The 41428-nt window shown below is 70.6% G+C and carries 36 protein-coding genes and 1 pseudogene; 24 read left to right on the plus strand and 13 right to left on the minus strand.

All coding sequences use genetic code 11. The annotated features are described in order from the left end of the window. Window positions 1–1518, plus strand: a 1518-nt coding sequence (locus tag JWQ05_RS06490; RefSeq protein WP_299656339.1) for a methyl-accepting chemotaxis protein, incomplete at its 5' end; no start/stop codon positions are given. 87 nt (window positions 1519–1605) lie between these two features. Here JWQ05_RS06490 and JWQ05_RS06495 read toward each other — a convergent pair. Further along, window positions 1606–2067 (minus strand): hypothetical protein, encoded by a 462-nt coding sequence (locus JWQ05_RS06495; protein WP_299656342.1) that lies wholly within the window; start codon window positions 2065–2067, stop codon window positions 1606–1608. 40 nt (window positions 2068–2107) lie between these two features. Beyond that, on the minus strand, window positions 2108–3127 hold the full coding sequence (locus JWQ05_RS06500) for a gamma carbonic anhydrase family protein (RefSeq protein ID WP_299656345.1): 1020 nt from the start codon (window positions 3125–3127) through the stop codon (window positions 2108–2110). 161 nt (window positions 3128–3288) lie between these two features. Between JWQ05_RS06500 and JWQ05_RS06505 the strand changes: the two genes are divergently transcribed. Continuing rightward, complete coding sequence (locus tag JWQ05_RS06505; protein ID WP_299656348.1) at window positions 3289–3744, plus strand: molybdenum cofactor biosynthesis protein MoaE; 456 nt, start codon at window positions 3289–3291, stop codon at window positions 3742–3744. A gap of 169 nt (window positions 3745–3913) precedes the next feature. After that, complete coding sequence (locus JWQ05_RS06510; RefSeq protein ID WP_299656351.1) at window positions 3914–5191, plus strand: AI-2E family transporter; 1278 nt, start codon at window positions 3914–3916, stop codon at window positions 5189–5191. Window positions 5192–5207: 16 nt separating this feature from the next. Here the strand turns inward: JWQ05_RS06510 and JWQ05_RS06515 are convergent, their stop codons facing one another. Both JWQ05_RS06515 and JWQ05_RS06520 read right to left on the minus strand, forming a co-directional pair. Then, the gene (locus tag JWQ05_RS06515; protein WP_299656437.1) at window positions 5208–6101 is read right to left on the minus strand and encodes a site-specific tyrosine recombinase XerD; all 894 of its coding nucleotides are present in this window, start codon (window positions 6099–6101) and stop codon (window positions 5208–5210) included. 56 nt (window positions 6102–6157) lie between these two features. Next, window positions 6158–6310 (minus strand): histidine kinase, encoded by a 153-nt coding sequence (locus tag JWQ05_RS06520; protein ID WP_299656354.1) that lies wholly within the window; start codon window positions 6308–6310, stop codon window positions 6158–6160. Window positions 6311–6529: 219 nt separating this feature from the next. Between JWQ05_RS06520 and JWQ05_RS06525 the strand changes: the two genes are divergently transcribed. From JWQ05_RS06525 to JWQ05_RS06545, 5 genes are all read left to right on the plus strand, one after another. Further along, window positions 6530–7186, plus strand: a complete 657-nt coding sequence (locus JWQ05_RS06525) for a shikimate kinase (RefSeq protein ID WP_299656357.1) — start codon at window positions 6530–6532, stop codon at window positions 7184–7186. Next, window positions 7183–8301, plus strand: coding sequence for a 3-dehydroquinate synthase (gene aroB, locus JWQ05_RS06530; RefSeq protein ID WP_299656360.1), 1119 nt, complete (start codon window positions 7183–7185; stop codon window positions 8299–8301). Before JWQ05_RS06525 ends, aroB begins: the two co-directional genes overlap by 4 nt. Before the next feature lie 40 nt (window positions 8302–8341). Next, window positions 8342–11206 (plus strand): PAS domain S-box protein, encoded by a 2865-nt coding sequence (locus JWQ05_RS06535; protein WP_299656363.1) that lies wholly within the window; start codon window positions 8342–8344, stop codon window positions 11204–11206. Between the two features lie 88 nt (window positions 11207–11294). Further along, complete coding sequence (locus JWQ05_RS06540; protein ID WP_299656366.1) at window positions 11295–12590, plus strand: HlyC/CorC family transporter; 1296 nt, start codon at window positions 11295–11297, stop codon at window positions 12588–12590. 148 nt (window positions 12591–12738) lie between these two features. Next, complete coding sequence (locus tag JWQ05_RS06545; RefSeq protein ID WP_299656369.1) at window positions 12739–13992, plus strand: diguanylate cyclase; 1254 nt, start codon at window positions 12739–12741, stop codon at window positions 13990–13992. Window positions 13993–14041: 49 nt separating this feature from the next. Here the strand turns inward: JWQ05_RS06545 and JWQ05_RS06550 are convergent, their stop codons facing one another. After that, window positions 14042–14965 carry a peptidylprolyl isomerase gene (locus JWQ05_RS06550; RefSeq protein WP_299656440.1) on the minus strand — a complete coding sequence of 308 codons (924 nt, stop codon included), beginning with the start codon at window positions 14963–14965 and terminating at the stop codon, window positions 14042–14044. 303 nt (window positions 14966–15268) lie between these two features. On the opposite strand from JWQ05_RS06550, the gene JWQ05_RS06555 reads away from it, so the two are divergent. From JWQ05_RS06555 to JWQ05_RS06570, 4 genes are all read left to right on the plus strand, one after another. Next, window positions 15269–15577 (plus strand): hypothetical protein, encoded by a 309-nt coding sequence (locus JWQ05_RS06555; RefSeq protein ID WP_299656372.1) that lies wholly within the window; start codon window positions 15269–15271, stop codon window positions 15575–15577. Between the two features lie 288 nt (window positions 15578–15865). Next, window positions 15866–18760, plus strand: a complete 2895-nt coding sequence (secA, locus tag JWQ05_RS06560) for a preprotein translocase subunit SecA (protein ID WP_299656375.1) — start codon at window positions 15866–15868, stop codon at window positions 18758–18760. A gap of 2 nt (window positions 18761–18762) precedes the next feature. Continuing rightward, complete coding sequence (locus JWQ05_RS06565) at window positions 18763–19185, plus strand: GNAT family N-acetyltransferase (RefSeq protein WP_299656378.1); 423 nt, start codon at window positions 18763–18765, stop codon at window positions 19183–19185. Between the two features lie 94 nt (window positions 19186–19279). Then, window positions 19280–20134, plus strand: a complete 855-nt coding sequence (locus JWQ05_RS06570; protein ID WP_366944561.1) for a cell wall hydrolase — start codon at window positions 19280–19282, stop codon at window positions 20132–20134. 59 nt (window positions 20135–20193) lie between these two features. On the opposite strand, the gene JWQ05_RS06575 is transcribed toward JWQ05_RS06570, so the two are convergent. Together JWQ05_RS06575 and ispG are read right to left on the minus strand one after the other, a co-directional pair. Beyond that, entirely contained in the window at window positions 20194–22140 is a 1947-nt protein-coding gene (locus JWQ05_RS06575) for a potassium transporter Kup (protein ID WP_299656381.1), read from the minus strand. 198 nt (window positions 22141–22338) lie between these two features. Then, entirely contained in the window at window positions 22339–23646 is a 1308-nt protein-coding gene (ispG, locus tag JWQ05_RS06580; protein WP_299656384.1) for a flavodoxin-dependent (E)-4-hydroxy-3-methylbut-2-enyl-diphosphate synthase, read from the minus strand. A gap of 440 nt (window positions 23647–24086) precedes the next feature. On the opposite strand from ispG, the gene JWQ05_RS06585 reads away from it, so the two are divergent. The 4 genes from JWQ05_RS06585 to JWQ05_RS06600 all read left to right on the plus strand — a co-directional run bounded on the left by JWQ05_RS06585 (window position 24087) and on the right by JWQ05_RS06600 (window position 27745). Further along, window positions 24087–25136: a patatin-like phospholipase family protein gene (locus JWQ05_RS06585; protein ID WP_299656387.1), complete on the plus strand. Its 1050-nt coding sequence runs from the start codon at window positions 24087–24089 to the stop codon at window positions 25134–25136. Between the two features lie 39 nt (window positions 25137–25175). Beyond that, window positions 25176–25814, plus strand: a complete 639-nt coding sequence (locus tag JWQ05_RS06590) for a sigma-70 family RNA polymerase sigma factor (protein ID WP_299656390.1) — start codon at window positions 25176–25178, stop codon at window positions 25812–25814. Window positions 25815–25924: 110 nt separating this feature from the next. After that, window positions 25925–26716 carry an anti-sigma factor gene (locus tag JWQ05_RS06595; RefSeq protein WP_299656393.1) on the plus strand — a complete coding sequence of 264 codons (792 nt, stop codon included), beginning with the start codon at window positions 25925–25927 and terminating at the stop codon, window positions 26714–26716. A 183-nt stretch (window positions 26717–26899) separates the two neighbouring features. Then, a complete protein-coding gene (locus JWQ05_RS06600) occupies window positions 26900–27745 on the plus strand; it encodes a phosphatase PAP2 family protein (RefSeq protein ID WP_299656396.1) in 846 nt (281 codons plus the stop codon). Window positions 27746–27861: 116 nt separating this feature from the next. On the opposite strand, the gene JWQ05_RS06605 is transcribed toward JWQ05_RS06600, so the two are convergent. Both JWQ05_RS06605 and JWQ05_RS06610 read right to left on the minus strand, forming a co-directional pair. Further along, a complete protein-coding gene (locus tag JWQ05_RS06605) occupies window positions 27862–28614 on the minus strand; it encodes a TerC family protein (protein ID WP_299656399.1) in 753 nt (250 codons plus the stop codon). 92 nt (window positions 28615–28706) lie between these two features. Next, window positions 28707–29642, minus strand: coding sequence for a lipid kinase (locus JWQ05_RS06610; RefSeq protein ID WP_299656401.1), 936 nt, complete (start codon window positions 29640–29642; stop codon window positions 28707–28709). Window positions 29643–30036: 394 nt separating this feature from the next. Between JWQ05_RS06610 and JWQ05_RS06615 the strand changes: the two genes are divergently transcribed. The 4 genes from JWQ05_RS06615 (at window position 30037) to JWQ05_RS06630 (ending at window position 33667) form a co-directional block, all read left to right on the plus strand. After that, complete coding sequence (locus JWQ05_RS06615) at window positions 30037–30897, plus strand: hypothetical protein (protein ID WP_299656404.1); 861 nt, start codon at window positions 30037–30039, stop codon at window positions 30895–30897. A gap of 99 nt (window positions 30898–30996) precedes the next feature. After that, entirely contained in the window at window positions 30997–32193 is a 1197-nt protein-coding gene (locus tag JWQ05_RS06620; RefSeq protein WP_299656407.1) for a hypothetical protein, read from the plus strand. A gap of 62 nt (window positions 32194–32255) precedes the next feature. Next, on the plus strand, window positions 32256–33236 hold the full coding sequence (locus tag JWQ05_RS06625; RefSeq protein WP_299656410.1) for an SPFH domain-containing protein: 981 nt from the start codon (window positions 32256–32258) through the stop codon (window positions 33234–33236). Continuing rightward, window positions 33233–33667, plus strand: a complete 435-nt coding sequence (locus JWQ05_RS06630; RefSeq protein ID WP_299656413.1) for an NfeD family protein — start codon at window positions 33233–33235, stop codon at window positions 33665–33667. Before JWQ05_RS06625 ends, JWQ05_RS06630 begins: the two co-directional genes overlap by 4 nt. 52 nt (window positions 33668–33719) lie before the next feature. On the opposite strand, the gene JWQ05_RS06635 is transcribed toward JWQ05_RS06630, so the two are convergent. Then, a complete protein-coding gene (locus JWQ05_RS06635; RefSeq protein ID WP_299656416.1) occupies window positions 33720–33965 on the minus strand; it encodes a hypothetical protein in 246 nt (81 codons plus the stop codon). Between the two features lie 20 nt (window positions 33966–33985). After that, window positions 33986–36922: a phosphoenolpyruvate carboxylase gene (locus JWQ05_RS06640; protein ID WP_299656419.1), complete on the minus strand. Its 2937-nt coding sequence runs from the start codon at window positions 36920–36922 to the stop codon at window positions 33986–33988. Window positions 36923–37180: 258 nt separating this feature from the next. Between JWQ05_RS06640 and JWQ05_RS06645 the strand changes: the two genes are divergently transcribed. The 3 genes from JWQ05_RS06645 to JWQ05_RS06655 all read left to right on the plus strand — a co-directional run bounded on the left by JWQ05_RS06645 (window position 37181) and on the right by JWQ05_RS06655 (window position 38764). Beyond that, the gene (locus tag JWQ05_RS06645) at window positions 37181–37477 is read left to right on the plus strand and encodes a hypothetical protein (RefSeq protein WP_299656422.1); all 297 of its coding nucleotides are present in this window, start codon (window positions 37181–37183) and stop codon (window positions 37475–37477) included. A gap of 260 nt (window positions 37478–37737) precedes the next feature. Further along, on the plus strand, window positions 37738–38268 hold the full coding sequence (locus tag JWQ05_RS06650; RefSeq protein ID WP_299656425.1) for a hypothetical protein: 531 nt from the start codon (window positions 37738–37740) through the stop codon (window positions 38266–38268). 22 nt (window positions 38269–38290) lie between these two features. Next, window positions 38291–38764, plus strand: a complete 474-nt coding sequence (locus JWQ05_RS06655) for a cupin domain-containing protein (protein ID WP_299656428.1) — start codon at window positions 38291–38293, stop codon at window positions 38762–38764. On the opposite strand, the pseudogene JWQ05_RS06660 reads toward JWQ05_RS06655, so the two are convergent. After that, window positions 38761–39629, minus strand: a pseudogene (locus JWQ05_RS06660) (DMT family transporter). The gene JWQ05_RS06655 and the pseudogene JWQ05_RS06660 overlap by 4 nt on opposite strands. Before the next feature lie 149 nt (window positions 39630–39778). On the opposite strand from JWQ05_RS06660, the gene JWQ05_RS06665 reads away from it, so the two are divergent. Then, the gene (locus JWQ05_RS06665) at window positions 39779–41008 is read left to right on the plus strand and encodes a glycerophosphodiester phosphodiesterase family protein (protein ID WP_299656431.1); all 1230 of its coding nucleotides are present in this window, start codon (window positions 39779–39781) and stop codon (window positions 41006–41008) included. A gap of 40 nt (window positions 41009–41048) precedes the next feature. Here JWQ05_RS06665 and JWQ05_RS06670 read toward each other — a convergent pair. Further along, on the minus strand, window positions 41049–41428 hold a 380-nt coding region (locus JWQ05_RS06670), incomplete at its 5' end, for an SDR family oxidoreductase (protein ID WP_299656434.1).

Here is a 41428-nt window from a genome sequence, read left to right on the forward strand (position 1 = left end):
ATCGACACGCTCACGGCGCGCATGAGCGCCGTGGTCCTGCGGCACACGCAGGCCACCGATCCGAAGCTCGTCGCCACCATCGAGGGGGACCTCGAACGGTTCGGCAAGAAGCTCGAGGAGCGCAAGGGCGTCTACGAGCCGATGATCAGCTCCCCCGAGGAGCGGGCGCTCTACGAGACCTACCTGCGCGAGTCGGCGAACTTCCTGGTGGTGCGCCAATCCATCCTCGATCTCTCCCGCGGCGGGCAGAAGGCGCAGGCCTTCGAGCTCTACGAGTCGAAGGGCCTGCCGATCCGTCGCGCCGCATCGAACGCCCTCGACAAGCTCTCCGCCCTGAACAACGACGGCGCCGCGCAGGCGCAGGCCCGGAGCAAGACCGTCTTCGACGAGATCCAGATGCTGGGCCTCGTCGCCGTCGTGGTCGCGGTCGCGCTGTCGGCGCTCTGCGCATTCCTGATCATCCGCGGCGTGACGCGCGGCATCGGCGACGTGGTCCAGCCCATGCAGGCGCTGGCGGCGGGCGACCTCTCGGCGACTATCCCCCACCAGGGCGCCCGGACCGAGATCGGAACCATCGCGGACGCCGTCCAGGTGTTCAAAGACGGGCTGATCCGGATGCGGACGCTGGAGGAGGAGACGGCGCTGGCCCGGGCCGGTGCCGAGGCGCAGCGCAAGTCCGCCATGCGGGCGATGGCCGACAGCTTCGAGGGCGCGGTCGGCGGCATCATCGGCATGGTCACCAGCTCCGCCACCGAGTTGCAGGCGACCGCACAGAGCATGGCCGGCACGGCGACCCAGACCGCCAATCAATCCACCAGCGTCGCGGCGGCGGCGGAGGAGGCGGCCTCCAACGTCAACACCGTCGCGGCGGCGGCCGAGGAACTCGGCTCCTCCGTCCAGGAGATCGGCCGACAGGTCAGCAGCTCCGCCGCGATGGCGCAGATGGCCGTCTCGGAAGCCGCCCAGACCGCGACCTTCGTGCAGAACCTGAACGCGGCGGTCGCCCGGATCGGCGATGTGGTGACGATGATCACCAGCATCGCGGGCCAGACCAACCTGCTGGCGCTCAACGCCACCATCGAGGCGGCCCGCGCCGGCGAGGCAGGTCGGGGCTTCGCCGTCGTCGCGGCGGAGGTGAAGGAACTCGCCAACCAGACCGCCCGGGCGACGGAAGAGATCGGCGGCCATATCAGCCAGATCCAGGGCTCGACGACCCAGGCGGTGCAGGCGATCAGCGGCATCGCGGCCCGCATCCAGGAGATCAGCGGCGTCGCCACCTCGATCTCGGCCGCGGTCGAGGAGCAGGGCGCCGCGACCCAGGAGATCGTCCGCAACGTGGCCCAGGCCGCGATGGGCACGGGCGCGGTGACCTCCAACATCGCCGGCGTGGCGGGCGCCGCCGAGGAGACGGGGGCGGCCGCCGCCCAGGTGCTCGGGGCGGCCTCGGAGCTGTCGCGCCAATCCGAGCATCTCAACGCGGAGGTCGGCCGCTTCCTCGCCACCATCCGGGCGGCCTGATCCGTCCACGCTCGATACGATCAGGGCCCGGAACGATCCGGGCCCTGTCTCAGTCGTAGCCCCGAAGACTCGGCGGAGGGCTTGGTCTCAGCGGCTGCCGGCGCCGGATTTCATGCCGGCGGCGCCCGGCGAGGAGCCCGAACCCGCGTCGTTCGGGCCGGTGCCGTTTGCTGTGCCGGAGCGGCTGGTCGAACCCGTTGTGGCGCCCTTCTCGTGGCCCGGCGCGTAGCCTGATGCGCCGGTTGTGCCGGCTTTCGCGCCGTTCTGCTGCATCTCCTGACCCGGCGCGTTGTTGGCCGAACCCGGACCGCTGCCGGCCGCGAAGGCGGCCGTGCTGAGGATGAGCGAGCTGGCGACGGCAAGCGTGATGGCTTTCATGGAGAACTCCTTGGCACCGTTGCGTATGGGGCCGAGCAACGTCCACGCAGCGCGAAGCGTTCCCGATCTGCTCGTGTTGGATTTGTAGGGTACAAAGCTGGACGAAAACCAGATCGGAGCTTGACGATAAGCTTTTTGCAGGCCGATGGACGTTGAAATACGTGTGTTCAACGCCGGGTTTCTGCGATCCATAGGATTCCGACGGGCGGCCTTACGACAAGGCCTCCTGCGCCGCGCGATAGGCCCGGCCATGCGCCACGTAGCCCTCCACCACGCGGGCCATCATGGTGCGCTTGTTCGAATCGAGGGCCCCGAGGATGCGCGCGGGGCGCCCGCCCCAGAGGTGTCCCCCATCGAGGAGCTGGCCCGGATCGGTGGTGGCGCCGGCGGCCAGCAACACGTCGTCGCCCACCACGGTGCCGGGCGCGACGACGCAGCCGATGCCGATGAGGCTGCGGGCGCCGATGCGGCAATCGGCGAGGCGGACATTGTGCCCGATGGTGGTGTCGCGCCCGAGCACGACGCCCTCGCCCCGGGTGCGGACGACGCTGTTGTCCTGGATGTTGGTGTTGGCCCCGACCACGATGGGGCCGACCTCCGCGTGAAGGTCGCAGGAGAACAGCACGCCGGCGCCGGCGCCGAGGGCGACCCGGCCGCGCAGGCGCGCGGTGCGGGCGACGAAGATGCCGGGTTCCGGCTCGAGTTCGTCCGCCGGGGGCGGTTGGGGCAGGTCGCCGGAGGCCTCGCGCAGGCGCTCGGCCCGTTCGGCGATCTCCGGCGCCGAGATCGGGCGCACGGGCTTGGCGGGGCTGCCCGCATAGGCGAAGCCCGCGGCCAGATGCGCGCGGGGGAACACCGTGGCGCCGGCCTCGATCAGCACGCCGTCCTCCACGTGCGCGCCGTCGAGCACGATGACGTCGTCCTCGATCACCACATCGGAGCCGACCGTGCAGGCATGCACCACGGCATTGCGGCCCACCGTGACACGGTCGCCGACCAGGGTCGGATAGGTGAGTGTGGCGATGTGCACGGTGGAGCGATGGCCGAGCCAGAAGCGCTCGCCGATGGTGACGCGGTTGCCATCGGCGCGGATCACGCTGTGGTCGCCGAGCCAGGCCTGGGCGCCGATCGTGGCGTCGCCGATCACCGTGCTCGCGCGCCCACACCAGACCGGGCGGGCCGAGAAGACCGGCAGGACGCCGTCATGGGGCAGGATCAGCTCTGGCGTCACGGCGTGAAATGTCCTTCGCGGCCCGGTGGTGTCGCCGGGCGTTCGGGGGCATAGAGCATCCGAGAGGGCAGGTTCGCCAGACCTCGTCAAGGTTTTCCGGCCCCGTCAAGGGTTTGTCGCCCGAACGCGGGCCGACCGGCACGCCGTTCCAAAGGGGGCCCATGCCCGACGTCAGCATCCAGAGCGCGCCCTTCGACGCGAGCGCCGAGATCGCCCGGATGACCCGTGACCTCGGGGGCAGGGCCGGGGCCATCGTCACCTTCACGGGCCTCTGCCGCGACGAGGGCGGGCGGCTGACCGGGCTCGAACTCGAGCATTACCCAGGCATGGCCGAGGCCGAGATCGAGCGCGTGGTCGAGACCGCGCGCGGGCGCTGGCCGCTCCAGGGCGCCCGTGTGATCCACCGCCACGGCCTCGTGGCGCCAGGCGACGGCATCGTCCTCGTGGTCACCGCCTCGAGCCACCGGATCGCGGCCTTCGAGGCGGCGAGCTTCCTGATGGACTACCTCAAGACCCGGGCGCCGTTCTGGAAGCGCGAGCACCTCGCCGACGGCACCAAGGGCGGCTGGGTCGAGGCGGCCGAGGCCGACGACGCAGCCGCCGCGCGCTGGGCCTGACGCGACCCCAGGCCGAGCACGCGGCGGCCCGAGCCGCGCTTTGTCAGGAACTTCGGGTGAGGCTGGCGACATCCCCCCGCGGGATCTCACGGCGGCGCCACACCGCCCAGATCCATAGATGTCATGCGTTTCGCGCGCTGAACCCGCGCCCCAGGAGTCGATCCCGCCCATGCACACCCCTTTCCTGAGCGAGGATTCCGCCGGGCCGCGCCCGCGCGACTGGTCGCTCGCCGTCTCCGGCATCGCCGTCGTGGCCGTCATCGCCCTGCTGGCGCTGGCCTGGATGGCGGCCTCGACGCTGCTCCTCGTCTTCGCCGGCATCCTGCTCGGGGTCTTCCTCGACGGGCTGACGCGTCTCCTCGGCAAGGTGCTGCCCGCGGGCCGAGGCGTGCGGCTCACCCTCGTCAGCCTCGTCCTCGCCAGCCTCACCCTCGGCCTCGTCGCCTTCGGAGGCGCCACGATCGTGCAGCAGGGGCGCGACCTCGGCCAGACGGTGGCGGCCCAGGCCGGCACCGTGCGCGACCGGCTCAAGGATTACGGCATCGACGTGCCGGGTATCGCACCCGGCAAGGGCGGCGAGACGGGAGGAGGAGAGGCCAAGTCCGGCGGCGCCGGAGCGCAGGAGTCCGGGTCCAAGGATTCTGGCGCCATGGATGCCGCCTCCAAGGATGCCGCCTCCAAGGATTCTGGGGGTAAGGATTCCGGCGGCAAGCCCGACGACGAATCCGGCACGTCCAGCCAGAAGCCCGGCGGCCTCGCGGGCCTCGCCTCGGGCGCGATGAAGAGCCCGGGCTCGCTCCTTTCGGATGCCGGCAGCGTGCTTGGTCCGGCGGCCACCGTGGTCATCGGCCTGTTCAGCGCCCTCGGAAACGCCCTCGTCATCGTCTTCCTCGGCCTCTCCGTGGCGGCCGATCCAGGCGCCTACCGCGACGGCCTCGTGCGCTTCGTGCCGCCCAAGCACCGGGAGCGCGCCACCGCGCTCCTCGACGGGATGGGCGAGACCCTGCGGCACTGGCTGTTCGGCCAGCTCATCACCATGGCGGTGATCTTCCTGTGCACCTGGGCGGGCCTCGGCTTCCTGGGCATCGGAGGCGCCCTCATCCTCGGCCTGCAGGCCGGGCTCCTCGCCTTCATTCCCACCATCGGCCCGCTGATCGCCGGCGTGGTGATCCTGCTCGCCTCGCTGGCCTCGGGCACCACGGCGCTCCTCGGGGCGCTCGGCGTCTATCTCACGGTGCAGGCCCTGGAGAGCTACGGGCTGACCCCCTTCATCCAGAAGCGGGCGCTGGACATTCCCCCGGCCACGATCTTCGCCGGCCAGCTCGTGCTCGGCGTCATCTTCGGCCTTTGGGGCATCGCACTGGCGCTGCCGCTCATGGCGGTGGTGAAGGTCCTGCTCGCCCAGCTCTACATCGAGGATACGCTGCACGAGGAGGCCGACGCCTGAGGGGCGCGATGCGGGATCACTCGTCCATCAGCGGGTGCAGGTCGCGGACCATGCTCTTCAGCCTCTCGTCGAGGACGTGGGTGTAGATCTGCGTCGTCGAGATGTCGGCGTGGCCGAGCAGTTCCTGGACGATGCGCAGGTCCGCGCCGTTCTGCAGGAGGTGGCTCGCGAAGGCGTGGCGCAGCACGTGCGGGCTGACCCGGTCGGCCCGGAGACCCGCCGCGCTCGCCGCGCCCTTCAGGTCGCGGGCGAAGGATTGCCGGGTGAGGTGTCCGCTCTCGCTGTCGGCCGGAAACAGCCAGGGGCCGTCGACGCTCAGGTTGGCGAGGTGGTCGCGCATGGCCGTTCGCGCGATCTCGGTGAGCGGCACAAGGCGCTCCCGCCCGCCCTTGCCCTTGACCACGAGGTAGCGCTCCTTGGTGGAGGCCGCCGCCCGGGGCAGCGCGACGAGTTCGGAGACGCGCAGGCCCGTGGCGTAGAGGAGTTCGATCAGGCAGAGCATGCGCGTGCCGCGCGCGTCGCCTGCCGCCGCCTCCCGCGCCACCGCCAGTAGCCGGTCGACTTCCGCCACCGAGAGCACCTTGGGCAGCGCCCGCACCCGGCGCGGGCCGCCGATCGGCGCGCTCGGATCGTCCTCGGCGAGGCCCTCCGCGTAGAGGAAGCGGTGGAAGCCACGGATGCAGGAGAGCCGCCGCGCGGCGGAGGCCGCCGAGAGCCCACGCGTGTCCAGGTCCGCGAGGTAGGCCCGCAATGGGCCAGCCTCCATCGCGAGCGGATCGTGCCCGCCCCGCGCTAGTGCGCCGAGGTAATCCGCCAGGTCGCGCCGGTAGGCGGAGAGCGTGTTGGCGGCTGCCCCCCGTTCGGCGGCGAGCATGTCGAGGTAGTCGCGGATCAGGCCTTCGCCCGGCAGGCCCTCGCCCGGATCAGGCGGTGCGGGGGACGCGGGGTCGGACGGGGGGGCTTCCGTCACCGGTTCGGGGGCTGGAGCTTCGTGGCGGGGATGGTCACGCTCATCTCGCGCGGGGTCGGCACCACGAAGGTCGCCAGCGCGAACATCCCCGCGAAGGCGAGGCCGCCCAGGATGGCGATGGTGGCGAGGAAACGGAACAGGGTCGGCACTCGGACGGACCTCGATCGTGCGGCGCTGGCGAGAGTGCGCGCCTCGGGGGTCAGGTATGGCTGACGGCAAGCTTTGGGTTGCATCACGCGCGGGCCGCGATGGCAATGACTTCGCGGCCACAGGCGGCGTGCCATTCCGGTGCGCACGGGGGCGCCCAGGCGCTTCGCCCCCGCCGGAAAACGCGCTAAGACCCGGCCGACCATGTGCAGATGTCCGTGATGACCCAAGTCCCACCTCCGGGCGGCGACCCACCCCAGGGCGGTGACCCGCTCCCGAGCGAACCGCCGATCGAACTGCGCCTGCGCCGTGCCCTCGGCCACCGCTCGATCGTGCTCGTCGGTCTGATGGGTGCGGGCAAGAGCACGGTCGGCCGGCGGCTCGCCACGCGCCTCGGACTGATGTTCAAGGATGCCGACAACGAGATCGAGACGGCGGCCAAGCTCACGATCCCCGACATCTTCGCGATCTACGGCGAGCCGAGTTTTCGCGACGGCGAGGAGCGGGTCATCGCCCGGCTGATGCGCGAGGGCCCCCTGGTGCTCGCCACCGGCGGAGGCGCCTTCATGCGCGAGACCACCCGCGCGCGCATCGCCGAGGGCGGCGTCTCGATCTGGCTGAAAGCCGAGCTCGACGTGCTGATGCGCCGGGTGCGCAAGCGCGGCGGGCGCCCGCTGCTCCAGACCGAGGACCCGGAGGAGACCCTGCGCCGGCTCATGGCCGTGCGCCACCCCGTCTACGCCGCCGCCGACGTCGAGGTGATCTCCCGCGACGTGGCGCATGACCGGGTGGTCCAGGACGTGATGGAAGCCCTCGACCTCTACCTCAACCGACCCGGACAAGCCGGACCCATGCAGCCGGGGATCGCCGCCCAGTGACCGACCGCCTCACCGTGTCCGTGCCACTCGACCAGGGCCGCGCCTACGACATCCTGATCGGACGCGGCCTCCTCGACGAGGCGGGCCGGCACGTCGCCGCCCTGCAGGCGAAGGCCGCCGTCATCGTCTCCGACACCAACGTCGCCGCCCTCTATGGCGACCGCCTGCGCGCGAGCCTGGAATCGGCGGGCCTGCGCTCGGGCCTCGTCACGGTCGCGCCGGGCGAGGCCTCGAAGGCGTACGCCACCTACGCGCAGGTCTGCGACGGGCTCCTCGCCCACAAGGTCGAGCGCAACGACCTCGTGGTGGCGCTCGGCGGAGGCGTCGTCGGCGATCTCGCGGGTTTCGCCGCCGCCACCCTGCGGCGCGGCGTACGCTTCGTGCAGGCGCCGACCTCCCTCCTCGCCCAGGTCGATTCCTCGGTCGGCGGCAAGACCGGGATCAACTCGCCCCACGGCAAGAACCTCATCGGTGCCTTCCACCAGCCCCGGCTTGTGCTCGCCGATACGGGGGCCCTCGACACGCTGTCGGAGCGCGAGATGCGCGCGGGCTACGCCGAGGTGGCGAAGTACGGCCTCATCAACGACGCCGCCTTCTTCGACTGGTGCGAGGCGCACTGGGCGGGCATCTTCGCGGGCGGCCACGAGCGCGACGAGGCGGTGGCGATCTGCTGCCGCGCCAAGGCCGGCGTGGTGGTGCGCGACGAGCGCGAGGACGGCGAGCGCGCCCTGCTCAACCTCGGCCACACCTTCGCCCATGCCCTGGAGCGCCTGACGCACTACGAATCCGCCCGCCTCGTCCACGGCGAGGCGGTGGCGATCGGGCTCGCGCTGGCCTTCCGGTTCTCCGCCCGCCTCGGCCTGTGCCCGGGCCAGGATGCGGGACGCGTCGCCAACCACCTCGCGCTCGCCGGTCTGCCGACCCGGCTCCAGGCGGTGCCCGGCGGCTGCGGCGACGCCGACGCTCTGGTGGAGGCGATGTCTCAGGACAAGAAGGTCCGAGACGGGGCGCTCACCTTCATCCTGGCCAGAGGTATCGGCCAGAGCTTCATCGCTCCCGGCATCGACCGGGCCGAGGTGCGCGCCTTCCTGAACGACGAATTGAGCGCCCCATGAGCGCTGCCGGCCGGCGGCCTCTTCTGGATCGAAGACACCCGTGAACCCATCCGAGATCGAGACCCTGCGCGATCGGGTTGCCGCGCTGGAGGCCGAGGTCGCGCGCCTGCGCGAGACTCCGGCGGGGCAGCGCGAGGCGGAACTGCGCCTGATCACCGACGCGTTGCCGGTGCTGGTCGCCTATATCGACCGGGACTATCGCTACCGGTTCAACAACCGCCACTACGAGACCTGGTTCGGGCGCGACAGCGCGGCGCTGACCGGCCTCCACGTGCGCGCGGTGCTCGGCCCCGACGCCTTCGAGGAGCGCCGGCCGTCCATGGACCGGGCGCTCGCCGGCGAGGCGATCACCGTCGACGGGTTCCTGCCCGACCGCGACGGCCGGCGCCGGGCCTGCGCCATCCAGTACATCCCGCGCCGGAACGAGGCCGGAGCGGTGGAGGGCTTCTTCGTCCTGGCCATGGACATGGACGAGCGCCGCGCCGCCGAGGCCCGCCGGATCGCGGTCGCCGAACTCGGCGACCGCCTGCGCGACCTCGACGACACCGCCGAGATCGCCTTCACGGCCTCCGAGATCCTCGGCACGACGCTCGGCGTCAGCCGGGCCGGCTACGGCACCATCGATCCCGTGGCCGAGACGATCCTGATCGAGCGCGACTGGAACGCTCCGGGCATCAAGAGTCTGGCCGGCACCCTGCATTTTCGCGATTACGGCTCGTACATCGAGGACCTGAAGCGCGGCGAGACCGTGGTTTGCGTCGATGCCGAGGAGGATCCGCGCACCACGTCCGGCGTCGAGGCCCTGAAGGCGCTCAGCGCGCACGCGTTCGTCAACATGCCGCTCACCGAGCATGGCGGCTTCGTCGCGCTCCTCTACCTCAATCACGCGACCGCGCGGCCCTGGTCCCCGGACGAGCTCGCCTTCATGCGCAACGTCGCCGAGCGCGTGCGCGCGGCCACCGAGCGGGTCCGCGCCACCGCCGCGCGCCGCGCCAGCGACGCGCAGTTCCACGCCTTCGCGCAAGCGATTCCCAACCACGTCTGGGCGGCCTCGGCCACGGGCGAACTCGATTGGTTCAACGACCAGGTCTATGCCTATAGCGGAACGGCCCGGGGCACCCTCGACGGCCCGGGCTGGGCCACCCTCGTCCATCCTGACGACCGCGCGGCGGTGATCCGGACCTGGGGCGCGGCCCTGGCGGAGGGCCACCCCTACGAGGCCGAGTTCCGCATTCGGCGCGGCGATGGGGCCTACCGCTGGTTCCTCGCGCGGGCTGAGCCGATCCGGGCCGGGGACGGCGCAGTCCTGCGCTGGGTCGGCACCAACACCGACATCGAGGACCGCCGGGCGGCGGCCGCCGAACTCGCGCGCCTCAATGCCAGCCTGGAGCGGCAGGTCGAGCGCCGCACCCGCGAGCGCGACCGCATCTGGGAGACCACCACCGACCTGATGGGCACCGCCGGGCTCGACGGCTACCTGAAGGCCATCAACCCGGCCTGGACGCGCACCCTCGGCTGGGACGAGGACGCCCTCCTCGGCCGGCCCTTCGCCACGCTGATCGACCCGGCGGATCACGCCGAGACCGCGGACGTGGTCCGGCGCCTGGCGCAGGGCGAGACCGTGACCGGGTTCGTCGACCGGTTGTTCACGAAGGACAGCGGCCAGCGCATCGTGATGTGGACGGCCGTACCCGACGGCGAGATCTTCACCATCATCGGGCGCGACATCACCGAGCAGCGCCGCACCGAGGATGCCCTGCGTCAGGCGCAGAAGATGGAGGCGGTGGGCCAGCTCACCGGCGGCCTCGCCCACGACTTCAACAATCTGCTCACGGGCATCTCGGGCAGCCTCGAACTGCTCCAGACCCGGATGGCGCAGGGACGGCTCACCGACCTCGACCGCTACATCAACGCGGCGCAGGGCGCGGCCAAGCGCGCCGCCGCCCTGACCCATCGCCTGCTCGCCTTCTCAAGGCGCCAGACCCTCGACCCGAAGCCGACCCACGTGAACGGCCTGATCGCCGGCATGGAGGAACTGGTGCGGCGCACGGTCGGCCCCGCGATCACCATCGAGGTGGTGGGGGCCGCCGGGCTCTGGCCCGCCCTGGTCGATCCGAACCAACTCGAGAACGCGCTGCTCAATCTCTGCATCAATGCGCGCGATGCCATGCCTGAGGGGGGGCGCATCACGATCGAGACCGCCAACAAGTGGCTCGACGTCCGCGCCGCCCGCGAGCGCGACCTCGAACCCGGCCAGTACCTCTCCCTCTGCGTCACAGATACCGGCACCGGCATGACCCCGGAGGTGATCGCCCGCGCCTTCGACCCGTTCTTCACCACCAAACCCATCGGCGAGGGCACCGGGCTCGGTCTCTCGATGATCTACGGCTTCGCCCGCCAGTCCGGCGGCCAGGTCCGGATCTACTCGGAGGTCGGCCAGGGGACGACGATCTGCCTCTACCTGCCGCGCCATTACGGGCCGGCGGAGGAGCGCGAGGGGCATGCGGACCTCGCGCACGCGCCCCGCGCCGAACAGGGCCAGACCGTGCTCATCGTCGACGACGAGCCGACCGTGCGCATGCTGGTGACCGAGGTTCTGGAGGACCTCGGCTACACCGCCATCGAGGCGGCGGACGGGGCCGCAGGCCTCAAGGTGCTGGAATCGGACGTGCGTCTCGATCTCCTCGTCACCGACGTGGGCCTGCCCGGCGGGATGAACGGCCGTCAGATGGCCGATGCCGGCCGCCTCGTCCGCCCCGGCCTGAGGGTGCTGTTCATCACGGGCTACGCCGAGAACGCGGTGCTGGGCAACGGCTACCTCGAACCCGGCATGCAGGTGCTGACGAAGCCCTTCGTGATGGAGGCGCTGGCCGGACGCATCAAGGAACTGATCGCAGGGGCCTGAGCCGGCTTCGGCCGGCGTGAACCCGCCGCCCCGCCTCGTGGTAAGCTGAACGTCCCACTGGCCAAAACGACTTCCGGCACCGGCACGCATGGAACCCCACACCGACCTCTGGCTGGCCGCGAGCATCGTGGCGATCTCGCTCCTGCTCTCGGCCTTCTTCGCGGGCGCCGAGACGGCCTTCACGGCGGCCTCGCGCGCCCGGATGCTCGCCCTGGAGAACGCGGGCGATGTCCGTGCCCGCCTCGTCAACGCGATTCTGGCACGCCGCGAGCGCTTCATCGGCGCCATGCTGATCGGCTACAACATCGTGGCCATCGGTGCGTCCGCCTTCACCACGAGCGTGCTCACCACCCTCTTCGGCAAGAGTGGCGTGCTCTACGCCACCGGGGTGATGTCGGTCCTCGTCATCATCTTCGCCGAGGTGCTGCCGAAGACGCTGGCGATCAACAAGCCGGACCGGGCCGCCCTCGCCCTGGCCCGGCCGGTGGCCTTCGCGGTGGCGCTGCTCGGGCCGGCCGCGCTGGCGATCGAGGCCCTGGTGCGCGGGATGCTCCGGCCCTTCGGCATCCGGATCGGCGAGCGCCAGACCATCCTCTCGGCCAGCGACGAGATCCGCGGCCAGGTGGCGCTGCTGCACCGGGAGGGCGGCGTCGCCAAGGCCGAGCGCGACATGCTCGGCGGCCTCCTCGACCTGTCCGAGCTGACCGTCTCGGAGGTGATGGTCCACCGCACCAAGATGCGCACCATCGACGCCGACCTGCCCTCGGAGGAGATCGTGCGCGCGGTGCTGGCCTCGCCCTACACGCGCATGCCGCTCTGGCGCGGCACCTCCGAGAACATCGTCGGCGTGCTGCACGCCAAGGACCTGCTGCGGGCGCTCGATGCCGCGGGCGGCGACGCCTCGGGCCTCAAGGTCGAGGCCCTGGCCCTGGAGACCTGGTTCGTGCCGGACACCACCTCCCTGCGCGACCAGCTCAAGGCCTTCCTCACCAAGAAGACCCACTTCTCCCTCGTGGTCGACGAGTACGGCGAGGTGATGGGTCTCGTGACCCTCGAGGACATCCTCGAGGAGATCGTCGGCGACATCGCCGACGAGCACGACGTCACGGTCTCGGGCGTCCGGCCCCAGGGCGACGGCTCGGTGAACGCCGACGGCAGCGTGCCGATCCGCGACCTCAACCGCGCCATGGACTGGGACCTGCCGGACGACGAGGCCACCACCATCGCGGGTCTCGTCATTCACGAGGCCCGGGCCATCCCCGACACCGGGACCGCCTTCAACTTCCACGGCTTCCGCTTCCAGGTGCTGCGCAAGGCCCGCAACCGGATCACCGCCCTGCGCATCACCCCGCTCGACGCGGGCCCGCGCAAGGCGGAACCGTGAGAGCGCCTTGCCCGAAACGTGATCGCCGCATGGCGGACGTCCAACTCTGAGTAACATCGATGGTGTAGAGTCGCGCATATCGGCCGGGCTTCCGGCCCGGGCGGCGTGGCCGGCCCTCGATCACCGAAAGGGGCGGTGAGACCGACCGATGCTGCTCGATGCCCCGACCCTGCTGCTGGTGACGGTGATCCTGACCTTCATGGTCGGGAGCCTGTTCCTGCTGTCTTGGAGCCAGACGCGCCACGTGCACGCCCTGGCGATCTGGGGCGTCGCCCATCTCACCGGCGCGCTGGCCTCGGCCCTGCTGGCTCTGCGGGGCCTCATTCCGGATTGGATCTCGATCGGCGTCGCCAACGGGGTGATGATCGCCGCCTACGGCCTGATCTGGACCGGAATTCGCGCCTTCGAGGGGCGGGCGCCGCGCCTCCTCCCCATCGCGGGTGCGGTCGCGCTCTGGGGCGCCGGATGCCTGATCCCGGCTTTCTATACGTCGCTCCCCGCCCGCGTCATGCTCGCCTCGAGCCTCGCCGGCGGATTCTGCTTCCTGGCGGCGCGGGAGATCTGGCGCGCGCGGGCCGAACCCCTGGTGTCGCGCTATCCCGGGATCGTCCTTCTGATGCTCTACACGCTCGCCTACTGGGTTCGCGTGCCGCTCGCCGTCATCGCCCCGCCGCAGACCGGGCCGCAGCCGCTGCAATCGCCCTGGCTGACGATCCTCTGCCTGATCGGCATGCTGTTCACCCTGGCCATCGCCTTCGTGTTCATGTCGCTGACCAAGGAGCGCGCGGAGCTTCTCCAGCGGCTGGCCGCCGATACCGACGCGCTCACCGGCATCCTCAGCCGCCGGGCCTTCGTGGCGCGGGCGGAAATTGCCTTGTCGGAAGCCATGTTGTCCGAGTCCGCTTTGTCCGAAGCCGCCTGGGCCGGGACCTCACCGTCCGAGACGAGTTCGGCGCGGCGGGAATCCGGCATCACCCTGCTTCTGTTCGATCTCGATTACTTCAAGCGCGTCAACGACATGCACGGCCACGCGGTGGGCGACGGCGTCCTCGTCGGGTTTTGCCACACGGTGTCGGCCCTGTTGCCGGAACACGCGCTCTTCGGCCGGATGGGGGGTGAGGAATTCGCCTGCCTGCTCAGGGGACTGACCCCGGACGAAGCCCTCGTCCAGGCGGAATTCCTGCGACGCGCCGTGGCGCGAATCGCCGTGCCGGAACTGCCCCAGCTCTCGGTGAGCGTCAGCATCGGCCTCGCCAGCACCGACGGCCGGGGCACCCGGGCCGATGCGGGCCGGACTCTCGACGCCTTGATCCGACGGGCCGATGCGGCGCTCTATCGGGCCAAGCACAACGGGCGGGGACGCAGCGAACCCGCTCCCCGGCCCCTGCGTCGGGTGGCGTAAGGGCCGCGAAGAGGACTGCCCCAGGCGGTTGTCCTCAGGGAGCCATGTCTCAGGGGGTCTTCGGCGGTGCCGGCGCCACGGCGGGTGCGGCGGCCGTGCGCTCGATCTTGGCGCCCTCGCGCAGCTTCAGGATCAGGTCCTGCTGCGACTTGCGGGTGATGTACTGGTCCACCTGCTCCTTCATTTCGGCGAAGGTCGGCACCGGCTTGGTGCGCTTCTCCTCGAGCTTGATCACGTGCCAGCCGAACTGGGTCTTGATCGGGTCGGAGACCTGCCCGGGATTCATCTTGAAGGCGGCCTCGGCGAAGGGCGCGACCATGCGCTCCTTGGTGAACCAGCCGAGATCGCCGCCCTCGGTCTTGGAGCCCGGATCCTTCGAGACCTCCCCCGCCACCTTGGCGAAATCCTCGCCCGCCTTGATGCGCGCGGCGATCTTCTTGGCCTCGTCCTCGCTCTCCACGAGGATGTGGCGGGCGTGGACCTCCTCTTCCGGCTTCATCGCCTTGACGGTCTGGTCGTAGAGGGCTTTGGCCGCCTCCGGCGTCGCGGCCTTCTTGGCCTCGCGCTCCAGGTACTCGTCGAGGAGGAGCTTGTCCTTGAAGTAGGCGAGCTTGCGCTGGAAGTCGGGCGAATCGCCGATCTTGGCGGCTTCCGCGGCCTGGGACCCGACCTTGAGGTCGATCATGTAGTCGACGAGGAGCGTCTTCTTCTGCGCGTCGTCGACGCCCGGCAGCGACAGGGCCGGGTCCTCGGAGGCGATGGCGAGGTCGCCGGCGGTGATTGCCGCCCCGTTCACCTTCGCGACCACGGTCTCGGGCGCCACCGGTGCGGCGGCCGGCGTCGCGGCGGGGGCCTGCGCTCGCGCCGAGGCCAGGGGCAGGCTCAGCGCCAGAGCCACCGCGCCCGTGCGCAGAAGGCCCGTGCGCAGGAGGCTCGAGCGCAACAGGCCCGAGCGCGAGAGAGACTTGATCATCGTCATCGAGGCGTCCTTGGGGGCGCCGCCCGCGTCCCGGCTCTTCCGGCCGAAATGGATCGCGTGGGGCGGTCGAGAGGGGAGGGCGGCGCAAGGCCGCGCGATTCTGGCCGCGACATCAGGTGGCGCGGGCGAGGTCCGAAGGCAAGGTCCGATGGCAGGGTCCGATGGCAAGCGTGGCCACGGCACCCGGGGATCGAATTCCCGCGATTGCGATGCGTTCGCGAGAGGCCCCGTTAAGGCGTCTCTGCCTACGCTCGGCGTGCGATCGGCCGAGATGGTAACGCGTGACGGGAGACGACGATGCGGAGCGGACAGGTCATCGGTGCGACCCTGCTCATCCTAGCGCTCGGCGCGGCGGACGACGCCGAGGCACGCGGGCGGGGTGTCCGCCTAGGGGCCCGGAGCGCCCGCGTGGGCACCGTCGCGGTGGTCACCACGGGCGCCATCGGGACGGCTGCCGCTCAACCCGGTAGCGGCCCTCAGGATCCCGGCCTGCGTCCGGTCCTGCCCGTGACCGCACCGGTGGTGCGTGAGGTCCGGGCCGCCGAGCCCTGGTGCGCCAGCAGCCGTGTGGTCGGCACCGGCGCGGGCTTCTGCCTCATCAACTGAGCGCGTGATCCAGCCCGGCGCAGGCCTGCCGTAGCGCGGCGGCCTTAAGCTCGGGCGGAGGCCCGGATCGAAACGAACGCCTCCTGCGTTTGTCGGGGCGAACACCCTCGCTGCACTCTGGCGCGCGGGGCGGATTTGCCACATCTGCATGCCATGGGCCGACCCGGCCTCGCCCCTCGTCCGGGCGATGACGCGGGCCGGCTCTTTCGGATGCGCCGGTCCATATTTACCTCTATAAGCCCGGCCAACATTCGCCTTCAGACTTATTCGATCGACCGTAGGTTCACGATGCTCGGTGCCCTCGCCAAAAAGATTTTCGGCTCGTCCAACGACCGGCGCGTGAAGGGCTATCGTCCCCGTGTAGCCGAGATCAACGCCCTGGAGCCGCAGATCGCCGCGCTCTCGGACGATCAGCTGCGCGCCCGCACCGACATGCTGAAGGCCGAACTCGCCGCCGGAAAGAGCCTCGACGACATCCTGGTGCCCGCCTTCGCCACGGTCCGCGAGGCGGCCAAGCGCGTGCTCGGGCAGCGCCACTTCGACGTGCAGCTCATCGGCGGCATGGTGCTGCACGAGAGCGGCATCGCCGAGATGCGCACCGGCGAGGGCAAGACCCTGGTGGCCACCCTGCCGGTCTACCTCAACGCCCTCTCGGGCCTCGGCGTCCACGTGGTCACGGTCAACGACTATCTCGCCGCCCGCGACGCGGAATGGATGGGCCGGGTCTACCGCTTCCTCGGGCTGTCGGTGGGCACCATCGTGCACGGGCTCGACGACGAGCAGCGCAAGGAGGCCTACGCCAGCGACATCACCTACGGCACGAACAACGAGTTCGGCTTCGATTATCTGCGCGACAACATGAAGTACGAGCTGTCCCAGCTCTCGCAGCGGGGCCACAACTACGCGATCGTCGACGAAGTCGATTCGATCCTCATCGACGAGGCGCGCACCCCGCTGATCATCTCCGGTCCGGTGGACGACCGCTCGGAACTCTACGTCTCCGTCGACGCCCTGATGCCGCATCTCGAGCGCGAGCATTACGACCTCGACGAGAAGCAGCGCACGGTCTCGCTCACCGAGAGCGGCAACGAGTTCGTCGAGGACCTTTTACGCGGAGCGGACCTGCTGAAGGAGGGTGACCTCTACGACGCGCACAACGTCTCCCTGGTCCACCACACGAACCTGGCCCTGCGCGCCCACACCCTGTTCACCCTGGACAAGGACTACATCGTCAAGAACGACGAGGTGGTGATCATCGACGAGTTCACCGGCCGCATGATGCAGGGCCGGCGCTACTCCGAAGGCCTGCACCAGGCGCTGGAGGCCAAGGAGCGGGTGACGATCCAGCCCGAGAACCAGACGCTGGCCTCGATCACCTTCCAGAACTACTTCCGCCTCTACTCCAAGCTCGCCGGCATGACCGGCACGGCCTCGACGGAAGCCGACGAGTTCGCCGAGATCTACAAGCTCGAAGTCGTCGACATCCCGACCAACAAGGAGGTCGAGCGCGTCGACGAGGACGACGAGGTCTACCGGACGGTGGACGAGAAATACTCCGGCATCATCGCGGAACTCGAGAAGGCGCATGCCCGCCACCAGCCGATCCTCGTCGGCACCGGCTCCATCGAGAAGTCGCAGCACCTGGCCGAAATGCTGGTGAAGGCCGGGTTCCGCCAACTCGACTATTCGGACCCCAACGCCCTCACCGACGTCTACGCCGCCGCCCGCGAGGGCCGGGTGACGAAGCGCTTCGCCGTGCTCAACGCCCGCTTCCACGAGCAGGAGGCCTATATCGTGGCGGAAGCCGGCGTGCCCGGCGCGATCACCATCGCGACGAACATGGCCGGGCGCGGCACCGACATCAAGCTCGGCGGCAACGTCGAGATGCGCGTCGAGAAGGAACTCTCGGGCGTGCCCGAGGGCCTCGAGCGCGAGGCCGCCATCGCGGCGATCAAGGCCGAGATCGAGGAGAACCGGGCCAAGGTCCTGGCCTCCGGCGAGCCGGCCGACCCGGAGGCGGGCCGCAAGAAGGCCCTGCCGGGCGGCCTCTACATCATCGGCACCGAGCGCCACGAGTCGCGCCGCATCGACAACCAGCTGCGCGGCCGCTCCGGCCGCCAGGGCGATCCCGGTCGCTCGAAGTTCTACCTCTCGCTGCAGGACGACCTGATGCGGATCTTCGGGTCCGACCGCATGGACGGCATGCTGACCCGGCTCGGCCTGGAGCAGGGCGAGGCGATCATCCACCCCTGGATCAACAAGGCCATCGAGAAGGCGCAGCAGAAGGTCGAGGCGCGCAACTTCGACATGCGCAAGAACGTGCTGAAATACGACAACGTCATGAACGACCAGCGCAAGGTCGTGTTCGAGCAGCGCCGCGACTTCATGGGCCAGGAGAGCGTGCGCGAGACCGTGGACGAGATGCGCCACGGCGTCGTCGACGATCTCGTGGCCGTGCACGTGCCCGAGAACGCCTATGCCGAGCAGTGGGACATCGAGGGCCTGCGCGAGCGGGTCCAGACCGTGCTCAACCTCGACGTGCCGGTGGAGGACTGGGCCAAGGAGGAGGGCATCGCCGACGAGGAGATGCGCGACCGCCTGCGCCAGGCCGCCGACGAGGCCTACGGCGTCCGGACCGAGAAGAACACGCCCGAGGTGATGACCTATGTCGAGAAGCAGGTCCTCCTGCAGACCCTCGACCACCTCTGGCGCGAGCACCTCGTCACCCTCGACCACCTGCGCCAAGTGGTGGGCTGGCGCGGCGTCGCCCAGCGCGATCCCCTCAACGAGTACAAGTCGGAGGCCTTCGACCTCTTCAACGGCCTCGTCTCCAACCTGCGCGAGCAGGTGACGCAGCAGCTCTCGCGCATCGAGATCATGTACGACGAGCCGCCGGCGGACGGGGCGGACAACCCCTTCGCCCAACCCGGACTCCCGCCGATGTTCGCCCAGCACCTCGATCCCGTCACGGGCGAGAACGAGATGGATCGGATCGGGACCGGCAGCGACGGCGGGGCCGGCCCCGCCTACGGCTACGCCGCCCGCGAGATGTCCGCCGATACCGCCGTCCTGGAGCGCGACCCCCAGGATGCCGCGACCTGGGGCCGGGTCGGGCGCAACGAGCCGTGCCCGTGCGGCTCGGGCAAGAAGTACAAGCATTGCCACGGCACGCTGACGGTCTGAGGATGTCCGAGAGTCCAGACGTCGCGGTCGTCTACGGGATCGAGCCCGACCTCGATGCGGCGGAGTTCCGCCGCGTCCTCGTCGAATCGGGCCTCGCCCCACGCCGACCCGCCGACGACCTGGCCCGCCTCGCGCTGATGCTGGAGCGGGCGGACCTCGTCGTCACCGCCCGCCGCGACGGCGCGCTGGTAGGGGTTGCGCGCACGCTCACGGACTTCACCTTCTGCGCCTACCTCTCGGACCTCGCGGTGTGCCGCTCCGCGCAAGGTCTCAAGATCGGCCAGGGCCTCATCAGTGCCACCCGCGCGGCGGTCGGCCCCCAGGCCTCGCTGCTGCTCACGGCCGCCCCCGACGCGATCACCTTCTACGACCATATCGGCATGCCCCGGGTGCCGGACGCCTTCCGTTACGACCGCGAGGCCTGATCCGGACTGTGTCCGAAGATGTCCGGCTGCCCGAAAACGAACCCATTTGCCGGTCAATCCTTAAGCACAAGCTTGAGGGAGCGGGCGGGACGGCATGCGGGAATTCCGATCGGCGACGACGCTGCCCGTCCTGAGCCTCATCCTGGCGATTCCGGGTCTCGGCGGGTGCAACACCTACGCGCCGACGCCCATGGGGACGAGCGCGACCCTTGCGGTGAAGCCGGTCGCCGCCACGGACGAGGAGCGCGACTGTCTCGGCCGGGCGATGTATTTCGAGTCGAACCGCAGCGACGCCGAGGGCCTGCTGGCGGTGGGCACCGTGGTGATGAACCGGCTTGAGGCCGCGGCCTTTCCGAACGGCGGCATCTGCGCCGTGGTCGGGCAGCCCCGGCAATTCGCGCCGGGCGTGCTGACGAAGAAGATGGAGCCACGGGACCTCCAGAAGGTCGCCGAGGTCACTGACGCCGTCCTCGACGGCCAGCGCCATCCGAAGGTCGGCCGGGCCATGTACTTCCACACCGCCGGCCTGCGCTTCCCCTACAACAACATGCACTACGTCGCGGTGGCCGGTGGCAACGCCTTCTACGAGAAGCGCAAACCCGGCGCCGTGCAGCAGGCCGCGCCGCCGGTCGCCCTGGCCTTCGCCTCAGCCGAGCCACCCGCGATGCCGGTGACGCCGGCACCCACGACGCTGCTGGTGCCCGACCCCGTCGCGCCGACCCCGGCTGCGATCGCCGAAGCGCCCGTCCCCCAAGCGGCACCGGCCCGGATCGAACAGGCCTCCACCGCGCAGAAGCCCTCCGCCAGCAAGGTCCAGTCTCCCAAGATCCAAGCTGCCAAGGTTCATGTGGCTCGGGATCGCGTGGCCCAGAATCGCCAAGCCCTGACCCCTGCGGCCCTGGCCCCGGAGCCGCCGCCTCCGCCGGTCCTCAACCTGCCGCGGCCGTAACGGGGTATCGGGACGTCACGCGCACCGTTGCCGCTCCGAAACGAGCGCGTGGCGTGTCCCTAGACGGTGACCTGCGTGCCCACTTCCACTACGCGGCCGGTCGGAATCTGGAAGAAGTCCGTGGCGTCGTTGGCGTTCTTGGCTAGTGTGATGAAGATCCGGTCCTGCCAGAGCGGCATGCTCGAATGCGCGGCGGGGCGGATCGAGCGACGCGACAGGAAGAACGACGTCGCCATGATGTCGAACTTGAAGCCCTGCTTGCGCAGCAGCGTCAGGGTCCGGGGAATGTTCGGCGTTTCCATGTAGCCGAACTTCATCACCACCTTGTGGAAGTGCGGGCCGATGGGCTCGATGTGGATGCGGTCGGCTTCGGCGGCGCGGGGCGTGTCCACCGTCTCGACGGTGAGCACCACGTTTTTCTCGTGCAGCACCTTGTTGTGCTTCAAGTTGTGCAGCAGGGCGGCCGGCGCGATGTAGGGGTCGCTCGTCAGGAACACCGCCGTGCCGCGCACGTGGTGTGGCGGGCTCTTTTCCAGCATGCCGACGAGTTCGGTGAGCGGCACGTCCGTCTTGCGGGTCTTGTTGATGAGGATGCCGACGCCCCGCACCCAGGTCCACATCATGACGACGAGGGCGCCCGCGAACAGCAGGGGCACGTAGCCGCCCTCCAGAACCTTGAGCATGTTCGACAGCAGGAACAGGAACTCGACGGCCGCGAAGGGCAGGATCGCGAGGCCGGCGGCCCAGGGCGACCATTTCCAGGTCTTCCACAAGACGAGGAAGGCGAGGCTCGCGGTGATCAGCATCGTGCCCGTCACGGCGATGCCGTAGGCCGAGGCCAGGGCGGCGGACGAGCGGAACAGCACCGCGAGGATCACCACGCCCACCATGAGCAGCGCGTTGATCTGCGGCAGGTAGATCTGCCCCGAATGCGACTCCGAGGTGTGGCGGATCTCCAGGCGCGGCAGCAGGCCGAGCTGGATCGCCTGGCGCGAGAGCGAGAAGGCGCCGGTGATGACGGCCTGGCTCGCCGTGACGGTGGCGGCGGTGGCGAGCAGCACCATTGGCAGCAGGCCCCATTCGGGCACGAGCTGGAAGAACGGGTCGCTGGTATCGGGTTTCGCCAGCACGAGGGCGGCCTGCCCGAAGTAATTCAGGACGAGGCAGGGGCCTGCGAGGCAGAGCCAGGCGATCTGGATCGGCCGGCGCCCGAAATGCCCGAGATCGGCGAACAGCGCCTCGGCGCCGGTCACCGCCAGGAACACCGCGCCCAGCGCCACCAGGGCCCCCGTGCCGTGCCCGAGGAGATAATGGACGGCGTAGTAGGGGTTCATGGCCCAGAACACGTCCGGCGTGGCGTAGATGTGGGGCAGGGCGGCCAGCGCCATCGTGGCGAACCAGACCGCCATGATCGGTCCGAAGAACGACGCCACCTTGCTCGTGCCCCGCACCTGGATCAGGAACAGCGGCACGATGATCGCGATGGTGATCGGCAGCACGTAGGAATCGAAGGCGGGGGTGACGAGCTTCAACCCCTCCACCGCCGAGAGCACCGAGATCGCGGGCGTGATGATGGCGTCGCCGTAGAACAGCGAGGCGCCGAGCAGGCCGAACATGAAGACCACGCGCGAGCCGCCGAGCGCCGTGCGGGCCAGCGCCATCAGCGAGAGGATGCCGCCCTCGCCGTTGTTGTCCATCCGCATCAGGATGACGACGTACTTGATGGTGACGATGAGGACGAGCGCCCAGAGGATCAGCGAGGCGACGCCGAGCACCTCCTCGCGCAGCAGGATGCCGTCGGCGCGGGCCGAAACCAGGGCCTCGCGGAAGGCATAGAGCGGGCTCGTCCCGATATCGCCGTAGACCACGCCGATGGAGCCGAGGACGAGGGTCCAGAGGCTTGCGGGCGCGTGGGCGCGGGCGGTCTCGCCGTCTGCGGCCGGAGGGGGCGTGACGGCGCCCTCGGGCTTGGCGGCGGGCGCGCTCGAAGTGGCGGATTGCGTCATACGGCTCGATCGAGGCTCGTGGCGAGCCCAACGTCTCGCGGGCGCGGTGTCAGACCGCGTGCGGGAACGCCGGGGCCGGTCCCGACGGTGTCGGGCGGCGGGGGACGGTTGCGTTCACGCTATCATGCGGCGCAGCATGCGAGAACGGCAACCCGCACGGGAGCCGCCGTTCGCGATCACACGTCGTGCGCCTCGGTGTTACTCGGCCGCGGTGCGGGTGCCCGCGCCGAAGCGGCGCTCGATGTAGTCCGTCACCACGGTCTCGAAGTCCTTGGCGAGGGTCGGCCCGCGCAGGGTCATGGCCTTCTTGCCGTCGATGAAGACCGGGGCGGTGGGGGTCTCGCCGGTGCCCGGGAGCGAGATGCCGATATCGGCGTGCTTGGATTCGCCGGGTCCGTTCACGATGCAGCCCATCACCGCCACGTTGAGGCCCTCGACGCCGGGATACGCCTTCTTCCACTCCGGCATGGAGTTGACGATCCAGTTCTGGATGTCGCGGGCGAGTTCCTGGAACGTGGTCGAGGTGGTGCGGCCGCAGCCCGGGCAGGCCGCGACGAGGGGCACGAAGGTCCGGAACCCCATGGTCTGCAGGAGTTCCTGGCTCGCCTTGACCTCCACGGTGCGGTCGCCGCCCGGCTCCGGGGTCAACGAGTAGCGGATGGTGTCGCCAATGCCTTCCTGCAGCAGCACGCCGATCGCCGCCGAGGCCGCGACCAAGCCCTTCGAGCCCATGCCCGCCTCGGTCAGCCCGAGATGGATCGCGAAGTCCGAGCGGCGCGCCACCTCGCGGTAGACCGCGATGAGGTCCTGCACCGCCGAGACCTTGGCCGAGAGGATGATCCGGTCCTTGGGCAGGCCGAGTTCCACGGCGCGCTCGGCCGAGGAGAGGGCCGACTGCACCATGGCCTCGCGCATCACCGCGCGGGCGTCGATGGGCCGGGCCGAACGGGCGTTCTCGTCCATCAGGTGGGTGAGGAGCGATTCGTCGAGCGAGCCCCAGTTCGCGCCGATGCGCACGGTCTTCCCGTAGCGAATCGCCTGCTCGATGATGGTCGAGAACTGCGTGTCCTTCTTCTCCTTGAAGCCGACATTGCCCGGGTTGATCCGGTACTTGGCCAGCGCCTCGGCGCAGGCCGGATGGTCGGAGAGGAGCTTGTGGCCGATGTAGTGGAAGTCGCCCACCAGCGGCACGTGCACACCGATGCGGTCGAGCCGCTCGCGGATCTTGGGCACGGCGGCCGCCGCCTCGTCGCGGTCGACGGTGATGCGAACGAGTTCGGAGCCGGCCCGGGAGAGCTGGGCCACCTGTGCCACCGTTCCGTCGATGTCGGCAGTGTCGGTGTTAGTCATCGACTGGACGACGATCGGCGCACCGCCGCCGACCGTCACGGCGCCCTCGCCGGAGCCGATGGTGACCCCGACCGTGCGGTGGCGGGGGCTCGGGCCCGCGATCTCGGGACCGGTGCCGCGGATCGGGTTGGCGGGGGTCGCGTCCATGCTGTCCATCGTTGACTCTGCGCTCCGAGGAACGTCCACCGGCGACCGGATGCCATCGACCGGGCGGGTCCGGGCCGGGTGGCGGCGTTCCGATGCCGCAATCACTACGCCCTCGATCGTTTAGCTGAGATGACGGCGGGCGGGCGTCAAGCCCACCGCGTCGCCGGGGGCCGGACGAAGCGAAGGGCGCGCTGATCGTATTCGGCTTCTCCCATGTCCCATCCGGGCCGAGATGTCGAGGTTTCGGGTCGGTCCCGGGGTCGGGCGAGGGGCAGGACTGCGTGCCGCACAGGGAACCGCGCCCATTGCCGGATGTTTGTGACCTTTCGGCATCCCATATTGCGGTGCAGCATCAGCGTTCGGAGATCACCATGCTCGATCCGCACCGGGAGCCGTCGATCGATTCGCTCCCTGATGTCCTGCCCGACCAAGTCTTGCCCGACCAAGACATGCCCGCGCATGCCTCGGCCACGACCCGCGTGATGGCCGGGCCGCGGGCGGAGAAGACGGTGGCGCTAGCGCTTCAGGGGGGTGGCGCGCACGGGGCCTTCACCTGGGGCGTGCTCGACGCGCTGATCGAGGACGGTCGCCTCGGCTTCGAGGCAATCACGGGGGCGAGTGCCGGCGCCATGAACGCCGTCGTGATGGTGGATGGCTGGCTCGAGGACGGGCCGGAGGGCGCGCGCCGGGCGCTGGAGCGGTTCCGGCGCGAGGTCAGCCTCGATGGGGATCTCTGGCCGGCGCAGCGCCGCGCCTTCAACGGCCTCTTCGAGTTCTGGGCGAATAACCCGGTCGCGGAGTTCTGGGGTCGGGTGCTCAAGACCAGCCCCTATGCGACGAACCCGCTGAACTACAATCCCCTGCGCAAGGTTTTGGCCGCCCAGGTGAATTTCGAGCGCCTGCGCGAGGCAGAGACGGCGGCCGTGTTCGTCTCCGCCACCAACGTCTGGACCGGCAAGCTCGCGGTGTTCGAGCGCGAGGCGCTCAACGTCGATCACCTCATGGCCTCCGCCTGCCTGCCCACCGTGTTCCAGGCGGTCGAGATCGACGGCGTGCCGTACTGGGACGGCGGCTACCTCGGCAATCCGCCCCTCTATCCGCTGTATCGCGGCGCGGAGACCCGCGACATCGTGCTGGTTCAGATCAACCCGGTGGAGCGCCGCGAGACGCCGCGCACGCCGCAGGAGATCCAGGACCGCCTCAACGAGATCACCTTCAACGCCAACCTGATGCGGGAATTGCGCGCCATCGACTTCGTCGATCACCTCATCGCCGAGGGCGTACTCGGCCGAGGCGCGTACAAATCGCAATACGTCCACCGGATCGACGGCACCGGCGCCCTCGACGATTATCAGGCTTCCTCCCGGCTCGATGCCCGCTGGCGGGTGTTCGAGCGCCTGCGCGACAAGGGCCGGGGCGCCGCCCAGGCTTGGCTTGCCGAGAATTACGATCAGATCGGCCACACCTGTACCCTCGACCTCGAGGCGACCTACCGCTGAGGCGGGATTAAACCGCGGGGCTCGGGCGTTGGTGTTCTCATGACGACCGAATCCACCCGCCCCGGCTCCGCTGCCATCGTCGATCTCCTGGTTCCGCTGCGGCGCTACGCGCGCGCGCTGACCCGCGACACGCTTCGGGCCGACGACCTCGTGCACGACGCGCTCGTGCGGGCCCTCGAATCGGGCCAGGCTGCGCGGCCGAACACCAACCTGCGTACCTGGATGATGACGGTCCTGCACAACGTCTTCATCGACGAGCAGCGCCGCAAGCGGGTCGAGGCCCGTCACGCCGACACGCTGGTGCAGATGAGCGAGGAGGTGACGCTGCCTTCCCAGGAGGCGCAGGTCCGCCTCGCCCAGATCCGCCGTGCTTTCCTGACCCTGCCGGAGGAGCAGCGCGCGGCGCTCCACCTCGTCACCCTGGAGGGCATGGCCTACGCCGATGCGGCGGCGGTGCTGGGCATCCCGATCGGCACGCTGATGTCACGCCTCGGCCGGGGCCGCGCCGCATTGCGCGCCTTCGAGGAGGGCGAGCGCCCCGTCGAGCGACAGGGCGGGAACGTCGCCGAGCGTCGCCAGCGCCTTGCCGCCGAGCGGCCGCGCCTGCGCCTCGTGCCACAGGACGAGACGGATGATGTGGCGCCGCCCCGGACCGGCCGGGCCGTCGGCGACAGCTGACTTTCGAGAAGACGGGGAGGATCATGGCCGATGCGGCCGATCTCTCCCGAAGCGCGGCCGGGACGTCTTGTCCGGGGACGCGTTCCCTGTATCTGACCGGAGCCGATGCCATGGAACCGACAGCGATGATCGACCCGATCACCGAGAACGATCTCACCGCCTTTGTGGACGGGCAGCTGGACGGACTTCGCCGCCTCGATGTGGAGTCCTATCTGGCGCGCCATCCCGAGACCGCCGCGCTGATCATGGCCGAACTCCACGATCGCGATGCCCTGCGCCAGGCCTTTGCCGGGCTTCCCGGACCGGGCCCCGAGCGCAACCGCGTCGCGGCCCGGCGGCTCGACCGCACCCTGGCCTGGCGCCGGTTCGGTGACCGCCTGCGCCGCGCCGCCGTCATTGCCCTGCTGGTGGGCACCGGCTGGCTCGCGCATTCGGACGGACCGTTCCTCGGGGTGCCCGACACCTTCGCCTCGCCCGTCGACCCCGCCCTGGTGGCGGACGCCCGCCACGCCCGCGAGGCCGCCCAGATCCGCACCCGCATCGCGTCGCAGCGCGCCCTGGCCGGCTCCTACGATCGCGACGGCATCACGGCGGCGACCGGCATCGCCCTGCCGGACCTGCCCACGGACTGGACCGTGCGCGACGTGCAGGTCGTGCCCGCCCGCAACGGCACCGGCGTCGAAGTCGTCATCGACGCCGGGACGCTCGGCGAGGTCTCGCTCTTTGCCACGCGCGGGTCCGAGATCGGTGTCACGCCGAGCGCGGTCACGAGCCCCGGGGACGGTGAAACCGCCTACTGGACCGCCGCCCGCACCGCCTACGCCCTCAGCGGCGGACGCGACCATGCCGGTCTCGGCGACGCGGCCCGTCGCCTCGCCGGTCAGGGCGCGACGAAGCTCTGAGGCGCGGAGGCCCCGGGCCGCGTCGCGGCGGCCTGGGCTCGATGCCGATGCGTTCGGATATGTTGGGCAGGGGCGAGATCAAGTCGGGCGGCGTTCAGTCGAGGAATGCCATATGCCTGTCGCGGGGGAACACTATACTCCCGCAGCACTCGCTCCGTACCCACCCCTGATCCCGAGACGCCGATGGCCCGCCTGCCCCTCGTCCTGACCGTTCTCGCGGCCGCGCCCTGGGCGGCTTTGGCGCAGGATGCCGCGCAGAAGCCGGCCTCCGCGCCCTCGATGGCGACCACTCCCCTGACGCCGGGGCAGCCGGCACGGGCGCCCTACCTCTCCGACGCCCGCGCCCCCGACACCGTGCTCCTCCTCGGTGCCCCGCCGCGGGGGCAATCGGCGGCGGAGGCCGCCGACAAGGCCGCCTTCAACGCCACCCGGTCCCTCAAGGGCAGCCCGCGCTGGGCCCTGGCCACCACCGACGTGGCGGACGGAGCCTCGGCCATCCTCGACGATTTCGCCTGCGTCATCGGCCAGCGCATCGACCAATCCCGCGCGCCCGCGCTGATGACCCTCTTGGAACGCGCCCGCCTCGACATCGCCCACGCGACGCGGGCGCCGAAACTGCATTACCGGCGCCTGCGCCCCTTCGTCGGCAACGACGCCGAGATCTGCGTGATGCGCACCTCGGAGCTCGGCAACGCCTTCAGCTTCCCGTCGAGTCACGCCACTCAGGCCTGGACCTACGCGGCGATCATGGCTGCCTTGATGCCCGAGAAGACGACGCAATTCTTCGTGCGCGCCCGCTCCTATGGCGAGAGCCGTGTCGTCTGCGGCCTCCACTGGGCCAGCGATATCGAGGCGGGACGCACCGCCGGCAGCGCGGTCTTCGCGGCGCTCCAGGGCGATGCCGGCTTCCGGGCGGACCTGGAGAAGGCCCGCGCCGAACTCGGCAAGCTCGTGGCCGCGGGCGGAGCCGCCCCGGATCAGGCCGCCTGCGCCCGCGAGGAAGCGGCGGCGCGCGAGCCCATCCTGTAGTTTTTCCCGGGCGATCCACTGCCGGTCGTTCGGGCGGGACGTCGAAAGAAGAGGGGCGCGACCGGGAGACCGGTCGCGCCCCTTCAGTTTTCCCGTGAAACGTTAACCACGTCGCCTCACGGCCGGGTCACGGTTCCGGCCTGCGCCCGCCTGCGGCGCCGGGCCAGCATGTTCAGGCCCTCGACGCCGGCCGAGAAGGCCATGGCGGTGTAGATGTAGCCCTTCGGCACGTGGGCCCCGAAGCCTTCCGCGATCAGCGTCATGCCGATCATGATGAGGAAGCCGAGCGCCAGCATCACGACGGTCGGGTTGGCGGCGATGAAGCGCGAGAGCGGGTCGGCGGCCAGAAGCATCACCGCCACGGCCGTGACCACGGCGATCACCATGATGGGGACGTGCTCGGTCATGCCCACCGCCGTGATGATGCTGTCGATGGAGAAGACGAGGTCGAGGACGAGGATCTGGCCGATGGCCGCAGCGAAGCTGAGACCCGCCTTGCCGATCCCCGTACCGGTTTCCGGCTCCGGATCGACGGTGTGATGGATCTCCTTGGTGGCCTTCCACAGGAGGAACAGGCCGCCTGCGATGAGGATCAGGTCACGCCAGGAGAAGCCCTTGCCGAACACCTCGAAGACCGGCTGCGTCAGGGCGACGATGTAGGCGATGGTGGCGAGGAGCCCGAGGCGCAGGATCAGGGCGAGGCCGATGCCGATGCGGCGGGCGTTGTGCTGATGCTCGGGCGGCAGCTTGTTGGTGAGGATCGAGATGAAGATGAGGTTGTCGATGCCGAGTACGACCTCCATCACCACCAGGGTGGCGAGTGCCGCCCAGGCTGTCGGATCGCTGGCGAGTTGAAGCAGGCTGTCCACGTCGGTCTCTCTCTATAGGGGTCGGGACCTGCTCCGAGGGCGCGGGTTCTGGAGCAGGTGAGAAGGGGTCGGTAAAATCGCGCGCCACTCGATCAGACGGCGGGGGTGTGTCCGCTGGGCACCACGCCCGGCCGCTCGGCCGGCGCCGGGCTGAAGATCCGCACCGCCCTGGGCAGGACCTTGAAATGGGCCGGCGTGTAGGTGGAGAGTTCGCCATCGGTGTTGACCGGGCGCGGCTTCTTCGTCTTGACCACGATCTCGGTGGTGCTGAAGGCGCGTACATCCGCGGCCTTGCCCTGGGTGCCCTTGCGCAGGGCGGGCAGCAGGGCCAGCAGCCGCCACCAATGCGCGACCTCCAGGCTGTAGAAATCGAGCTTGCCGTCGTCGACGGTGGCGGTCTCCTCCACCGTCATGCCGCCGCCGTAGTGGCGCCCGTTGCCCACCGAGACCTGAATGGTGCGCACCGTCTCGGTCTGCCCGTCATGCTCGATGTAGACCGTGAAGGGCCGCATCCGCCGCAGCACGCGGATCGCCGCGATGCCGTAGCCGAGGGTGCCCCAGGTCTTCTTCGATTCCGCCGTGAGATCGCCGGCGAGATCCGCCGAGAAGCCGATGCTGGCGACATTGAAGTAGTAGTGACCGTTGACGCAGCCGAGGTCGGCGGGCCGCGCCTCCTCGGTGGTGATGAGGCGGGCCGCCTCCACCGGGTCCGGCGGCAGGCCCAGCGAGCGGGCGAGGTCGTTGGCGGTGCCGAGCGGCAGGATGCCGAGCGGCAGGCCAGTCTCCACCAGGGCGGGCGCCGCCGCGTTCAGGGTGCCGTCGCCGCCGCCGAGGATGACGAGGTCGCGGCCCTTGGCGTGGCGCTTGATCACGGCTGTGCAATCGCCGTCGCCCTCCGGCTCGAAGGGTTCGATGCCGCCCTGGCGCAGAACGTTGCGCACCTCGTCCAGGGAAAAGCTGCCGTTGCGGGCGTTCGGATTGACGAGGAGGAGGGCCTTGCGGGGCGTGTCCGGAGAGGGTGCGCTCATCGTGGCGCCTCGGACGAGATGGGGACTAACGGGATGCAACGAGAAACCATGAGGTCGTAACCCTCCGGTGCGTTCGCGCCGCGTCAGCGCAAAGGCATGGAAGGGTCCGACATCACGGTCAACGCCTCGACCGCCAGAGGGGCCCGGACCCGATCCACAAGTTGGGCTCAGGCTTGGCAATGACAAGGGTCGGTGGTGACGGGAGGCGCGCCTCCCGGAAAGGCGAGGCTGCGGGGCCACACCACCCGCTATTCCCGCACCCCATCCACACCCACGCGGACCGCCTGCGGATTCAGGGAAACTTAGCGAGCCCGGACGACGTTTCACCTCGGTCGTCCGGTCCGACACGCCTCGCCTTTTCCCGAAACCACGGCCGCGACCCCGGTGATGTGCCATGCGCCACGGCTCGAGCTTCGACGGTGTTCGCTTCCTGTGCCCGGCCGCCCTGGTCGCGGTCGCGCTGACCACGGGCGTGGCGCAGGCCCAGACCCGGCCGGGCTGGGTCGATCCTCCGGCGCGCCAGCCGGCGGCGCAGGCCGAGGCCCCGGCGCCCGAGAAGCCGGTGGCCGAAACGCCGGTCCCGGCAAAGTCCCTCGCGGAGACGCCAGCCGTCCAGGCGGCCACCCGGCCCGAGCGGATGCCGATGGCCTCGCCCCGCCGCCGGCATGGCGCCGAACCGGAGACCGAAACCCGACGCGCGGCCGCGACGCGGGAGGCGCCTGCGCCGTCGGAGCGCCTGCGCGTCCACCCGCGCATCGCACGGATGCCCGCGATGGTTTCCCTGCCGGTGGCCCCGTCCGAAGCGCGCTTTCCGGAATGGGCCATCGCCGCCACGCGCCTGACGAACTCCTATCTCGACAGCGTCTCGGGCGCCGGCGACGGCATGGTCGCGGCGGCTCCCCGGTTCTACGCCGAGCAGGTCCAGTTCCACGGCCGCACCCTGTCGCTGGCCGCCCTGATGGCGGAGAAGCGGCGCTTCGCCCGGCGCTGGCCCGAGCGGCGCTACGAGGCGCAAGGGGGCGCGACCCGCACCGCCTGCAACGCCGCCACCGCCACCTGCATCGTCCGCACCACCTTCGATTTCCGGGCGGACAACCCGGCCCGGGGCGCTCGCTCGCAGGGCGTTTCCGAACTGAGCCTCACGATCAGCTTCGCCGAGCCTCGTCCGCTCATCGTGGCCGAGTCGAGCCGTGTTCTGCGCCGCTATGGCCCTGGACCGCAGAGCGCTATAGCGGGTGGCCAACGCGGCGCCTGAAGCGGGCCCGCCCTCGCGCGTCACGTCTTGTCCGGAGTTCCCCGCGTCTTGGATGAACGAAATTCACCCCCGCCCGCGCCCGACGCGGCGCGACGGGATGTGACGGCACCGGATCGCGACGCCCTGCGTGCGCGGATCGCCGAGGAGATCGCGCGCCAGGGCGTCTACCCCGTGGCCCGGCGCACGCTCGCGCTCCTGGCCGAGGCGGCCTTGGAGCCGATTCCGGACCCGCCCGGCTACCGCGTGGTCGACCGGGCCGGCGCGCCGCGCCTCGTCACCGGGGACGACGGCCGGACGGTGCCGATGGATCTCGCAGCCCTGTTCGACGGGTTGCGCGACCGGCACCCCACGCTGTTCCTACCGCCGCCGCCAGAGCCGGACCCCGTGCCCGAGCCACCGGCCGAGCCGACCGAGGATTTCAAGGCGGCGACCGCCCGCTTCGTCGGAGCGCAATCGGTCCTGGCCCGGTCCCTCATGTCCCGCACGGCCACGCGCGGGCGCGCCTTCGCCACCACCGTGTCCGATCGCCTGGCCGCCTTGCGCTCCGCCCGCGCCATGCCGGCGCCCTCGACGCCGGACGCCGTCTCTCCCGCTGAGCCGAGCCAATCCGGGATCGTCGCCGGCCGCCTGCGCGAAGGCACGCGCAGCGCCACCGGCTACGCCCGAGGCAGGATCGCCGACACCGCCTCGCGCCTGCGCGAGGTCGCCCGCGACCGCAACATTCTGCGCGATGCCCTCTCCCGCCGTGTCCTGCCCCTGGGGCTCGGCGCCGTCGCTCTCCTCACGCTGGTGGCGGTCCTGACCGGCCGGGGAGGCGTCGACGAGGAGGAGTCCCCACCGCCCGAGACCCGGAACCAGGCGCAGGCTCAAGTCCCGGCACCGCCGCAACCGCCCGCTTCCGCCGCGACCCCGCCGCCGAGCGCCCCGGACATGAGCCCGGCCGCGCCCGAGGAGAGCCCGGCGGCCAAGCCCGCCCGCGCCAACGAGATCAGCGGTCCCGTCGAGGTCATCGACACCGCCACCCTGCGTGTCGGCGGCAAGCTCGTGCGGCTGTTCGGGGTGGAGTGGGTGCGGGGCGGGCAGGCCGACGAACTCACCCGCTATCTCGCCGGGCGCATCGTGACCTGCCAGCCGGTGGCCGGGAGCGAAGCCCGCCTGTGCTCGGTGGACGGGCGCGACCTTTCGGAGGTGGTGCTGTTCAACGGCGGCGGCCGTGCCTCGCCGGAAGCCACGCCCGACCTCGTGGCGGCCGAGGACCGCGCCCGCGCCGAGCGCCTCGGCGTCTGGGCCCGCTGAGACGGCTTGCATCCGCGGGCAGCGCCGGTCTCAATGCCGAGGGGGTCGTTCGGGGGCCGGGCATGGATCTGTCTATGGGCGTGAGCATCGCGGCGGTGGTGCTCGTGGGGCTCGTCGTAGTGACGCTGGCCATCGGCATCAACATCGTGCCGCAGGGGCACGTCTACACCGTGGAGCGGTTCGGAAAATACCATCGCAGCCTGGAATCCGGGCTCGGCCTCATCGCGCCCTACGTCGAGCGCATCGGCCGGCGGGTGAACGTGATGGAGCAGGTCATCGACGTGCCGAGCCAGGAGGCCTTCACACGCGACAATGCGGGCGTGCGGATCGACGCGGTGGTATTCTACCAGGTGCTCGATGCGGCGCGGGCCTCCTACGAGGTCTCGAAGCTCGAAGTCGCGGTGATGACCCTGACCATGACCAACATCCGCACCGTGGTCGGCTCCATGGACCTCGACCAGCTGCTCTCGCATCGCGACGAGATCAACGAGCGCCTGCTGCGGGTCATGGATGCGGCGGCCTCGCCCTGGGGCGTGAAGATGACCCGCATCGAGATCAAGGACATCGTGCCCCCCGCCGATCTTGCCGGTGCCATGGCCCGGCAGATGAAGGCCGAGCGCGAGAAGCGCGCCTCCGTGCTGGAGGCGGAAGGCCACCGGCAGGCGGAGATCCTGCGGGCCGAAGGACGCAAGCAATCGGCGATCCTGGAGGCCGAAGGGCGCAAGGAGGCGGCCTTTCGCGATGCGGAGGCGCGTGAGCGCGGTGCGGAAGCCGAGGCGCGGGCGACACAACTCGTGAGCGAGGCCATCGCCAAGGGTGACATCGCGGCGGCGAACTTCCTCGTGGCCGAAAAGTACGTGGAGGCCGTCAAAGCCATCGCCACGGCTCCCAACCAGCGCGTGGTGGTGGTGCCGATCGAGGCCGCCGCCCTCGCCGGCACCCTCGGCGGCATCGCCGAGATCACCCGCAGCGTCTTCGGCGAGGGGGCCGCACCCCGCAAGAGCGCCGGCCTGCCGCCGAATGTCGGGGGTGGTGCGCGATGATCGCTTCCTTCGTCGAGGCGATCGGGCCGGCCTGGACTTGGATCCTGATCGGCCTCGTGCTGATGGGAACCGAACTCGTCGCCTCGGGCGTGTTCCTGCTCTGGCTCGGCCTCGCGGCCCTGGTGACGGGGCTGCAGATCCTCCTCGTGCCGATGCCCTGGCAGGGCCAGATCCTCCTGTTCGGCGGCCTGTCGGTGGCCTTCGCCGTCGTGGCGAGCCGCCGGACCAAGGCGGGCGCGAACGCCCTGAACCAGGGCGCGCAGGGCCTCGTCGGGCGGGATTACGTGCTGGTGGCGCCGATCGTGTCCGGCGAAGGTCATATCCGCGTCAACGACACCCTCTGGCGTGTCGCCGGAGCGGATGCGCCGCTCGGCGCGCGGGTGCGGGTGACCGGGGTAGAGGGCACCCTGCTGACGGTGGTGGCGGCTTAAAGCCGTCTTCGCGAAAGTGGCCGCCGGTTTTGCCTCTCGAAGCCCACAACCGTCAGGTTCGGGTTCGCTCGTCGACACGAACGTGCTCTGGCCCGTTATCCTGCCCTTCGACCGGCGTCGATGTTCCGGTCACGCTGTCGGAATACCAGCGCCAGCGCGCCTTCCGGCACCAATGACGCTGCCCGGCGGCATCGACGAGGTAGCCGGCCACGTCTTCGTCGGGGTCGCGGCCGGCCAGGACGCAGGCCTCGCGCGCCCGGACCGTCTCCTGGATCTGGTCCCAGAGCGTTTGCCGCATGGAACGCCTCCGGTCGCGCGCTACCCGAACGCCCCGACCTCGTGCTGGATCATGCCCGAGATCTCGCGGACCCGCAGGAAGCTGCGTCGGATCGGCTCGAACAGCGTCCGGTGCTCGGCCTCGTAGGTACCGACGTCGCGCGGGCCGGCGGGCTCGCCGAAATTCAGGCCCAGCGTCGGATCGGGGGTGATCGGGAAGATGTCCTCCAGCAGCGTGAGGCAGCCGTCGATGTCGAGGCGCAGGAAGCGCTCGATCAGCGCTTCACGGCTCACCCCCGATTGCGGGCGGAACCCCGGGATGTGCACGGCCAGGAACCAGATCCGGTGGATCAGGGCCAGCCGGATCGCGTGCAGCAGGGTGAGGCGGGCCGACATCCGGCCGAGGTCCGGGGCGGCCACCTGCAGGCTGAGCCAGTCGCAGGTGAGGCGGCCGAACAGGTGGCGCAGGTCGGGGGCCAAGTGCAGGCGGTCGAGGGCGTTGGCGATGACCACGAGCTCCTCGCGCCGGCCGTCGCGCTGGGTGCGCCGGGCCCGCTCCAGCCACACCGCCGGATCGAGGGTGTCGATATAGGCGCGCAGCACGTCGAGGTCGGAGACGCTGGCCGCGTGCTGCACCATGCGGAAGGCGCGGGAAAAGCGCACGGAATCGCGCCGCATGTCGCGGAACAGGTCCGGCGTCCGCCCGGCGGCGCGGCCGACTCCGTGCAGGGAGTTTCCGAGGAAGCCGAGCTGCTGCAGGATCGCGTTGTTGGGGATCGCCCGCATCTGGCGCGGATGGGTGATCATGGCCGGCCCGCCGCCGTCGGTCTGGCGGGCCACCGGGCGCGAGCCGGTGCGGTCGAGGAGGCTCGGGCCGAAGGTGCCCAGCAGGGCGGCGTAGCCCGCGTCGTCCACCAGCGCCTCCATGTCCTGGCGCACGACGGTGAAGAACTCCGCGGCGAAATCCGGCTCGGCGTAGATCGGGTCGTCGGTCTCGTCGGCTCCGCTCGCCGGATCGGACAGGACGTAGTCGGCGAAGGAATCGTCGTCGGCGACATCGAGGGCGAAGACGTGCTCGGCGATGCGCTCCACCGTCGCCTGCGCCAGCGGCAGGGTACCGAACATCAGGTAGCCGTCAGAGCCCTGGAAGCTCGATTCGAGCCGCACCCGGATGCCCGCCGCCCGGTTGCGCCGGCGGGCATCCTCGGGGGCGAGATAGGCCAGGCGGTCGCGCAGCGAGGTCGGGTGCGCGCCCCGGCCGATGGATTCGCCGTGGGTGTCGAAGATCGCGAGCTCGACCCCGGTCAGGTCGTTCTGCACCATCAGTTCGGTGATGCGCAGGCGCAGGCGCTCGATCCAGAAGCTCGCGGCGAGCTGGCCGACATAGCGCCCGGAATCCGAGTAGCCGAACTGCACGGTCAGCCGGCCGATGCGCTTGAGGTACTGGCGCCAGTGCGGATTGCGCAGGGCGTCGTCGAGGACGCGCACGCCCTGCTCCAGGGCGCTGGCCGTCTCGAATAGCGGCGTGATCTCGACCTTGTCGGCAATGCCGTAGTGCCGCGCCAGCCAGAGGGCGGCGAGCAGGGTGTAGCCGGTCTCGGTCTCGGCGATGAGGAAGCGCACCGGGTGCGTGCCGTCCACGTGCTTGAGGATCTGGGTGATCGTCATCATCAGGCGGGCGGCGGAGGCACGCTCGGCGGCGAGCGCCCCGAAATCCACGTCCACCGCGCGCACGTCGTTGAGCAGCGCGTGGATGGTGGCCAGGTGCGAGCGGCGCTGCGCGGCGTCGGTGGGTTCGCCCTCCAGGTCGGTGACGCGGCGCACCGCGTTGTGGATCTGGCTGGCGTTGAGCCGGAAATGCGGCAGGGCGTTCGAGAGGCCGTGGGTGGCGATGCCGGCGCGCAGGAGCGCGACGCTGCGCTTGTCCGCCTCGGACGCGACGCCGCCGACGGCGCCCGCGAGCCCGGCCAGGATCGCGCTGGAATCCGTCTGCGCGCGCTCGCGCTCGATGATCAGGGCGAGCGCGAAGCGGTGCACCGCCTCCAGCGAAGGCTTGGTGCCGAGGCGGGGCGCCACGGCGAGCTGGCGGTTCACGGCGGCGAGCGCATTCCCCGTCAGGTCGCGCACCACCTGGGTCGCGGGCAGCTGGGGCAACTGGCGCATCACCCGGTCGAGCTGCATGCGCTTCGATTCGAGACGGTAGCGCAGGGTGTCCCACCAGCCGATGTCGGTGCGCCCGTCCGTGTCGCACCCGACCCAGCTCGCGATGGCGAAGGGCTTGGGCACGAGTTCGGTCCAGCGGTCGGGCCAGCGCGCGCGCGCGGCGTCGAGCAGGGCGGCGTTGAAGGCATCGACCGCTTCGCGGCCGTGATTGGCGGCGATGCATGCCTGGTCGAACTCGTCGTCGAGGCTGATCCTGGGGTCCGGCCGGGTGGAGAGGTCGGCCGCGCGCGCGACCAGCGGGTCGCGGGCGGAGCCCTCCGCCTCGCTCGCGGCCTCGGCGATCAGGGCGGCGACGGCGCGCGGCATGCCGAAGGTCGGGTGGGCGGTGAACACCACCGCGAAACCCGTGCGGCCCACGAGATCGCGAAAGGTCTCGAAATCGCCCTCGCGCCGGGGCAAGGCCGCGACGAGCCGGGCCGCCATCCGGGTGTCGGGCGCGGCCTGCGCGTCCCGGTCCAGCCCCACATAGGCGCGCAGGCGCTCGGCGCGCGTCGCCAGGGACTGGGCCCGCAGGCGGGGAAACAGGGCGTCGAGGTCGTCCTCGCCGATCTCGCCCCGGTCGAAGCGCCGGGTGATCGCCAGCGTCACCGCCAGGACGGGATTGCGGAACGGATCTTCGGCGGCCTGCTCACGCGATTCCTCAATGAGCCGCAGGAGGTCCTGCTCCAGGCTCTCCGCTTCCGGACCCACGACGTCTCCGGGCTGGTGACCGGAACCTTGAGCTGCATCGGCCGTCCGGAGGTCATGCATGCGCATCGATCGGCCTTGAGGTTCGTGAGTGAGGCGGGCAACCGCGTCCTACGCGACACGGACGACATTCGGGCGTCGAACCTTCGAAGGGTCCAGCGCCGTCGCGTCGCCGACGCGGACCCTCCGCTTCTGACATCTGTGTGCCCACACGCAAGGACCGTTCCGGGCCGGCGGCGACACGGAGCCCGGAGCGACGGCCGCTCGGGAAAGGATGCAACGCGCCCCGTCCTGGGCTAACGCTGGGCCCGGCGAGGCACCGAGACTATGGAAACCATCCTGATCCTGAGCGCCCTGGGGGCGCTCCTGTTCTCCGGCCTCCTGGTCGTCTCGGTGCTGGGGCGGGCCAAGCGGCCCGAACTGCGCATGTCGCGCGAGGTCGATCTCATCGACGAGGCCGATGGCGAGGAATTGCTGATCCGCAGCCTGGAGCCGGCGCGGGCCAGCCCCATCGACCGCACCGCGTCGACCCTCGAGATCGAGCCGACGACGGGTCCCGAGGCCCGGCGCCTGTCCCAGGGGCCGCACGCCTCTGGCCGGCACCACGATGATGGGGATCGCTGATGGTGCGCCTGCGCACGCGCCTGTGGGCTCTCCTTGCGCCGGTCGCCGTCCTTCTCGCGACCGGGCCGGCTTCGGCGCAAGCGCCAGACGCGCCGCCCGAGGCAGAGGCGCCGGCCGCCCCGGCGCCGAAGAAGCGTCTGCCGCCACCCAAGCCGAAGCCCAAACCCGCGCCCCCGAAACCCGCGGCTGCGGTTTCGCCGCCCCCCACCGTCGCCGAGCCCGCAATCGCCGAGTCCGCTATCGTTAAGCCCGCACCCACGATGCCGGCGGCGAACCTCCCGGGCCTGACGGTGCTGTGCGAGGCGAAGGCCGCGCTCTACGAGGGGCCGGGAAATTTCACCGTCTGGGTCACCCGCACGGGCCTCATCGTTCTCGAGAACCCGCTGCGCCCGCTCACCCCGGAGACGACGCGGGTGCTCCAGGTCGTCATCGCGGGCAAGGCCGCCACGGCCTATGGGCCGGACCTGTCCGCCCTGCGCCGGGGCGGCAGCCTTGGCTCCCTCGAGGCCATGCTCGGGGCCCCGATCCGTTGGGACGCCGTGTCGACCACCCTGCCCGACACGCTCAACATCGTGTCCGAAACGGGCCAGAGTCTGGCCCAGCTCGGGTTTCGCGAATGCGGCGAGGCTCCCGTCGTGAAGGGTGCGCCGGTCGCGGCCAAGGGCGGGCCGAAGGCCCGGGACGCCCCGAACAAGGATGCCGTGAAGAAGGTCCGGGCCAAGGCCGCAGGCCCGGATGCCGGCGCCAAGGCGCCCCCCGGGCTCAGCCTGCCGCAGGGCGCCATCCCATGAAGCCGCGCGAGGGAGTTTGTCGATGAGTGCCGGGTTTCAGGGACAGGGCGCGATGCAGGGACAGGGTCCGTCCGCCGCCGAGGTGATCGCGCGCCTCGGGCTCGCGCCGCATCCCGAGGGGGGCCATTACCGCGAGACGTTTCGCGATCCGCGCACGGTGGAGGGCCGCTCGGTCGGCAGCGCGATCTACTACCTCCTCGATCTCGGCGAAGTCTCCGAGTGGCACCGGGTCGATGCGGCCGAGATCTGGCACTGGCATGCGGGGGCGCCCCTCGTCCTCACCGTCAGTCCCAACGGACACGATGCGGCGGCCGCCTATCTCGGCCCCGACCTGATACGGGGGCAGCAGCCGCAAATCGTGGTCCCGGCCGGGCATTGGCAGACCGCCACCAGCCTCGGGGCCTGGACGCTGGTCGGCTGCACGGTCTCGCCGGCCTTCGAGTTCTCCGGCTTCGAGATGGCCCCGCCGGACTGGCGCCCGACGCCGCGAACCTAGCCGAGGCCCCGGCGCGAGGCCCGCACCGCCACCCCGGCGCCGAGAACGATGAGCGCGCAGGCGAGGCCCAGGGCCGGGCTCGGGCGGGCATGGCCGCCCGCCACGAGGGCGAGCGTCGAGAGGATGGGCGCGGCGTAGGCGGCGACTCCGAGAAGCCGCAGGTCGCCCCGCTTCACGCCGATATCCCAGAGGTAGAAGGCCGCCCCCACCGGCCCGAGGCCGAGGGCGAGGATCGCGGCCCATTGCACGGCGCCCTCTGGCCATACCGTCGCCTCGAAGGCGCGGTGGCAGGCGAAGCTCAGGGCGGCGGTGGCGAGGCAGAAGCCCGCGACCGCACCGGTCGGTACCGCGCCGACCCGGGCCGACAGCACGGAATAGCCCGCCCAGACGAAGGCGGCCGCCAGCGCGGCGAGGTAGCCCGGCAGCGCCCCGGCCGCGAACTCGAACCCGCCGCGACCGGCGAACAGGGCCGCGACGCCCGCAAGGCCGAGGGCCGCGCCGCCAAGATGCCCCGCCCTCAGGCCGGGCGCACCCGGCAGGTGCGCCGACAGGAGCACGATGAGCAGGGGCCAGAGGTAGTTGATCAGCCCGGCCTCCGCCGGTGGCGCCAAGCGAAGGGCCGCGAAGTACAGGGCGTGCTAGCCGAACAGCCCGCCGATGCCGAGCAGCCAGACCCGCCAGGGCTGGCGCAGGGCCCGGATTCCCGCCGGTCGCACGATCCAGCTGGCGCAGCCGACGAGCCCCCCGATCGCGAAGGTCACGCGGCGAGCTGGAACGGCGGCACCGCGCCCGACAGCGTCGTCAGCAGGGCAAAGAGCGACCAGAGCAGGATCGCGCAGAAGCCGAGCAGGGTCGCACGGGACATGTAGGGCGCCGCGAGGGTGGAGCAGGGGAGGCCCCTGTTCCATAGTGCCGGCTCGGATGGCAACGGGGGCCGGGCCACCTTCACCGGCCGGTCACGCAGCATCGCTACGCCTCGATTCCACTGTGAACGAAGCCGGGGAGCTTGAGCCCATGCGCGCGATGGTACTGGGAGCGTCGCTGCTCGCCGCCTTGACCGGGGGCACGGCCCGCGCCGGCGAGGCCGCCCAGATCGGGCCGCGCCCGTTCTATCTCGTCGACAGCATGAAGCCCGGACCCCTGAAGGACCGCCTTCAGGCCTGCGGCGCCGACCGCGTCTACACCGCCCGCCGGTTCTCGATCTCCCACCGGGGCGCGCCCCTGCAGTTTCCCGAGCATACGCGGGAGGGCGTGCTGGCGGCGGCCCGGATGGGGGCCGGGGTGATCGAGTGCGACGTCGCCTTCACGCGGGACCAGCAGCTCGTCTGCCGCCATGCCCAGTGCGACCTGCACACCACCACCGACATCCTGGCGCGCCCGGAACTCGCGGCCAAGTGCACCGCGGATTTCCAGCCGGCCGACCCCGCCGCCGGGCGCAAGGCGTCGGCGCGCTGCTGCACCAGCGACCTGACGCTCGCCGAGTTCAAGACCCTGAACGGCAAGATGGACGCCTTCGACGCGAACGCGACCACGCGCGCCGCCTACATGAACGCCACGCCGCGCTGGCGCACGGACCTCTACGCCACCACCGGCACCCTGATGACGCATGGCGAGTACATTGCCCTGGTGAAGTCCCTGGGGCGGCAGTTCACTCCGGAGCTGAAGGCGCCCGAGGTGACGATGCCGTTCGAGAGCTACACCCAGGACCAATACGCCCAGGCGATGATCGACGCCTATCGTCAGGCCGGCGTGCCCGCCTCGGACGTCCGACCGCAGAGCTTTCAGCTGCGGGACATCCTGTACTGGCTGAAGGCGGAACCGGACTTCGGCCGTCGGGCCCTCTGGCTCGACAACCGCGACGAGACCGACCCGGGCTTCGACCCGGAGGCTCCCGAGAGCTGGAAGCCCGGCATGGCGGACCTGGCGGCCCTCGGCCTGCGCACGCTGGCGCCGCCGCTCTGGATGCTGGTGCGGGTGGGAGCGAACGGACAGATCGAGCCCTCCGCCTATGCGCGGGCGGCGCGTGCCGCCGGCCTCGACCTCGTCGCCTGGTCGCTGGAGCGCTCGGGGCCGCTGAAGGACGGGGGCGGGCCCTATTACCGGTCGATCCGGCCGCTGATCGACCGGGACGGCGACATGCTCACCCTGCTCGACGTCCTCTACCGGGACGTCGGCGTGACGGCCGTCTTCTCGGACTGGCCGGCGACCACGACGTTCTACGCCAACTGTGTCGGCATCGAGTGAGGGGCGCGGCTACCGGGGCGGGAGCCGCGCGATGTTCGGATCAGGCGATGTACTGGGCGCCGTTGATCGTCAGGGTCGAGCCGGTGATGAAGCCCGAATCCTCGGCCGCCAGGTATTCCACCGCGCGGGCGATCTCCTCGGCCTCGCCGAGGCGGCCGACGGGAATCGTCGAGATGATCTTGTTGCGGATGTCCTCCGCCACCGCCATCACCATGTCGGTGGCGATGTAGCCCGGCGCGATTACGTTGACGGTGATGCCCTTCGAGGCACTCTCCTGGGCCAGCGCCTTGGCAAAACCGATCACGCCGGCCTTGGCGGCCGAATAGTTGGTCTGGCCGGCCTGGCCCTTCTGGCCGTTGATCGACGAGATCAGGATGATCCGGCCGAACCCGCGCGTGCGCATGCCCTCGATGACGGGAC

Origin of the sequence: Methylobacterium sp. (assembly GCF_028290105.1) — a bacterium.
In the GTDB taxonomy this organism is placed as follows: Bacteria; Pseudomonadota; Alphaproteobacteria; order Rhizobiales; family Beijerinckiaceae; genus Methylobacterium.

Excerpts from the sequence above, each read along its gene's own strand:
- JWQ05_RS06650 (WP_299656425.1), top strand. The coding sequence starts at position 37,738 with ATGCCGGCGGCGAACCTCCCGGGCCTGACGGTGCTGTGCGAGGCGAAG.
- JWQ05_RS06545 (WP_299656369.1), top strand. The coding sequence starts at position 12,739 with ATGCTGCTCGATGCCCCGACCCTGCTGCTGGTGACGGTGATCCTGACC.
- JWQ05_RS06540 (WP_299656366.1), top strand. The coding sequence starts at position 11,295 with ATGGAACCCCACACCGACCTCTGGCTGGCCGCGAGCATCGTGGCGATC.
- JWQ05_RS06595 (WP_299656393.1), top strand. The coding sequence starts at position 25,925 with ATGGAACCGACAGCGATGATCGACCCGATCACCGAGAACGATCTCACC.
- JWQ05_RS06600 (WP_299656396.1), top strand. The coding sequence starts at position 26,900 with ATGGCCCGCCTGCCCCTCGTCCTGACCGTTCTCGCGGCCGCGCCCTGG.
- JWQ05_RS06555 (WP_299656372.1), top strand. The coding sequence starts at position 15,269 with ATGCGGAGCGGACAGGTCATCGGTGCGACCCTGCTCATCCTAGCGCTC.
- JWQ05_RS06510 (WP_299656351.1), top strand. The coding sequence starts at position 3,914 with ATGCACACCCCTTTCCTGAGCGAGGATTCCGCCGGGCCGCGCCCGCGC.
- JWQ05_RS06610 (WP_299656401.1), bottom strand. The coding sequence starts at position 29,642 with ATGAGCGCACCCTCTCCGGACACGCCCCGCAAGGCCCTCCTCCTCGTC.
- JWQ05_RS06640 (WP_299656419.1), bottom strand. The coding sequence starts at position 36,922 with ATGCGCATGCATGACCTCCGGACGGCCGATGCAGCTCAAGGTTCCGGT.
- JWQ05_RS06615 (WP_299656404.1), top strand. The coding sequence starts at position 30,037 with ATGCGCCACGGCTCGAGCTTCGACGGTGTTCGCTTCCTGTGCCCGGCC.
- secA (WP_299656375.1), top strand. The coding sequence starts at position 15,866 with ATGCTCGGTGCCCTCGCCAAAAAGATTTTCGGCTCGTCCAACGACCGG.
- JWQ05_RS06570 (WP_366944561.1), top strand. The coding sequence starts at position 19,280 with ATGCGGGAATTCCGATCGGCGACGACGCTGCCCGTCCTGAGCCTCATC.
- JWQ05_RS06645 (WP_299656422.1), top strand. The coding sequence starts at position 37,181 with ATGGAAACCATCCTGATCCTGAGCGCCCTGGGGGCGCTCCTGTTCTCC.
- JWQ05_RS06505 (WP_299656348.1), top strand. The coding sequence starts at position 3,289 with ATGCCCGACGTCAGCATCCAGAGCGCGCCCTTCGACGCGAGCGCCGAG.
- JWQ05_RS06585 (WP_299656387.1), top strand. The coding sequence starts at position 24,087 with ATGCCCGCGCATGCCTCGGCCACGACCCGCGTGATGGCCGGGCCGCGG.
- JWQ05_RS06630 (WP_299656413.1), top strand. The coding sequence starts at position 33,233 with ATGATCGCTTCCTTCGTCGAGGCGATCGGGCCGGCCTGGACTTGGATC.
- JWQ05_RS06525 (WP_299656357.1), top strand. The coding sequence starts at position 6,530 with ATGACCCAAGTCCCACCTCCGGGCGGCGACCCACCCCAGGGCGGTGAC.
- JWQ05_RS06635 (WP_299656416.1), bottom strand. The coding sequence starts at position 33,965 with ATGCGGCAAACGCTCTGGGACCAGATCCAGGAGACGGTCCGGGCGCGC.
- JWQ05_RS06665 (WP_299656431.1), top strand. The coding sequence starts at position 39,779 with ATGCGCGCGATGGTACTGGGAGCGTCGCTGCTCGCCGCCTTGACCGGG.
- ispG (WP_299656384.1), bottom strand. The coding sequence starts at position 23,646 with ATGGACAGCATGGACGCGACCCCCGCCAACCCGATCCGCGGCACCGGT.
- JWQ05_RS06590 (WP_299656390.1), top strand. The coding sequence starts at position 25,176 with ATGACGACCGAATCCACCCGCCCCGGCTCCGCTGCCATCGTCGATCTC.
- JWQ05_RS06625 (WP_299656410.1), top strand. The coding sequence starts at position 32,256 with ATGGATCTGTCTATGGGCGTGAGCATCGCGGCGGTGGTGCTCGTGGGG.
- JWQ05_RS06550 (WP_299656440.1), bottom strand. The coding sequence starts at position 14,965 with ATGATCAAGTCTCTCTCGCGCTCGGGCCTGTTGCGCTCGAGCCTCCTG.
- JWQ05_RS06565 (WP_299656378.1), top strand. The coding sequence starts at position 18,763 with ATGTCCGAGAGTCCAGACGTCGCGGTCGTCTACGGGATCGAGCCCGAC.
- JWQ05_RS06655 (WP_299656428.1), top strand. The coding sequence starts at position 38,291 with ATGAGTGCCGGGTTTCAGGGACAGGGCGCGATGCAGGGACAGGGTCCG.
- JWQ05_RS06575 (WP_299656381.1), bottom strand. The coding sequence starts at position 22,140 with ATGACGCAATCCGCCACTTCGAGCGCGCCCGCCGCCAAGCCCGAGGGC.